57 protein-coding genes, 5 tRNA genes and 1 riboswitch (2 of these 63 cut by a window edge) are annotated in these 56,377 nt (G+C 56.6%); of the genes, 19 read left to right on the top strand and 43 right to left on the bottom strand.

All coding sequences use genetic code 11. From position 1 onward, the window contains the following. On the top strand, positions 1-670 hold the 3' portion of the coding sequence (locus AC0TNG_RS21440; RefSeq protein WP_048991524.1) for an ABC transporter permease. 437 nt of this gene lie to the left of the window's left edge; 670 of the gene's 1,107 nt are visible here — the last part of the coding sequence; its start codon lies beyond the left edge, outside the window; it ends in the stop codon at positions 668-670. Here the strand turns inward: AC0TNG_RS21440 and AC0TNG_RS21435 are convergent. Then, positions 632-1,042, bottom strand: a complete 411-nt coding sequence (locus tag AC0TNG_RS21435; RefSeq protein WP_032649440.1) for a YbhQ family protein — start codon at positions 1,040-1,042, stop codon at positions 632-634. The genes AC0TNG_RS21440 and AC0TNG_RS21435 overlap by 39 nt on opposite strands. Before the next feature lie 133 nt (positions 1,043-1,175). Between AC0TNG_RS21435 and AC0TNG_RS21430 the strand changes: the two genes are divergently transcribed. The 3 genes from AC0TNG_RS21430 to AC0TNG_RS21420 are packed head-to-tail and all read left to right on the top strand — an operon-like array spanning position 1,176 to position 4,134. After that, positions 1,176-1,937, top strand: coding sequence for an endonuclease/exonuclease/phosphatase family protein (locus AC0TNG_RS21430; protein WP_463726946.1), 762 nt, complete (start codon positions 1,176-1,178; stop codon positions 1,935-1,937). Further along, positions 1,934-3,172: a cardiolipin synthase ClsB gene (clsB, locus tag AC0TNG_RS21425; protein ID WP_048991526.1), complete on the top strand. Its 1,239-nt coding sequence runs from the start codon at positions 1,934-1,936 to the stop codon at positions 3,170-3,172. Before AC0TNG_RS21430 ends, clsB begins: the two co-directional genes overlap by 4 nt. After that, on the top strand, positions 3,172-4,134 hold the full coding sequence (locus tag AC0TNG_RS21420; protein WP_024908733.1) for a lysylphosphatidylglycerol synthase domain-containing protein: 963 nt from the start codon (positions 3,172-3,174) through the stop codon (positions 4,132-4,134). Before clsB ends, AC0TNG_RS21420 begins: the two co-directional genes overlap by 1 nt. Positions 4,135-4,223: 89 nt before the next feature. On the opposite strand, the gene AC0TNG_RS21415 is transcribed toward AC0TNG_RS21420, so the two are convergent. The 6 genes from AC0TNG_RS21415 to moaA form a co-directional block, all read right to left on the bottom strand. Further along, positions 4,224-4,931, bottom strand: coding sequence for a Bax inhibitor-1/YccA family protein (locus AC0TNG_RS21415; protein WP_024908758.1), 708 nt, complete (start codon positions 4,929-4,931; stop codon positions 4,224-4,226). Positions 4,932-4,995: 64 nt separating this feature from the next. Next, positions 4,996-5,448, bottom strand: a complete 453-nt coding sequence (gene moaE / locus AC0TNG_RS21410) for a molybdopterin synthase catalytic subunit MoaE (protein WP_024908759.1) — start codon at positions 5,446-5,448, stop codon at positions 4,996-4,998. A 1-nt stretch (position 5,449) separates the two neighbouring features. Beyond that, complete coding sequence (gene moaD / locus AC0TNG_RS21405) at positions 5,450-5,695, bottom strand: molybdopterin synthase sulfur carrier subunit (protein WP_024908760.1); 246 nt, start codon at positions 5,693-5,695, stop codon at positions 5,450-5,452. After that, a complete protein-coding gene (moaC, locus tag AC0TNG_RS21400) occupies positions 5,688-6,173 on the bottom strand; it encodes a cyclic pyranopterin monophosphate synthase MoaC (protein WP_473713076.1) in 486 nt (161 codons plus the stop codon). Before moaC ends, moaD begins: the two co-directional genes overlap by 8 nt. Positions 6,174-6,176: 3 nt before the next feature. After that, entirely contained in the window at positions 6,177-6,689 is a 513-nt protein-coding gene (moaB, locus tag AC0TNG_RS21395) for a molybdenum cofactor biosynthesis protein B (protein WP_024908761.1), read from the bottom strand. Between the two features lie 24 nt (positions 6,690-6,713). Further along, positions 6,714-7,703 (bottom strand): GTP 3',8-cyclase MoaA, encoded by a 990-nt coding sequence (gene moaA / locus AC0TNG_RS21390; protein WP_032645389.1) that lies wholly within the window; start codon positions 7,701-7,703, stop codon positions 6,714-6,716. Then, a riboswitch (molybdenum cofactor riboswitch) is annotated at positions 7,691-7,824 on the bottom strand. (Overlaps the previous gene by 13 nt.) Positions 7,825-8,049: 225 nt before the next feature. Here moaA and yvcK point away from each other — a divergent pair. Further along, entirely contained in the window at positions 8,050-8,958 is a 909-nt protein-coding gene (yvcK, locus tag AC0TNG_RS21385; RefSeq protein WP_417927113.1) for a uridine diphosphate-N-acetylglucosamine-binding protein YvcK, read from the top strand. A 93-nt stretch (positions 8,959-9,051) separates the two neighbouring features. On the opposite strand, the gene uvrB is transcribed toward yvcK, so the two are convergent. Next, positions 9,052-11,067, bottom strand: a complete 2,016-nt coding sequence (gene uvrB / locus AC0TNG_RS21380) for an excinuclease ABC subunit UvrB (protein ID WP_029742168.1) — start codon at positions 11,065-11,067, stop codon at positions 9,052-9,054. Positions 11,068-11,819: 752 nt separating this feature from the next. Here uvrB and AC0TNG_RS21375 point away from each other — a divergent pair. Next, positions 11,820-12,542, top strand: coding sequence for an ABC transporter ATP-binding protein (locus AC0TNG_RS21375; RefSeq protein ID WP_024908764.1), 723 nt, complete (start codon positions 11,820-11,822; stop codon positions 12,540-12,542). Here the strand turns inward: AC0TNG_RS21375 and bioD are convergent. The 4 genes from bioD to bioB are packed head-to-tail and all read right to left on the bottom strand — an operon-like array spanning position 12,505 to position 16,132. Continuing rightward, the gene (gene bioD, locus AC0TNG_RS21370) at positions 12,505-13,206 is read right to left on the bottom strand and encodes a dethiobiotin synthase (RefSeq protein WP_024908765.1); all 702 of its coding nucleotides are present in this window, start codon (positions 13,204-13,206) and stop codon (positions 12,505-12,507) included. The two genes, AC0TNG_RS21375 and bioD, sit on opposite strands and share 38 nt — an antisense overlap. Then, positions 13,199-13,954, bottom strand: a complete 756-nt coding sequence (bioC, locus tag AC0TNG_RS21365) for a malonyl-ACP O-methyltransferase BioC (RefSeq protein WP_473713075.1) — start codon at positions 13,952-13,954, stop codon at positions 13,199-13,201. Before bioC ends, bioD begins: the two co-directional genes overlap by 8 nt. Beyond that, positions 13,938-15,095: an 8-amino-7-oxononanoate synthase gene (gene bioF / locus AC0TNG_RS21360; RefSeq protein WP_473713074.1), complete on the bottom strand. Its 1,158-nt coding sequence runs from the start codon at positions 15,093-15,095 to the stop codon at positions 13,938-13,940. The genes bioC and bioF overlap by 17 nt, the downstream gene beginning before the upstream one ends. Further along, positions 15,092-16,132 (bottom strand): biotin synthase BioB, encoded by a 1,041-nt coding sequence (bioB, locus tag AC0TNG_RS21355; RefSeq protein ID WP_033144975.1) that lies wholly within the window; start codon positions 16,130-16,132, stop codon positions 15,092-15,094. Before bioB ends, bioF begins: the two co-directional genes overlap by 4 nt. Before the next feature lie 86 nt (positions 16,133-16,218). On the opposite strand from bioB, the gene bioA reads away from it, so the two are divergent. Then, positions 16,219-17,508 carry an adenosylmethionine--8-amino-7-oxononanoate transaminase gene (gene bioA / locus AC0TNG_RS21350; protein WP_407859601.1) on the top strand — a complete coding sequence of 430 codons (1,290 nt, stop codon included), beginning with the start codon at positions 16,219-16,221 and terminating at the stop codon, positions 17,506-17,508. Between the two features lie 48 nt (positions 17,509-17,556). Beyond that, positions 17,557-18,033, top strand: a complete 477-nt coding sequence (locus tag AC0TNG_RS21345; RefSeq protein ID WP_024908770.1) for a kinase inhibitor — start codon at positions 17,557-17,559, stop codon at positions 18,031-18,033. 103 nt (positions 18,034-18,136) lie between these two features. On the opposite strand, the gene hutH is transcribed toward AC0TNG_RS21345, so the two are convergent. The 5 genes from hutH to hutI all read right to left on the bottom strand — a co-directional run bounded on the left by hutH (position 18,137) and on the right by hutI (position 24,381). Next, positions 18,137-19,657 (bottom strand): histidine ammonia-lyase, encoded by a 1,521-nt coding sequence (gene hutH, locus AC0TNG_RS21340; protein WP_061715729.1) that lies wholly within the window; start codon positions 19,655-19,657, stop codon positions 18,137-18,139. Then, positions 19,654-21,342: a urocanate hydratase gene (gene hutU / locus AC0TNG_RS21335; RefSeq protein WP_290094622.1), complete on the bottom strand. Its 1,689-nt coding sequence runs from the start codon at positions 21,340-21,342 to the stop codon at positions 19,654-19,656. Before hutU ends, hutH begins: the two co-directional genes overlap by 4 nt. A 126-nt stretch (positions 21,343-21,468) precedes the next feature. Further along, entirely contained in the window at positions 21,469-22,203 is a 735-nt protein-coding gene (locus AC0TNG_RS21330) for a histidine utilization repressor (RefSeq protein ID WP_024908773.1), read from the bottom strand. Between the two features lie 19 nt (positions 22,204-22,222). Then, the gene (hutG, locus tag AC0TNG_RS21325; RefSeq protein WP_473702314.1) at positions 22,223-23,161 is read right to left on the bottom strand and encodes a formimidoylglutamase; all 939 of its coding nucleotides are present in this window, start codon (positions 23,159-23,161) and stop codon (positions 22,223-22,225) included. Further along, complete coding sequence (gene hutI / locus AC0TNG_RS21320; protein WP_473713073.1) at positions 23,158-24,381, bottom strand: imidazolonepropionase; 1,224 nt, start codon at positions 24,379-24,381, stop codon at positions 23,158-23,160. Before hutI ends, hutG begins: the two co-directional genes overlap by 4 nt. A 224-nt stretch (positions 24,382-24,605) precedes the next feature. On the opposite strand from hutI, the gene AC0TNG_RS21315 reads away from it, so the two are divergent. Beyond that, positions 24,606-25,889: a putative acyl-CoA thioester hydrolase gene (locus AC0TNG_RS21315; protein ID WP_473713072.1), complete on the top strand. Its 1,284-nt coding sequence runs from the start codon at positions 24,606-24,608 to the stop codon at positions 25,887-25,889. A gap of 55 nt (positions 25,890-25,944) precedes the next feature. Here the strand turns inward: AC0TNG_RS21315 and tisB are convergent, their stop codons facing one another. Together tisB and pgl are read right to left on the bottom strand one after the other, a co-directional pair. Continuing rightward, positions 25,945-26,034 (bottom strand): type I toxin-antitoxin system toxin TisB, encoded by a 90-nt coding sequence (gene tisB / locus AC0TNG_RS21310; protein WP_023332440.1) that lies wholly within the window; start codon positions 26,032-26,034, stop codon positions 25,945-25,947. A 443-nt stretch (positions 26,035-26,477) separates the two neighbouring features. After that, positions 26,478-27,473, bottom strand: coding sequence for a 6-phosphogluconolactonase (gene pgl / locus AC0TNG_RS21305; RefSeq protein ID WP_048992106.1), 996 nt, complete (start codon positions 27,471-27,473; stop codon positions 26,478-26,480). Between the two features lie 140 nt (positions 27,474-27,613). On the opposite strand from pgl, the gene AC0TNG_RS21300 reads away from it, so the two are divergent. Next, positions 27,614-28,432, top strand: coding sequence for a pyridoxal phosphatase (locus AC0TNG_RS21300; RefSeq protein ID WP_048992107.1), 819 nt, complete (start codon positions 27,614-27,616; stop codon positions 28,430-28,432). Here the strand turns inward: AC0TNG_RS21300 and modC are convergent, their stop codons facing one another. From modC to AC0TNG_RS21280, 4 genes are all read right to left on the bottom strand, one after another. Then, positions 28,433-29,491 (bottom strand): molybdenum ABC transporter ATP-binding protein ModC, encoded by a 1,059-nt coding sequence (modC, locus tag AC0TNG_RS21295; protein WP_048992108.1) that lies wholly within the window; start codon positions 29,489-29,491, stop codon positions 28,433-28,435. It lies immediately after the preceding gene. A gap of 2 nt (positions 29,492-29,493) precedes the next feature. After that, positions 29,494-30,183, bottom strand: coding sequence for a molybdate ABC transporter permease subunit (gene modB / locus AC0TNG_RS21290; RefSeq protein ID WP_473713071.1), 690 nt, complete (start codon positions 30,181-30,183; stop codon positions 29,494-29,496). Further along, complete coding sequence (gene modA, locus AC0TNG_RS21285; RefSeq protein ID WP_048992111.1) at positions 30,183-30,956, bottom strand: molybdate ABC transporter substrate-binding protein; 774 nt, start codon at positions 30,954-30,956, stop codon at positions 30,183-30,185. Before modA ends, modB begins: the two co-directional genes overlap by 1 nt. A 178-nt stretch (positions 30,957-31,134) precedes the next feature. Continuing rightward, a complete protein-coding gene (locus AC0TNG_RS21280) occupies positions 31,135-31,284 on the bottom strand; it encodes an AcrZ family multidrug efflux pump-associated protein (RefSeq protein ID WP_008501118.1) in 150 nt (49 codons plus the stop codon). Between the two features lie 127 nt (positions 31,285-31,411). On the opposite strand from AC0TNG_RS21280, the gene modE reads away from it, so the two are divergent. The 7 genes from modE (at position 31,412) to gpmA (ending at position 39,160) form a co-directional block, all read left to right on the top strand. Continuing rightward, positions 31,412-32,200: a molybdenum-dependent transcriptional regulator gene (gene modE / locus AC0TNG_RS21275; protein WP_032649488.1), complete on the top strand. Its 789-nt coding sequence runs from the start codon at positions 31,412-31,414 to the stop codon at positions 32,198-32,200. 67 nt (positions 32,201-32,267) lie between these two features. Further along, positions 32,268-33,740 (top strand): molybdate ABC transporter ATP-binding protein ModF, encoded by a 1,473-nt coding sequence (gene modF / locus AC0TNG_RS21270; RefSeq protein WP_473713070.1) that lies wholly within the window; start codon positions 32,268-32,270, stop codon positions 33,738-33,740. A 201-nt stretch (positions 33,741-33,941) separates the two neighbouring features. Further along, positions 33,942-34,958: a UDP-glucose 4-epimerase GalE gene (galE, locus tag AC0TNG_RS21265; protein ID WP_048992115.1), complete on the top strand. Its 1,017-nt coding sequence runs from the start codon at positions 33,942-33,944 to the stop codon at positions 34,956-34,958. Between the two features lie 9 nt (positions 34,959-34,967). Further along, positions 34,968-36,014 carry a galactose-1-phosphate uridylyltransferase gene (galT, locus tag AC0TNG_RS21260; RefSeq protein ID WP_061715735.1) on the top strand — a complete coding sequence of 349 codons (1,047 nt, stop codon included), beginning with the start codon at positions 34,968-34,970 and terminating at the stop codon, positions 36,012-36,014. 4 nt (positions 36,015-36,018) lie between these two features. Continuing rightward, complete coding sequence (gene galK, locus AC0TNG_RS21255) at positions 36,019-37,167, top strand: galactokinase (RefSeq protein WP_032649494.1); 1,149 nt, start codon at positions 36,019-36,021, stop codon at positions 37,165-37,167. Beyond that, entirely contained in the window at positions 37,161-38,201 is a 1,041-nt protein-coding gene (gene galM / locus AC0TNG_RS21250; protein ID WP_473713069.1) for a galactose-1-epimerase, read from the top strand. Before galK ends, galM begins: the two co-directional genes overlap by 7 nt. Before the next feature lie 206 nt (positions 38,202-38,407). Then, positions 38,408-39,160, top strand: a complete 753-nt coding sequence (gene gpmA, locus AC0TNG_RS21245; protein WP_023310804.1) for a 2,3-diphosphoglycerate-dependent phosphoglycerate mutase — start codon at positions 38,408-38,410, stop codon at positions 39,158-39,160. A 61-nt stretch (positions 39,161-39,221) separates the two neighbouring features. Here gpmA and aroG read toward each other — a convergent pair whose 3' ends face one another. Next, positions 39,222-40,274: a 3-deoxy-7-phosphoheptulonate synthase AroG gene (gene aroG, locus AC0TNG_RS21240; RefSeq protein ID WP_008501110.1), complete on the bottom strand. Its 1,053-nt coding sequence runs from the start codon at positions 40,272-40,274 to the stop codon at positions 39,222-39,224. A 304-nt stretch (positions 40,275-40,578) separates the two neighbouring features. Between aroG and AC0TNG_RS21235 the strand changes: the two genes are divergently transcribed. Together AC0TNG_RS21235 and zitB are read left to right on the top strand one after the other, a co-directional pair. Beyond that, complete coding sequence (locus AC0TNG_RS21235; RefSeq protein WP_032649499.1) at positions 40,579-40,959, top strand: protein YbgS; 381 nt, start codon at positions 40,579-40,581, stop codon at positions 40,957-40,959. Between the two features lie 106 nt (positions 40,960-41,065). Then, positions 41,066-42,004, top strand: a complete 939-nt coding sequence (zitB, locus tag AC0TNG_RS21230; RefSeq protein WP_473713068.1) for a CDF family zinc transporter ZitB — start codon at positions 41,066-41,068, stop codon at positions 42,002-42,004. Here zitB and pnuC read toward each other — a convergent pair. The 19 genes from pnuC to mngB all read right to left on the bottom strand — a co-directional run. Then, on the bottom strand, positions 42,001-42,720 hold the full coding sequence (gene pnuC / locus AC0TNG_RS21225) for a nicotinamide riboside transporter PnuC (RefSeq protein ID WP_061715739.1): 720 nt from the start codon (positions 42,718-42,720) through the stop codon (positions 42,001-42,003). The two genes, zitB and pnuC, sit on opposite strands and share 4 nt — an antisense overlap. A 22-nt stretch (positions 42,721-42,742) precedes the next feature. Continuing rightward, positions 42,743-43,786: a quinolinate synthase NadA gene (gene nadA / locus AC0TNG_RS21220; protein WP_463726958.1), complete on the bottom strand. Its 1,044-nt coding sequence runs from the start codon at positions 43,784-43,786 to the stop codon at positions 42,743-42,745. 221 nt (positions 43,787-44,007) lie between these two features. Further along, positions 44,008-44,083, bottom strand: a tRNA-Lys gene (locus AC0TNG_RS21215). A 24-nt stretch (positions 44,084-44,107) separates the two neighbouring features. Then, a tRNA-Lys gene (locus AC0TNG_RS21210) sits at positions 44,108-44,183 on the bottom strand. 146 nt (positions 44,184-44,329) lie between these two features. Then, positions 44,330-44,405, bottom strand: a tRNA-Lys gene (locus AC0TNG_RS21205). Between the two features lie 3 nt (positions 44,406-44,408). Beyond that, positions 44,409-44,484: transfer RNA gene (locus AC0TNG_RS21200), tRNA-Val, on the bottom strand. Positions 44,485-44,510: 26 nt separating this feature from the next. Beyond that, positions 44,511-44,586: transfer RNA gene (locus AC0TNG_RS21195), tRNA-Lys, on the bottom strand. Positions 44,587-44,747: 161 nt separating this feature from the next. Further along, complete coding sequence (cpoB, locus tag AC0TNG_RS21190) at positions 44,748-45,542, bottom strand: cell division protein CpoB (RefSeq protein ID WP_032649506.1); 795 nt, start codon at positions 45,540-45,542, stop codon at positions 44,748-44,750. Between the two features lie 9 nt (positions 45,543-45,551). Further along, a complete protein-coding gene (gene pal, locus AC0TNG_RS21185; protein ID WP_003858578.1) occupies positions 45,552-46,073 on the bottom strand; it encodes a peptidoglycan-associated lipoprotein Pal in 522 nt (173 codons plus the stop codon). Positions 46,074-46,108: 35 nt separating this feature from the next. Beyond that, entirely contained in the window at positions 46,109-47,401 is a 1,293-nt protein-coding gene (tolB, locus tag AC0TNG_RS21180) for a Tol-Pal system beta propeller repeat protein TolB (protein ID WP_032649508.1), read from the bottom strand. A 134-nt stretch (positions 47,402-47,535) separates the two neighbouring features. Beyond that, on the bottom strand, positions 47,536-48,765 hold the full coding sequence (gene tolA, locus AC0TNG_RS21175; protein ID WP_473723531.1) for a cell envelope integrity protein TolA: 1,230 nt from the start codon (positions 48,763-48,765) through the stop codon (positions 47,536-47,538). Between the two features lie 28 nt (positions 48,766-48,793). Then, positions 48,794-49,222 carry a colicin uptake protein TolR gene (gene tolR / locus AC0TNG_RS21170; protein WP_473713066.1) on the bottom strand — a complete coding sequence of 143 codons (429 nt, stop codon included), beginning with the start codon at positions 49,220-49,222 and terminating at the stop codon, positions 48,794-48,796. A gap of 3 nt (positions 49,223-49,225) precedes the next feature. Further along, positions 49,226-49,918: a Tol-Pal system protein TolQ gene (tolQ, locus tag AC0TNG_RS21165; RefSeq protein ID WP_008501101.1), complete on the bottom strand. Its 693-nt coding sequence runs from the start codon at positions 49,916-49,918 to the stop codon at positions 49,226-49,228. Beyond that, on the bottom strand, positions 49,915-50,319 hold the full coding sequence (gene ybgC / locus AC0TNG_RS21160; protein ID WP_003858593.1) for a tol-pal system-associated acyl-CoA thioesterase: 405 nt from the start codon (positions 50,317-50,319) through the stop codon (positions 49,915-49,917). The genes tolQ and ybgC overlap by 4 nt, the downstream gene beginning before the upstream one ends. A gap of 148 nt (positions 50,320-50,467) precedes the next feature. Beyond that, positions 50,468-50,758, bottom strand: coding sequence for a cyd operon protein YbgE (ybgE, locus tag AC0TNG_RS21155; RefSeq protein ID WP_008501100.1), 291 nt, complete (start codon positions 50,756-50,758; stop codon positions 50,468-50,470). Continuing rightward, entirely contained in the window at positions 50,758-50,871 is a 114-nt protein-coding gene (gene cydX / locus AC0TNG_RS21150) for a cytochrome bd-I oxidase subunit CydX (RefSeq protein ID WP_003858598.1), read from the bottom strand. Before cydX ends, ybgE begins: the two co-directional genes overlap by 1 nt. A 14-nt stretch (positions 50,872-50,885) precedes the next feature. Beyond that, positions 50,886-52,025, bottom strand: coding sequence for a cytochrome d ubiquinol oxidase subunit II (gene cydB / locus AC0TNG_RS21145; protein ID WP_126785944.1), 1,140 nt, complete (start codon positions 52,023-52,025; stop codon positions 50,886-50,888). A gap of 15 nt (positions 52,026-52,040) precedes the next feature. Next, positions 52,041-53,609: a cytochrome ubiquinol oxidase subunit I gene (gene cydA, locus AC0TNG_RS21140; RefSeq protein WP_048990050.1), complete on the bottom strand. Its 1,569-nt coding sequence runs from the start codon at positions 53,607-53,609 to the stop codon at positions 52,041-52,043. A 676-nt stretch (positions 53,610-54,285) separates the two neighbouring features. Then, positions 54,286-56,377, bottom strand: partial view of a mannosylglycerate hydrolase gene (gene mngB, locus AC0TNG_RS21135; RefSeq protein WP_473713065.1) — the 3' portion only. 539 nt of this gene lie beyond the right edge of the window; only the last 2,092 of its 2,631 coding nucleotides appear in the window; the start codon falls outside the window, past its right edge; it ends in the stop codon at positions 54,286-54,288.

Below are 56,377 nucleotides of genomic sequence, written 5' to 3'. Positions count from 1 at the left end.
GCTGATGGACGGCAAACCGAAGCCCAACAATAGCGAGCTGGTGGTGCGCAACTGGTACAACCCGAACCTGGACTACAAGTGGTTCGTGGTACCGTCGCTGATCGCCATGATCACCACCATCGGGGTGATGATCGTGACCTCCCTGTCCGTCGCCCGCGAGCGCGAACAGGGCACGCTGGATCAGCTGCTGGTCTCCCCGCTTGCTACCTGGCAGATTTTCGTCGGCAAAGCGGTTCCGGCGCTGATCGTCGCGACCTTCCAGGCCACCATCGTGCTGGGAGTCGGTATTTGGGCCTATCAGATCCCGTTCGCCGGTTCGCTGGCGCTGTTTTACTTCACGATGGTGATTTACGGGCTGTCGCTGGTGGGGTTCGGGCTGCTGATCTCGGCGCTCTGCTCAACGCAGCAGCAGGCGTTTATCGGGGTATTCGTCTTTATGATGCCCGCGATTTTGCTCTCGGGGTATGTTTCTCCCGTCGAGAACATGCCGGTATGGCTACAGGATCTGACGTGGGTAAATCCGATTCGGCACTTTACGGACATCACCAAACAAATCTATCTGAAGGATGCGAGTCTGGATATTGTCTGGGGAAGTTTGTGGCCGCTACTGGTGATTGCGGCCACGACGGGCTCAGTGGCGTACGCGATGTTTAGACGCAACATTGCGTAGCTTTTTCTCTTTGGTCAGCAATGAGACGACCGCAGGCCCTGCGAGGATAGCCATACCCGCCAGGGCCAGCAGCAGGTTGTTTTGCAGCACGCGTGACAGCAGCCACAGGACGATCATCGCCGCACCAAAATACCAGGTGGTGGTGAGCTCTTCGAGCACATCACCCACCTCGCGCCAGCGTGCTTCATGGTGGCGCTGTAAGAACAGCATCGACAGCACGGTGACGCCGTAAAGGACGCATAGCCCCAGGCCAACATGCACCAGCGTGCCGCTCATCCAGCCCATCACCAGTACGGCCACGACCAGTAAATGCAACATTATCTGCCAGCAACTCAGGCCAGTTGCGACACGAACACGTTGTTGCCACTTCATGGCTTCTCTCCTGAAGGATTTTTCTCTGCTTAATCAGACTACCGCACTTTACGGAAAATTCCGTAACGCCGCATCTTTTTGTGACGCCGACTACACTTTATTTTCATTGGGATAGTCACTCAGGAAGGAGCTTATGACGAAAAAAATGCAGCATTTCTCGCTTAAAGTGCTGACGATAAACATTCATAAAGGCTTCACAGCATTTAATCGCCGCTTCATTTTACCGGAGCTGCGCGACGCGGTTCGCACCGTCAGCGCGGATATTGTCTGCCTGCAGGAGGTGATGGGCGCACACGAAGTGCATCCGCTTCACTTTGAGAACTGGCCCGACACGCCGCACTATGAATTTCTGGCCGACACCATGTGGAGTGATTACGCCTACGGCCGCAATGCGGTCTATCCGGAAGGGCATCACGGCAACGCGGTGCTGTCCCGTTATCCCATAGAACATTACGAAAATCGCGACGTTTCCGTCGGGGAGAGCGAAAAACGCGGTCTGCTATACTGCCGCGTTACCCCGCCCGATCTTGAGCTGCCCATCCATGTCGGCTGTGTTCATCTGGGCCTGCGCGAAGCCCATCGTCAGGCGCAGCTGAAAATGCTGGCCGAATGGGCCAACGCGCTTCCCGAAGATGAACCGGTGGTAGTGGCGGGCGATTTCAACGACTGGCGACAGCGGGCAAACCATCCGTTAAAGGTAGAGGCCGGACTGGAGGAAATTTTCACCCGGGCGAACGGCAGGCCTGCGCGCACCTTTCCGGTCCGTTTCCCGCTGCTGCGGCTTGACCGCATCTACGTAAAAAATGCCCATGCCAGCAGCCCGACCGCCCTGGCGCTCCTTAACTGGCGGCATCTTTCCGACCATGCCCCGCTCAGCGCGGAGATCCACCTATGAAATGTTCCTGGCAGGAAGGCAACCGGATCACGCTGCTGGTCAACGGGGACGAGTATTACCCGGCCGTGTTTAAGGCGATTGATCACGCCCAGCAAAAGGTGATCCTCGAAACTTTCATCTGGTTCGAAGACAACGTCGGCAAGCAGCTGCACAGCGTGCTGCTGCGCGCCGCACAGCGTGGCGTCAAAATTGAAGTGCTGCTGGATGGCTACGGCTCGCCGGACCTCAGCGATGCATTCGTCAATGAACTGACCGCCGCGGGGGTGGTGTTCCGCTACTACGATCCCGGCCCTCGCCTGTTCGGTATGCGTACCAACCTTTTCCGCCGGATGCATCGCAAAATTGTGGTGGTAGATGAGACGGTGGCGTTTGTCGGCGGCATTAACTACTCCGCTGAGCATATGTCCGACTACGGCCCGGAAGCGAAGCAGGATTACGCGATTCGCATTGAAGGCCCGGTGGTGCAGGACATCTTGCTGTTTGAGCTGGAGAACCTGCCGGGGAAAGAGGCCGTTCGCCGCTGGTGGAAACGCCGTCATCGCCCGGAAGAGAACCGGAAGCCCGGCGAAGCGCAGGCGCTTTTCGTCTGGCGCGACAACGGCGAGCACCGGGACGATATTGAACGTCATTATCTCAAGATGCTGGCCAACGCGAAGCGTGAAGTGATCATCGCTAACGCCTACTTTTTCCCGGGCTATCGTCTGCTGCATGCCATGCGCAATGCCGCCCGACGCGGCGTGCGCGTGAAGCTGATTGTGCAGGGCGAGCCGGACATGCCGATCGTCAAAGTCGGGGCGCGGCTGCTGTATAACTATCTGGTGAAGGGCGGCGTCCAGATCTACGAATATCGCCGCCGACCGCTGCACGGCAAAGTCGCGCTGATGGACGATCACTGGGCCACCGTGGGCTCCAGCAACCTTGATCCGCTGAGCTTATCGCTCAACCTTGAAGCCAACCTGATCATTCACGATCGCCAGTTTAATCAGACCCTGCGGGATAACCTGCAGGCGTTGATCGTTAACGACTGCGTGCGCGTGGATGAGTCCATGGTTCCCAAACGCACCTGGTGGAACCTGGGCATCAGCGTGGTGGTGTTCCACTTTCTGCGGCATTTCCCGGCGATGGTCGGCTGGCTGCCGGCGCATACGCCGAAGCTGGCGCAGGTGGACCCGCCGGTACAACCCGAAATGGAAACCCAGGACCGCATAGAAGCGGAAGACGGAGGCAAACCCTGATGTCGAAATCGCATCCACGCTGGCGGCTGGCAAAAAAGATCCTCACCTGGCTGTTTTTTATTGCGGTCGCTGTGCTGCTGGTGGTCTACGCGCAGAAAGTTGACTGGGAAGAGGTGTGGAAGGTCATCCGCAACTATAACCGGATGGTGCTGCTGGGCGCTGTGGGGCTGGTTATCGTGAGCTACCTGATGTACGGCTGCTATGACCTGCTGGGCCGCGCTTACTGCGGCCACAAGCTGGCCAAACGTCAGGTAATGCTGGTGTCATTTATCTGCTACGCCTTTAACCTGACGCTGAGCACCTGGGTCGGCGGCATTGGCATGCGCTATCGCCTTTATTCGCGCCTTGGCCTGCCGGGCGGAACCATCACGCGCATTTTCTCGTTAAGCATCACCACTAACTGGCTGGGCTATATTCTGCTCGGCGGGGTGATCTTCACCATCGGCGTGGTGCAGCTCCCCGCGCACTGGTATATCGACGAGGCTACGCTGCGCATTCTGGGCATCGTACTGCTGCTGATTATCGCCGTTTATCTCTGGGCCTGCGCCTTTGCCAGACGCCGTCATATGACCATTAAAGGGCAAAAGCTGGTCCTGCCCTCGTGGAAGTTTGCGGTGCTGCAGATGGCGGTTTCCAGCGCTAACTGGATGGCGATGGGAGCCATCATCTGGCTGCTGATTGGCGAGGACGTAAATTACTTCTTCGTGCTGGGCGTGCTGCTGGTGAGCAGTATTGCCGGGGTGATTGTGCATATTCCGGCGGGGATCGGCGTGCTGGAGGCGGTGTTTATTGCCCTGCTGGCCGGGGAGCACGTTTCTCAGGGTGCCATCATCGCTGCCCTGCTCGCCTACCGCATGCTGTATTACTTCCTGCCGCTGGCGCTGGCAACGGTCTGCTATCTGGTGCTGGAAAGTCGGGCGAAAAAGCTGCGGGCGAAGAATGAGAGGATGCTAGCGAAGTGAATAAGTCGGGTGGCGGCTTCGCCTTACCCGACCTACGGTTCGCGCTTCGTAGGCCGGGTAAGGCGAAGCCGCCACCCGGCAAAGCAACCTTAACGACGGTTGCCGAAAATACGCAGCAGCATCAGGAACAGGTTGATGAAGTCCAGATACAGCGTTAGCGCGCCCAGGATCGCGTATTTGCGCAGGTTTGAACTGTCGCGCACGTCGATCTGCTCGCCGATGTTTTTCAGTTTCTGGGTGTCATACGCCGTCAATCCAACGAAGATCACCACCCCGATGTAGGTCACGGCCCACATCAGCGCTTCGCTCTTCAGCCACAGGTTCACCAGCGACGCCAGCACAATCCCGATCAGCCCCATAAACAGCATACTGCCGAAGCCGCTCAGATCGCGTTTCGTGGTGTAGCCGTACAGGCTCATCGCACCGAACATCCCGCCGGTGACCACGAAGGTGCTGGCAATGGATGAGTAGGTGTAAACGATAAAGATGCTGGAAAGCGTCAGCCCCGTTAGTGCCGAATAGAGCATAAACAGGGTCGTTGCCATGCCGGCACTCAGCTTTTGCACCAGACCGGAAAGCACAAACACCAGCGCCAGCTGCGCGATAATCAGCCCAAAGAAGGTGATCTTACTGGAGAAGATAAACATCATCAGCTCCGGCGTGTTCGCCGCATACCACGCGATAAACGCGGTAAGCAGCAGGCCAACCGTCATCCAGCCGTACACCTGAGCCATATACGTCTGCAGGCCGCTACGGGTCTGCTGTACTATTGAATCGGAACGCGGAAATCGGTCCATGATTCACTCCTGATTAAGATTAAGTAGACACACACGTTAAGATTAACACATCCACGTAAACCGACTACCAACGGCTGGCGGCTTGTTTATCGCTGTCGCGAGATTCTACCCAGCGATCGCCTTCCGGCGTGGCTTCGCGCTTCCAGAACGGCGCTCTGGTTTTGAGGTAATCCATAATGAACTCCCCTGCCGCAAACGCGCTGCCGCGGTGCGCGCTGGTCACTCCAACGAAGACAATCTCCTCGCCAGGCCACATCTCGCCGATGCGGTGAATTACCGTGATGCGGCCGAGCGGCCAGCGGCCCCGCGCCTCCTCCACAATCTCCGCCAGCGACTTCTCCGTCATCCCCGGATAGTGCTCCAGCGTCAGCGCCTTCACGCTGTCGCCGAGGTTGTGGTTGCGCACCTTGCCAGTAAAGGTCACGACCGCGCCGTCTTCATCGCGTTCCGCCAGCCAGCTGTATTCGGTCCCCACGTTAAAACGCCCGGGGCTCACCAGAATGCGGGTGTCAGCCATCTTAGCCCCCCGTTACCGGCGGGAAGAAGGCCACTTCATCCCCTTCGGCCAGCGAGTGGGTGAATTCCACCAGCGTCTGGTTAACGGCGGCCAGCAGCTTGCCTTCGTCCAGCGCCAGCGCCCAGCGGTCGCTCTGTGCCGCGAGATGCGCGCGCAGGGCAGCAACGTTTTCAAAAGACGCATCCAGCGTCAGGCTGTCGGTATTCACCAGCTCGCGCACCTGCGCAAAAAAGAGCACCTTAATCATGGCTGTCCACCTTAAAATCACCGGATTTTCCGCCGCTTTTTGCCAGCAGGCGAACCGGGCCAATCACCATATCTTTCTGCACCGCTTTGCACATGTCGTAGATGGTCAGCGCGGCGACGGAGGCCGCCGTCAGCGCCTCCATCTCCACGCCGGTTTTGCCGGTTAAGCGGCACAGCGATTCAATCCGCACCCGATTATGCTCCGGCTGCGCCTGAAGGTTCACTTCCACCTTGCTCAGCATCAGCGGATGGCACAGCGGGATGAGATCCCAGGTGCGCTTGGCGGCCTGAATCCCCGCGATGCGCGCGGTGGCAAAGACATCACCCTTGTGATGGCTGCCGTCGATGATCATCGCCAGCGTTTCCGGCAGCATGGTGACGAACGCTTCCGCGCGCGCCTCGCGCACCGTTTCGTCTTTGGCGGAAACATCCACCATATGCGCTTCACCGGCGGCGTTAATGTGGGTCAGTTGTGACATAGCTTATTTCTTTAAATGGGGATGGAAATTACACGGACGGGTACGGGCGTCCAGCTGCGGGGCGATGATGTTTTCCCACGCGGTGCGGCAGGCTTTGGTCGAGCCCGGCATGGCGAAAATCAGGGTTTTGTTCGCCACCCCGGCAACGGCGCGCGACTGCAGCGTGGAGGTACCGATCTCTTCAAAGGAGAGCATGCGGAACACCTCGCCGAATCCTTCCACCTCGCGGTCGAACAGCGGGATCAGCGCTTCGGGCGCCTGATCGCCTGCGGTAAAGCCGGTGCCGCCGGTGATCAGCACCACCTGCACCTCATCGCTGGCGATCCACTGAGAGACCTGCGCGCGAATGGCGTAGCGGTTCTCCTTCACGATCGCTTTATCGACGATGTGATGCCCCGCGTCATGGGCCGCCTCGCGCAGCCAGTGGCCGGAGGTATCATCCTCTTCGCCACGACGGTCGGAAACGGTAAGGATCGCAATGCGTGTCGGGATAAATTCTGCGCTTACCTGACTCATTTTCTGTTTCCTTCTTAAGCCTGATTACCCGCCGATGTAGGACAGGTTCTGAGTAATGCCGGTATTGCCCTGATGCAGGAAGTGGGTCTGTTTTTTATGCGTCAGCGCTTCAGAAATGCGTGCTTCAAGCGCGTCCTGCTGCGCATCGTCTTCCAGCAGATCGCGAAGGTCTACGCCGCCGTCACCAAACAGGCAAAGATGGAGCTTGCCCACGGAGGAGACGCGCAGGCGGTTGCAGCTGGCGCAGAAATCTTTCTCGTAAGGCATGATAAGCCCGATCTCGCCTTCGTAATCCGGGTGGCAGAAGACCTGCGCCGGGCCGTCGCTGCGCTGGCGGATCTGATGGAGCCAGCCGCGTTTTAGCAGCTCGTCGCGCAGCACCATGCCGGAGATGTGATGGCGGCGGAACAGCTCGCTACCCTCGCCGGTTTCCATCAGCTCAATAAAACGCAGCTGAATGGGGCGGGATTTAATCCACGCCAGGAAGGTATCAAGCTGGTGATGGTTTACATCACGCATCAGCACCGTGTTGACTTTGACTTTTTCGAAGCCGGCCGCAAATGCCGCATCGATACCGTCCATGACCTGCTGGAATTTATCCTGGCCGGTAATGGCGTGGAACTGGCGGGCGTCCAGGCTATCGACGCTGACGTTGATCGCCGTCAGCCCCGCATCGCGCCAGGTCGCCACGTCGCGCGCCATGCGGTAACCGTTGGTGGTCACCGCAATCTGGCGGATACGTTCGTTTTCACGTACCGCGGCAATGATGTCAGGGAAATCGCGGCGCAGCGAGGGTTCACCGCCGGTAAGGCGCACTTTTTCGGTGCCGAGCTCAGAGAAGGCGCGCGTGACGCGGCGCACTTCATCCACGGAGAGAAAGCCGTTATTGGTGACGCTGCCCGGTTTGTAGCCATCGGGCAGGCAGTAGGTGCAACGGAAGTTGCACACATCGGTAATCGACAGACGTAAGTAATAAAACTTACGCGCGAAAGCATCAGTAAGTTGTGAAGCCATGTACACCTTTCCAGATCGGGAGGCACAGTCATTTCTTTCTGTACCCTGGTGGCAAATTCGCCACGGCCAGAGCGCCATATCTTTCGACACAGGCACAAGGGCTAGAGTGTATGTTTTCAATTTAGAAAACGTGGTTAGGGCGATAGTAGCGCGGAAATTCTGACGGCGCCATTATCGCTTTTCGCTATATAATTAAGTATATAGCGAGTCATTCGTCCATTTTCGCTACAGAATACCTAAAAACCGCATTTTCACATTGATATACGTCATTTTGCATCGGGTGAGGCATCGTCTTTTAGGGGTAGTTAGGTTACTGTTACGCGATCGAACGTGATAAGGAATACGTATGCGCAATCGCACTTTTGCGGATCTTGACCGAGTGGTCGCTCTTGGCGGAGGACACGGCTTAGGCCGGGTTATGTCCTCTTTGTCGTCACTGGGCTCAAGGCTGACAGGGATAGTGACCACCACCGATAACGGCGGCTCAACCGGGCGCATTCGTCGTGCCGAAGGCGGCATTGCCTGGGGAGATATGCGCAACTGCCTGAATCAGTTAATTACCGAGCCGAGCGTCGCGTCGGCGATGTTTGAGTACCGTTTTGGCGGTAATGGCGAACTTTCCGGGCATAACCTCGGAAATCTGATGTTAAAGGCGCTGGATCACCTGAGCGTACGGCCTCTCGAAGCCATCAACTTAATCCGTAATCTGCTCAAAGTGGACGCATTCCTGATCCCCATGTCTGAACAACCGGTTGACTTGATGGCCATCGACGCCGAAGGGCATGAAGTTTACGGCGAGGTGAATATTGACCAGCTCCTTCTGCCGCCAACGGAGTTGATGACCTATCCGAGCGTGCCCGCCACGCGTGAAGCGATAGAGGCAATCGGGGAAGCGGATCTTATCCTGATCGGTCCAGGCAGTTTTTATACCAGCCTGATGCCCATTCTGCTGGTGAAAGAGCTTGCGCAGGCACTGCGCCGCACCCCGGCGCCGATGGTTTACATCGGTAATCTGGGACGTGAACTGAGCCCGGCGGCGGCGAGCCTGTCGCTGGCAGACAAACTTGAATTAATGGAGCATTACGTCGGCAAGAAAATCATTGACGGCGTAGTCGTGGGACCAAAAGTGGATGTGTCAGGGATTGGCAATCGTCTGGTGGTGCAGGAGCCGCTGGAGGCCTCAGACATCAAGTATCGCCACGACCGCCATCTGCTGCGCGAGGCGCTGGAGAAGGCGATTCAGGCGCTGGGTTAGCAAAAACCCCCCGGTGGCGCTGCGCTTACCGGGGCTACAAAAGACGCTAACCCCGTAGGCCCGGTAAGCGCAGCGCCACCGGGCAAAACCGTCTCACGATGCCGCGATAAACAGATCCCGCAGTTGATGAAGCTGGTCGCGGATCTGCGCCGCCTCTTCGAACTCCAGGTTCTGCGCGTGCTGCATCATCTGACCTTCCAGCTCGTGGATTTTCTGCTGCAGCGCTTTCGGCGTCAGCACGACGGTATCTTCTTCCACCACTGAACGCGCCTTGCCGCGGCCTTTCGCTTTGGTTTTGGCAATGTTCTGACCCAGCGCCAGAATATCCACCACCTTCTTGTTCAGACCCTGCGGCGTAATACCGTGTTCTTCGTTGTAGCGCTGCTGTTTCTCGCGGCGGCGCTCCGTTTCACCAATCGCTTTCGCCATCGACGGGGTAATTTTGTCACCGTACAGAATCGCTTTACCGTTGACGTTACGCGCGGCGCGGCCGATGGTCTGGATCAGGGAGCGTTCAGAACGCAGGAAGCCCTCTTTGTCCGCATCCAGAATCGCCACCAGCGAGACCTCCGGCATATCGAGACCTTCTCGCAGCAGGTTAATCCCCACCAGCACGTCAAACTCGCCCAGACGCAGGTCGCGGATAATCTCCATGCGCTCCACGGTATCGATATCCGAGTGCAGATAACGCACCTTCTCGCCGTGCTCTTCGAGATACTCGGTCAGGTCTTCCGCCATACGCTTGGTGAGCGTGGTCACCAGCACGCGCTCGTTGATGGCGGAACGGGCGCGAATTTCCGAGAGCAGATCGTCCACCTGGGTGGCCACCGGACGAACTTCAATAATCGGGTCGAGCAGACCCGTTGGACGCACAACCTGATCGACAACATCTTCACCGGATTTCTCCAGCTCGTAGTTGCCCGGCGTGGCCGAGACGTAGATGGTTTGCGGCGCGAGCGCCTCAAACTCTTCAAACTTCATCGGACGGTTATCCAGCGCCGACGGCAGGCGGAATCCGTACTCCACCAGCGTCTCTTTACGCGCCCGGTCGCCGCGGTACATCCCGCCGATCTGCGGGATCGTAACGTGGGATTCATCGATCACCAGCAAACCGTCTGCCGGAAGGTAATCAAACAGCGTCGGCGGCGGCTCGCCCGGCCCGCGCCCGGAGAGGAAGCGGGAGTAGTTTTCAATGCCGGAGCAGTAGCCCAGCTCGTTCATCATCTCAAGGTCAAACTGGGTACGCTGGCTCAGGCGCTGCTCTTCCAGCAGCTTATTGTTGGCCAGCAGCACCTTACGGCGCTCGGCCAGCTCCACTTTGATCTCTTCCATCGCCTGCACGATACGCTCGCGCGGCGTCACGTAGTGCGTTTTCGGGTAGATGGTGAAGCGCTGGATCACCGACTCAACGTGTCCGGTCAGCGGGTCGAAGAGCGACAGGCGTTCAACCTCTTCGTCGAACAACTCGACGCGCAGCGCCATATCGTCCGATTCCGCCGGGAAGATGTCGATCACCTCACCGCGTACGCGGAAGGTGCCGCGCTGGAACGCCTGATCGTTACGGGCATACTGCAGCTCAGCCAGACGACGGACGATGGCGCGCTGGTCGATGATCATCCCCTGCGTCAGGTGCAGCATCATCTTGAGATAGAGATCCGGATCGCCCAGGCCGTAGATCGCGGAAACCGATGCGACAACGACCACATCGCGACGCTCCAGAAGCGCCTTAGTGGCCGACAGACGCATCTGCTCGATGTGTTCGTTCACCGAGGCATCTTTCTCAATGAAGGTGTCAGAGCTCGGTACATAGGCTTCAGGCTGGTAGTAATCGTAGTAGGAGACGAAATACTCCACGGCGTTTTCCGGGAAGAACTCTTTCATCTCGCCGTAAAGCTGTGCGGCCAGGGTTTTATTGGGTGCCAGCACCATCGTGGGGCGCTGGAGATCCGCAATCACGTTGGCGATAGTGAACGTTTTACCCGAGCCGGTTACCCCCAGCAGCGTCTGGTGCGCCAGCCCATCTTCCAGCCCTTCTTCCAGACGACGGATCGCCTCAGGCTGATCGCCAGATGGACGGAAAGCAGAATTCAATTTGAACGGTTTACTCATGGGCGACAACCTGATGACGTTATAAGCGGCAGGTGAGTAATTTTACTCCTTGTTGCCAGGAATGCCAGTAAAAAACACTGGATGAAAAACCAGTAGCATGTCAGGATATTTAGAGTAGCGCCTGAATGATTAGCGCGATAGCGACCAAAATTTGGACTGTGACAATATAAAACACCAGTCAGGTCAGGTTATCCCCAGAACTTTTTCTTTTTTAACATTTGTCAAGCCAGGTAATGATAGTTTTGTGGCAACGGGTGACACTTTCATGACGGGAATTGCTTTTATCTAAGCAATTAAATAATAAACGATATTTTCTAAAGCCGCGTTTCGCGTCAATTTGGGCGTAAGCCGCGTCTTCTCTCGCTTATCGCGTGTTTTCTAACTCTAATGCACATGGTTATCCACAGGAATAGTGGATAACTGCTTCCAGCCCATGCAGACTGGCGCTCGGCAAATTCCCGGATTTTCCCACGAGACGGCGGTAAAAAATTTTTATAGCTATTTTTTGCTGATTAACAGTTGCGTCATTCATAACCAACCGATGCGATCTTGCTCACATTTTCAGCATTTCGGGTTCTGCACCACAACTCAACACCGCCAGCACCGTCGATGTGCAATCCCGTTTTTTCTCGGCCCCTCTCCGATGACTTATTCCTAAAAAAGCCGGTTTTTTAAACATTTTTCGGTTTCTGGCAGGGGTTTTGCAGATTCAAACCCGAGCCTCACCTACACACATTTTTAAGGAGAGAAAGATGTTGAGTCTGCGTGCTGTGAATCAGTTTTACGGAAGCCAACATACGCTATGGAACGTGAATTTGGATTTTCCGCAAGGAATGTGTACAGGCGTCGTTGGCCTGCCGGGAATGGGGAAAACCACCCTCATGAATTGCATCGCCGGGAGAGTGCCCGTCGAAAGCGGCAGCATCATCTGGCATGAGGCAGGCGCGCCGCCGCGCGATTTGCTTAACCTGCCGCCAGAACAGCGTTCAGGAACGGAGATAGGCTATGTCCCGCAGGACAGGCGGATCTTCTCCCAGTTAACGATTGAGGAGAATCTGCATATCGCCATGCGGGCGATGGGGAAACCCAATCCGGAAGCGAAAAGCGACGTTTACGACCTGTTTCCGGCGCTCTACGCATTGCGACAGACCCGCGCCAACACGCTCTCTCCGGACGACCAGTACCAGCTGGCGCTGGCTAATGCGCTGGTGAACCGTCCTCACCTGCTGATCCTCGATGAGCCCCTGCACGGCGCAGGACACAGCTTCGCCCAGAAGCTGGGGCAGCTGCTGGTGCGCTTAAACCGGGAGTTAGGTATGACGGTGCTGTTAGCGGAGCAGCAGCTGTCGTTTATCCGCCGGGTTGCGGACCGTTTCTGTATGCTCTATCGCGGGCGTAACGTGGCGCAGGGCCACGTTAACGAACTGGATGACGAGCTTATCGCGCACTGGATGTCGCGGGAAGCAAGACGCTGAGATCGAGATAACGCCCGGTTTCGGCATTTTCCGCGCCGTCAGCAAGCCAGGGAATTTCCCCGAGGCACGGGGCGGGAAGAACGCGCCTGAGCGTCGCCAGATACTCCTGATGTCGTTTCCCCGGCGCAACCACGTCGTTGGCTATCCAGCCCGCCAGACGCAGCCCGGCCTGCCGTATGGCCTGCGCGGTCAGCATGGCGTGATTGATACAGCCCAGCTTAACGCCGACGACCAGAATGACCGGAAGCTGCTCGGCCTGCACCCAGTCAGCAAACGTCTGCGTGTCCGAAAGCGGCGTAAACCAGCCGCCAGCCCCTTCCACCAGCACCCAGTCGGCCTGGCTTTCCAGCGCCCGTAACCCGGCTGAAAGCACGGCGAAATTAATCGGACGACCTTCGTCAGCGCTGATGATGTGCGGCGAGGTCGGCTCGGCAAAGGTGTACGGATTGACCGCTGAATAGGCGAGTTCACGCGTGCTGTTACGCTGGAGCGCCAGCGCGTCGGTGTTGCGTAACCCTTCCGCCGTCATCTCGCTGCCGGAAGCAACGGGCTTATATCCGGCGGTGTTTTTTCCGAGCTTTCGTGCCGCCTGCAGCAGCGCAGAGCTGGCCACCGTTTTGCCCACTTCTGTGTCCGTGCCGGTGACAAAATAACGTTCAGTCACGTTCGATAATCCCATGAAAAAGTTGATAGGAGAGCGGGAATTGACCCCGCTGCTGCGGCCAGGCCAGCTCAAGGCGCTGCAGCTGACCGCGGGTGAGCGGTTTTTTCTCGCGTCCGGTATGCAGGTGCGTGGCGCCTATGCCCTTCAGCGAACGCATGGCGCTGAACGCATCGCTAAAATTGAGCGTGATGGTCTGCACCACGCTGCGAGCGCGCCAGCCTGCCAGCGCCTGCATCACCTGCTCATGCGATAAAAACCGGTTAGCGTGCGGCTGTTCATCGACTGCCTGCCAGGCCTGATTCAGCTCCGGCAGCGAACTTTCCAGCAAGGTGGTAAAGGCCACCTTCCCGCCCGGTCGCGCCACGCGATAAAGCTCGCGCAAGGCCTGCGGCAGGCTGCTGCACCACTGGACCGCCAGATGGCTCCAGACCAGATCGAACTGCGCATCCGCCAGCGGGATCGCCTCGATATCGGCCAGCAGATAGCGATCCGCTGCCTGCCTTTGACGCGCCTCGTCGAGCATCTGCTCTGAGAGGTCGATAGCCGTGACCTGGCTTCCCGCCCCGCGCCAGTAGCGGCTGTTGCTGCCCGGACCACAGCCGGCGTCCAGCACCTGGGGAAAACGGCTCTCGCCAAGCGCGGTCAGAAGCCCCTGCGCGCTCAGACGCTGCAGCTCATCGTGCTGCGAATAGCTCTGCGCGGCGCGACCAAATGCCGCCGCGATGGCCTGCTTATTCACCGGCAACATGGAGCGCCTCCAGCAACGTCTCAATATCCTGTCGTTCATGCGCCGCCGTCAGGGTTAAGCGCAGCCGCGCGGTACCTGGCGGGACCGTTGGCGGGCGGATGGCGGTCACCCACATGCCGCGCTGGCGCAGCGCCTGTGCCAGGGCCAGCGCGCGGGCATTTTCACCGACAATCACCGGCTGGATAGCGCTCTGCGAATCGGTGCTGCGGAAGGGCAGCGCCGCGAGTCCCTGACGGAAGTGGGCGATATGCTCTGCCAGCCGCTGGCGACGCTCATCCCCTTCCGCGCTGCGTATCACCGCCAGCGACGCTGACAGCGCCACGGCCTGCGCCGGAGGCATGCTGGTGCTGTAAATCAGGTGTCGGGCAAACTGCAGCAGATAGTCGGCGACGGATTCGCTGCACAGCACGGCGGCACCACTAACGCCAAAGCCTTTGCCGAAGGTGACAATCAGCAGTTCCGGCTTCACGTTTTGCTGATACGCGCTCCCGCGCCCTTCGTCGCCCATCACGCCAGTGCCGTGGGCATCGTCGACCAGCAGCCAGGCATGCTGCCGCTTTGCGGCCTCGTGCAGCGCGGCAAGCGGCGCGCTGTCGCCGTCCATGCTGAACACCCCTTCCGTGACCGCCAGCTGTTGTCCTTCGCAGGGTTTATCCAGCAGCGCAGCAAGCTGTCCCGCATCGTTATGGGCAAAACGCCGCAGCTGCGCCGGGCTTAAATTTGCCGCCTCCAGCAGGGAGGCGTGGCTCAGGCGGTCGGCGACAATGCGATCGACCTTCCCCATCAGGGCCGTGATGACCGCCTGGTTGGCGGCAAAGCCGGAGATAAACAGCAGCGCGCGCGGGTAGCCGAGCCAGTCAGCCAGTTCCTCTTCCAGCGCCTGATGCGCCGTGGTGTATCCGCTGACGTGTCCCGAGCCGCCGCTGCCCACGCCAAACCGCTCAGCGCCCTGCTGCCAGGCGCGGATAATGGCCGGATGCTGGCTCAGCCCGAGATAGTCGTTGCTGGAGAAATTACAAAACTGCCGCCCGTCGCGGGTAAGAAAACGGCCCGCGCCGTTTTCCACCACCCTGCGAACGCGAAATGCCTCTGCCGCCCGACGGTCGTCAAGCGCAGAGTTGATACGTGCCTGCCAGGTCATACGGCTGCCGCGTTGTAGAACTGGTCGGTGTCGGCGTTGAAAATCTGCTGCTCCAGCTGCTGCTGTTGCTCGTTATCGCCCGTCAGCACCTCGGTCTGATGCGGGTTAAGCCCCAGCTTGCGGAACAGCTGAACGTCTTTGTCCTCTTCCGGGTTCGGCGTGGTCAGCAGCTTGCAGCCGTAGAAGATAGAGTTGGCTCCGGCCATAAAGCACATGGCCTGGGTCTGCTCGTTCATCTGCTCGCGACCGGCAGAGAGGCGCACGAAAGAGGTCGGCATCATGATGCGCGCCACCGCGATGGTGCGAATAAAATCAAACGCATCCACGTCGTCGTTGTCCGCCAGCGGCGTGCCCTTGACCTTCACCAGCATGTTGATCGGCACGCTTTCCGGCGGGGTCGGCAGGTTAGCCAGCTGCAGCAGCAGGCCCGCGCGGTCTTTCACCGTTTCTCCCAGGCCCACGATACCGCCGGAGCACACTTTGATTCCGGCATCACGCACTTTATCCAGCGTATCCAGACGCTCCTGGTAGGTACGCGTGGTGATGATGTTGCCGTAAAATTCCGGCGAGGTGTCGAGGTTGTGGTTGTAGTAGTCCAGCCCCGCCGCCGAGAGGCGCTGCGCCTGCTCCTCGTTGAGCGTGCCGAGCGTCATACAGGCTTCGAGACCCATCTCCTTCACGCCTTTTACCATCTGCTCCAGGTAAGGCATGTCGCGATCGTGCGGGTTCTTCCACGCCGCGCCCATGCAGAAGCGGGTCGAGCCGGCGTTTTTCGCCTTGCGCGCCGAGTCGAGTACCTGCTCCACTTCCATCAGCCGTTCGGATTCCAGGCCGGTTTTGTAGCGCGCGCTCTGCGGGCAATATTTGCAGTCTTCAGGGCAGGCACCGGTTTTGATCGACAGCAGCGTGCTGACCTGAACATGGCGAGGATCGAAGTGCTGACGATGCACCTGTTGGGCTTCGAACATCAGCTCAAGGAAAGGTTTATTGAATAATTCAGTGACTTGCGACATCGTCCAGCGTGCGTGGTGAGCCATGGGGCTTCTCCAAAGGGTTTTGTTAATTTTCGGTTCGGTTTATACTCGTAAACCTAAAACTTTTCAAAATGGTTTACAAGTCGATTATGACCCAGGACGATCTCGCCTTCGACAAGCAGCATATCTGGCACCCTTACACCTCCACGACCCGCCCCCTTCCCGTCTATCCGGTGACCTCCGCCCACGGCTGCGAGCTGCATCTCGCCAGCGGCGAACAGCTCGTTGACGGGATGTCCTCCTGGTGGGCGGCCATTCATGGGTACAACCACCCGCGCCTGAATGCGGCAATGAAGGCGCAGATTGACCAGATGTCGCACGTGATGTTCGGCGGGATCACCCATCAGCCCGCGGTGGATTTATGCCGTCGCCTGGTGGCGATGACGCCTGACTCGCTGGAGTGCGTGTTCCTGGCGGATTCCGGCTCCGTGGCGGTGGAAGTGGCGATGAAAATGGCGCTGCAGTACTGGCACGCGAAAGGCGAAACGCGCCAGCGGTTCCTCACCTTCCGCAACGGCTATCACGGGGATACCTTCGGGGCGATGTCGGTATGCGATCCGGACAACTCCATGCATAGCCTGTGGAAGGGCTATCTGCCGGAAAACCTGTTTGCCCCGGCCCCCCAGAGCCGCTTCGACGGCGAGTGGAACGAAATGGACATGGTCGGCTTCGCGCGGCTGATGGCGGCGCATCGCCATGAAATCGCCGCCGTGATACTTGAGCCGATTGTGCAGGGCGCGGGCGGGATGCGGATGTACCACCCGGAATGGCTGAAGCGTATTCGCAGGATGTGCGACCGCGAGGGCATTCTGCTGATTGCCGATGAGATCGCCACCGGCTTTGGCCGCACCGGCAAGCTGTTTGCCTGCGAACATGCGGGTATCGCCCCGGATATTCTGTGCCTCGGCAAAGCGCTGACCGGCGGCACCATGACGCTCTCCGCCACGCTCACGACCCGCCAGGTCGCCGACACCATCAGCGACGGCGAAGCAGGCTGCTTTATGCACGGCCCGACGTTTATGGGTAATCCTCTCGCCTGCGCCGTCGCAAGCGAAAGCCTCGCCATTCTGGAGAGCGGCGAGTGGCAAACGCAGGTGGCGGCGATTGAAGCGCAGCTGAAAGCAGAGCTGAGCGCCGCCTCAGGGGCGAATTTCGTCGCGGACGTGCGCGTGCTGGGCGCCATCGGGGTGATTGAAACCACCCATCCGGTGAATATGGCGGCGCTACAGCGCTTCTTCGTGGACCAGGGCGTGTGGGTACGGCCTTTCGGCAAGCTTATCTACCTGATGCCGCCGTACAGCATTACGTCGGAGCAGCTGCGTAAATTAACCGACGCGGTTGTAACAGCCGTTAACATTCCCGCGCATTTCACGATTTAACCCTATGCATTACACTTGCTGAACGAGCGATCAACGAGGGTAAACCGTATGAAAATCATCAGCAAAGATCTGCGCGACGGCGAAAAACTGCCGGAGCGTCACGTTTTCAACGGCATGGGGTATCAGGGAGACAATATCTCCCCACACCTGGCATGGGATGAGGTTCCGGCAGGCACCAAAAGCTTTGTCGTGACCTGCTACGACCCGGATGCGCCTACTGGCTCCGGCTGGTGGCACTGGATTGTGGCGAACCTGCCTGCCGACACGCGCGTCCTGCCGCAGGGTTCCGGTTCAGACCTGGTTGCCCTGCCTGAAGGTGCCATTCAGACGCGCACTGACTTCGGTAAAGCGGGCTACGGCGGCGCGGCGCCGCCAAAAGGGGAAACCCACCGCTATATCTTCACGGTGCACGCGCTGGATGTGGAGAAGATTGAGGTCGATGAAGGGGCGAGCGGCGCGATGGTCGGGTTTAACGTGCATTTCCATACGCTTGGCAGCGCGTCGATTACGGCGATGTATTCGTAATAGTGCGGGCTGATGCCCTCACCCCGGCCCTCTCCCACAGGGAGAGGGAGAAAACCTGGCAATTCCCTCTCCCTTTGGGAGAGGGTTAGGGTGAGGGGAAAAATCACAGCACCGAAGGTAACAGCCCCACCAGCCGCCCCTCTTCCAGAAGCTGCATCGCCTTATCAATATCCGGCGCAAAGAAGCGGTCGTCATCGTAATGCGATACATGCTCGCGCAGCGCATGACGCGCCTGCTCCAGCAGCGGACTGGATTTTAGCCCTTCACGCAGATCGATACCCTGACTTGCCGCCAGCCATTCCACCGCCAGCACGCCGCGGGTGTTGGAGGCCATTTCCCAGAGACGACGCCCAGCAGCCGGTGCCATCGAAACGTGATCTTCCTGGTTTGCAGACGTTGGCAGGCTGTCCACGCTGTGCGGGTGCGACAGGGCTTTGTTCTCGCTTGCCAGCGCTGCGGCCGTCACCTGAGCAATCATAAAGCCCGAGTTGACCCCGCCGTTACGCACCAGGAACGGTGGCAGCTGGGACATATGTTTATCCATCATCAGCGCGATACGGCGCTCGGACAACGCGCCGACTTCGGCAATCGCCAGGGCGATATTATCCGCCGCCATTGCCACAGGCTCGGCGTGGAAGTTACCGCCGGAGACCACCTCGTTTTCCTGGGCGAACACCAGCGGGTTATCGGACACCGCGTTGGCCTCCACCAGCAGCACCTCCGCCGCCTGGCGCAGCTGCGTCAGGCACGCGCCCATCACCTGCGGCTGGCAGCGCAGGGAATAAGGATCCTGTACCTTCTCACAGTTGTGGTGTGAATCCGCGATCTCGCTGGTGTCGGTAAGCACGTGACGGTACATCGCGGCAGCATCGATCTGCCCGCGCTGACCGCGCACCTCGTGGATGCGGGCATCGAACGGGCGACGCGAGCCCAGCACCGCTTCGGTAGTCAGCGCACCGCACACCACCGCCGAGGCAAACAGATCTTCCGCTTCAAACAGGCCGCGCAGCGCGAAGGCGGTCGACGCCTGGGTGCCGTTCAGCAGCGCCAGCCCCTCTTTCGCCGCCAGCGTGATCGGCGTTAAGCCGGCTTTTTTCAGCGCCTCTTTCGCCGGAAGCCACTCCCCCTGCCAGCGCGCTTTGCCTTCACCCAGCAGCAGCAGCGACATGTGCGCCAGCGGTGCGAGATCGCCGGAGGCCCCGACGGAACCCTTCGCCGGGATCCACGGATAGACCTCCGCATTAACCAGCGCCATCAGCGCCTGGATCACGCTCAGGCGGATGCCGGAGAAACCGCGCGCCAGGCTGTTGATTTTGAGCACCATCATCAGACGGACAATCTCATCGTCAAGCGGCTGGCCGACGCCCGCCGCATGCGACAGCACCAGCGAACGCTGCAGGTTTTCCAGATCGTGCGTCGCGATGCGGGTCTGCGCCAGCAGCCCAAAGCCGGTATTAATCCCGTAAGCCGTGCGCCCTTCGGCCACAATGGCTTCCACACAGGCAACGCTGTCATTAATGGCCGCGTGCGCGCTTTCATCAAGCGAAAGGGTGACCGGTTTACGCCAGACGTTACGCAGCTGTTTGAGCGTCAGCGAGCCGGGAGTGAGTGTTAATGCGTTCATTCATGCTTTCCTTGTGTGGCAGGGATCATCGGCAGGTTAAGGCCCTGCTCTTTGGCACAGTCAATGGCAATCTCATAACCCGCATCCGCGTGACGCATCACGCCGGTTGCCGGGTCGTTGTGGAGTACGCGAGCGATACGCGCGGCGGCTTCATCGGTTCCGTCGCAGACGATGACCATCCCGGAATGCTGGGAGAAGCCCATCCCCACGCCGCCGCCGTGGTGCAGCGATACCCAGGTCGCGCCGCTGGCGGTATTCAGCAGAGCGTTCAGCAGCGGCCAGTCGGAGACCGCATCCGAGCCGTCGCGCATGGCTTCGGTTTCGCGGTTCGGGCTGGCGACGGAGCCGGAGTCCAGGTGGTCGCGGCCAATGACGATCGGCGCGGAGACTTCACCGCTGCGCACCATTTCGTTGAAGGCCAGACCGAGTTTTTGCCGCCACTCCAGCCCTACCCAGCAGATACGCGCCGGCAGCCCCTGGAAGTTAATGCGCTGGCGGGCCATGTCCAGCCAGCGGTGCAGGTGTTCGTCATCGGCGACGATCTCCTTCACTTTGGCGTCGGTTTTGTAGATATCCTCCGGGTCACCGGACAGGGCAACCCAGCGGAACGGACCGATACCGCGGCAGAACAGCGGGCGGATATAAGCAGGCACGAAGCCCGGGAAGTCGAAGGCGTTATTCACGCCCATCTCTTTCGCCATCTGGCGAATGTTGTTGCCGTAATCAAAGGTCGGAATGCCCATCTGGCTGAAGGCCAGCATGGCGGAGACGTGTTCCGCCATGGAGCGTTTCGCGGCAAGCACCGTGCCTTCCGGATCGGTTTCCGCTTTTTGCTGATAGTCTTCCCACGTCCAGCCTTTTGGCAGGTAACCGTGCAGCGGGTCATGGGCGCTGGTCTGGTCGGTAACCAGATCCGGGCGTACGCCGCGGGCGACGAGCTGCGGGAGAATGTCTGCCGCGTTGCCGCACAAGGCAATCGACACCGCTTTGCCTTCAGACGTGTATTTTTTGATGCGCGCCAGCGCATCGTCCAGATCGGTTGCCTGTTCGTCGACGTAACGGGTACGCAGGCGGAAATCAATGCGGCTCTGCTGGCACTCAATGTTCAGCGAGCACGCGCCGGCAAGCGTGGCGGCCAGCGGCTGCGCGCCCCCCATCCCACCGAGACCCGCGGTCAGTACCCAGCGGCCTTTGAGCGAGCCGTTATAGTGCTGGCGACCGGCTTCCACGAAGGTTTCGTAGGTGCCCTGCACAATCCCCTGACTGCCGATGTAGATCCAGCTACCCGCGGTCATCTGGCCATACATCGCCAGCCCTTTCGCGTCCAGTTCGTTGAAGTGTTCCCAGGTGGCCCAGTGCGGCACGAGGTTAGAGTTGGCGATCAGCACGCGCGGCGCGTTTTTGTGCGTTTTGAACACGCCCACCGGCTTGCCGGACTGCACCAGCAGGGTTTCGTCGTGTTCGAGTTCGGTCAGGGATTTTACAATTGCGTCATAGCATTCCCAGTTGCGCGCGGCGCGGCCTATGCCGCCGTAGACCACCAGCTCGTGGGGGTTCTCCGCCACCTCAGGATCGAGGTTGTTCATCAACATGCGCAGCGGGGCTTCGGTGAGCCAGCTTTTGGCGGTAAGGGTGGTGCCGCGCGCGGCGCGGACATCCTGCTGGCGGTATTTACCTGACGACATTGTGTGCTCCTCATACGGGACAGTGATGCATTTAGATATACTTGTATAGACAAGCACACACAAGGTCAGTTTTAACAAAAAAGATACAATTTTGTTATATTGCGTTAGCTATCACGCTTTTAAAACTTATGACATAAAGTGGCCCTGCAGCCGGTAACGGTTCCCCGGGAAAAGCAGTCGGGCATGCGACACAATGTGCGACGAGGACCAGGTCCGACGGCGAATCAGCAGGCACGGATCGTGCTCTTTAATGCGCAGCCGCTCGCACTCCTGCGGCGTGGCGCGCACGGCCTCCACAATGTGCTCCCCTTCCGTCAGCGGTGCGACGAGCGAGAGATAGGCGTGCGGCGTCGTCTGGGTGTAATCCTGGTTCAGATAGTCCGGTATCCGTTCAGCGTTCACGCAGCGATCTTCAATCTGCACCGGAATGTCGTTCTCAAAATGCACCATAACCGAGTGGAAGATCCGGCTACCTTCTTTGACATTCAGCTCTACCGCCTGCTCGGCGCTGGCCTGGGTCTCTTCGAGCACCAGCACCTCACAGCGGTGCTGGTGATTACGCGAGGTTATCTCATCGGCAATACTGCGGATTTCAAACAGGGCGGATTGCCCTTTCGGTTCCGCCACAAATGTCCCCACGCCCTGCAGGCGCACCAGAAGCCCTTCGTCGGTCAGCTCGCGCAGCGCCCGGTTGACGGTCATCCGGCTAAAACCGAACTGCGCCACCAGCTCGGCCTCCGAGGGAATGCGATCGTGCGGCCGCCAGACGCCGGTGGCGATTTTTTCGCTGATCGCCTGCTTCACCTTTTCGTAGAAAGGCGCGGGAGGGCTCGACTGCGGCAGAGGTGAGCGTGAAAACATCGTAACTCCTTGAATAATATTATGCCCACCAGTGAGCAATTTGCCAGGCCAGACGGGCGGCAAGCTTTGCGCCCTGTCCGTCCCGATCGTACTGCGGGTTAAACTCTACCAGATCGGCGGCCTGTAGCTTACCGCTACGGCAGATTTGTTCGATAACCGGCAGAAGATCCAGCGCCGGTATGCCTAACGCAGCCGGAGCGGAAACGGCAGGCATTTCACTGGCGGGCAGGACGTCCAGATCGATCGTCAGATAGATACGGTCAGCCTGCGCCAGCACTTTTTCCAGCGCAGATAGCGCATCGCGCCTGAAATGGAGATCTTCCACCAGCGTGACGTTCAGGCGTTCGGCCTCATCCCACAGAGCCTGCGTGTTGGCCGCCCGGCTCACGCCAAAGCAGGCGTACTGAAATGCCCGCCCGCGCTCATCGCAATAGTGCGCCAGCTGGCGAAACGGGGTGCCGGACGTCGCCCGGTCGGCCTTGCGCAGGTCAAGATGCGCATCAAGATTGATCACCGCCACGCGCTCGTTGGGGAACGCGTCCAGCACGCCCCGACCGTGTGCCCAGGCGGTTTCGTGCCCACCGCCAAAGACCAGCGTACGCATCCCGGACTGCTGACAGGCCGTAACGGCATCGCTTAACGCCTGCTGTGCCGCTTCCAGCTCGTCGCCTTCAACGTAAACCGAGCCCATATCCGCCAGCCGATCGTGTCCCTGATGGCTTGCCATATTCGCCAGCGCCTTTCGCAGCATATCAGGCGCCTGCACGGCGCCGGGCCTGCCCTGATTGCGTTTTACCCCTGCATCACATTCAAAGCCTATCAGCGCGATGCCGGATGAAAGCGGCGTGAACTGCCCCTGCTGCTTTATCGTCTGGAAAATGCGCGTCGCATTGCTGGCCTCGGCGCTGTCGTCGCGCCCCTGCCAGACCGTTTCGGCTACGGACCGCCATAACCTCATACTGCCTCCCCACGGAAAATACGTTGATACAGCGGATTGCGTCCCGGCTCGTAGACCATCTCAACCGGATGATGAGCATCCCAGACGATAAAATCGGCGACAAACCCGGCCCGCAGCTGTCCGTGGGTTGCACCACGCCCCAGCGCCTGCGCCGCGTGTCGCGTCACGCCAGCCCAGGCCTCTTCCGGCGTCAGGCCGAACTGGACGCAGGCCATGTTCATCGCCAGGTGCAGGCTGGCAAACGGGCTGGTGCCGGGGTTGTAGTCGGTGGCGACCGCCATCGGCACACCCTGTTTTCTGAGCTGTTCAACCGGCGGACGCTGGCGCTCCTGCAGAAAATAGAACGCCCCCGGCAACAGGACCGCAACCGTGCCGCTTTCCGCCATCGCCTGAACGCCTGCGTCGTCAAGATATTCGATATGATCGGCGGAGCGTCCCTTATACCGGCTAACCAGCGCCGCACCGCCCTGATTCGACAGCTGTTCGACATGTCCTTTCACCGGGATGCCGAGCGCGGTTGCCGCCTGAAAGAGGCGCTCGGTTTGCGACGGGGTAAAGCCAACGTTTTCGCAGAACACATCTACTGCTTCATATAACTCTTTTTGCCACAGCGTGGGCAATATCTGCTCACAGACCAGCGTGAGATACGCATCTGGATCCTGTCGGTATTCCGGCGGAACCGCATGGGCCGCCAGCAGCGTAGGGCTGATATCGATCGGATTATTGAGGCTCAGCTGGCGGGCAACCTGCAGCATCTTCTCTTCGGCCTCGGGGTTTAGACCGTATCCCGACTTGATTTCAACCGTAGTGACGCCTTCATTCATCAGTCGCTGAAGCCGCTGCTGCGCCAGCTTAAGCAGGGTTTCGGGTGAGCTGCTGCGCGTCGCCGTCACGGTCGCGTTAATCCCGCCCCCCTGGGCGCTGATGGCTTGATAAGAGACGCCGTTCAGACGCTGCTCCCACTCCGCCGCGCGATCGCCGCCAAACACCAGGTGGGTATGGCAGTCAATCAGGCCAGGCGTGACCAGACGCCCCTGGAGATCGACACAGTGAGGGTGTCCGGCAGGAATGTCAGATTCAGGGATCACGGCCAGAAGGGTGTGGCCGCGCACGACCAGGGCATGTTGCTCTTTCAGTCCATAGGGCGCAGAGACGTCCGGCACCATCGTAGCCAGTCGCGCATTTCGCCATATTACATCGTCGGGATGAATCTGCTGCATGGGCATTCCACTTGTCATAGGTTGTATAGACATTTATTTTCATCTGTTGCTTGCTGTCAACCGACTTTGTGGAAAATGTTATTTATTTGTGATCACTTACCTGCGGCTTCGGGGCTAAAAATGCAACTTTTACCCTTTTTATCTTCCCGTTTCGCTCAACTTAGTATAAAAAAGCAGGCTATTTCGTCTATCCCGTAAAGACTTGCATACCCAGGAGCTTCACCTTGAACATTTCCAGGATTTCCCGTCTGGCGTTAGCACTCGCCTTTGGCGTGACCTTATCCGCATGCAGTTCAACCCCACCGGATCAGCGACCTTCTGAGCAGGTTGCGCCCGGTACCGCCTCCCGCCCGATTTTGTCCGCTGATGAAGCGAAGAACTTCGATCGTGCGCACTACTTCTCAGCGATGGATCCTAACGCTGCACCGTGGACACCGTCGTCTATTAACCTGCCTAAACAGCCTGACTTCGTGGTAGGCCCGGCGGGTGCGCAGGGCGTAACGCATACCTCTATTCAGGCTGCGGTTGATGCTGCCATCACTAAACACAGCGCGTCTCGCCAGTACATCGCGATCCTGCCAGGTGAATATGAAGGCACCGTGTATGTTCCGGCCGCACCAGGCAGCATTACGCTTTACGGTCTGGGCGAAAAAGCTATCAACGTAAAAATTGGCCTGGCGATTGATTCCGAAATCGACAGCAACACCTGGCGTCACCTGGTGAACCCGGCCGGTAAATATATGCCGGGTAAACCGGCGTGGTACATGTTTGATAACTGCCAGAGTAAGCGTTCCGCCACCATTGGCGTGATGTGCTCAGCGGTGTTCTGGTCTCAGAATAACGGTCTGCAGCTGCAGAACCTGACCATCCAGAATACCCTGGGCGACAGCGTTGATGCCGGTAACCACCAGGCCGTTGCGCTGCGTAGCGATGGTGACCAGGTGCAGATTAACAACGTCAACATTCTGGGCCGTCAGAACACCTTCTTCGTGACCAACAGCGGCGTGCAGAACGCCCTGCAGAATAACCGCCTGACCCGTACCCTGGTGACCAACAGCTACGTTGAAGGTGACGTGGATCTGGTGTCCGGTCGCGGCGCGGTGGTGTTTGATAACACCGATTTCCGCGTGGTGAACTCACGTACTCAGCAGGAAGGTTACGTGTTTGCTCCGGCAACCCAGTCTAACCTCTTCTACGGCTTCCTGGCCGTGAACAGCCGCTTTAATGCTGCCGGTGACGGCGTGGCGCAGCTGGGACGTTCCCTGGACGTGGACTCTGCCACTAACGGCCAGGTCGTGATCCGCGACAGCGTGATCAACGAAGGCTTCAACATGGCGAAGCCGTGGGCTGATGCAGCAATCTCCAAACGTCCGTTCTCCGGCAATACCGGTGCGATGGATGATAAAGGGAACGTGCAGCGCAACCTGAACGACGCTAACTTCAACCGCATGTGGGAATACAACAACCGCGGTCTGGGTAGCAAAGTGGTTGCTGAGCCGAAGCAGTAATAAGATGAGAGTAAAAGGGGGAGTTTAATCCCCCTTTTTACTGCGACTGAATGCGTCAGGCTCCAAACTTAAGATACGCATCCAATAGTTGCATAATCGCAACCATGAGTTGCAGGAACAGAATTGCCCATTCCACACCGCTCATACGCCACTCCTTTGGTATAGAGCACTTCTCCCCTGATTTACCTTTCCGCGGCCTGTCACCAGAGGTGTGTTGGTTATGTTTTGATGTGCTCCGCAGTTTAGGCACTGTCGGCACCACCCGACAGCCAGGACTGAATACGGATCCTGAATTGCGGAACTGCAACACATCAAGCCAACGGACAGAATGATATCAAATCACTACTGTACATAAAAACAGATAAGGTCAGTTTAGGAATTTATAAAGAAAACGCCTCTAAACAACTGATTATTTTAAAAATAACAACCGATAATCATTCTGTGTTCTTTGTCCTTCGTTGACGATGCGTTTACTTCACCTTGAGTCGACATTATGATGACCATGTTGGTTACGTTTTGATGTGCTCACCCGGCAACCACCGGGCATAAAAAAACCTCGCGTTCGCGAGGTTTTTTGTTTTAAGCCGCTTAGTGAGCGTTAACCACGACCCACATTGGCCCCTGTCCGACGGCGTAACGTCCTTTCTCTTCCAGCAGACCCTGCTCGCCTTTAATTTCATACAGCGCGATGTGGTGGGATTTCTGCCCCGCTGCAATCAGGTATTTACCGCTGTGATCGATATTAAAGCCGCGCGGCTGGGTTTCCGTTGGCTGGAAGCCTTCAACCGCCAGCACGCTGCCGTCTTCAGAAACGCTAAACACGGTAATCAGGCTGGAGGTACGGTCACAGGCGTACAGATGGCGGCCATCTGGCGTAATGTGGATATCCGCCGCCCAGCGGGTGTCGGAGAAGTCAGGCGGCATCATGTCCAGCGTCTGCACGCACTCAATCTGGCCGTTAGGATCTTTCAGCTCCCAGACGTCCACTGAGCTGTTCAGTTCATTAACCACGTAGGCGTATTGCTGGTTCGGATGGAAGACCATATGGCGCGGACCCGCGCCTTCAACGGTAGTCACTTCGGCAGGATTCTGCGCCACCAGGTGACCATCGTCGCTCAGGGTGAACAGGCAGATACGATCCTGCTTCAGCGCAGGCACCCACAGCGTGCGGTTATCCGGCGTGATATTCGCCGAGTGGCAGCCTTCAAGCCCTTCCACCACATCCACGGTTTCGACCGGAATGCCATTTTCCAGACGCGTTACGCTGACGCAGCCCGCGTTATAAGAGCCGCTGAAGACAAAATTGCCTTTACGATCGGTAGAGATATGGGTTGGGCTGCCCGGCAGCGGGGCTTCGGCAGTGTACGTCAGCGCGCCATCGTCCGGAGAAATGCGATAGGCCAGCACGCGGAACTCCGGGCGCACACCCACGTACAAGAAACGTTTATCCGGGCTGATGACCATCGGTTGCACCTGGCCTGGCACATCAACAACCTGCACCAGCGTGAGTGTCCCTTCGGTATTTAAACGCCAGACGTGGATCTGCTGGCTTTCAGGACTGGCGGTATAAACGGTTTGTTTCATGAATATTCACTCCTCACTGCGCATGAAAGTAGTTAACTTTTGACGGTGAATGCTGAATTGTCGACAGGAGTTTTGAAGCATTCGCCTCTCGGTGTACCATCCCATCAAAACGTAAATTCAATATTAACCCGGGAAAACAGATGACCTCGCGTGTGATTGCTCTGGATTTAGACGGTACCTTACTGACGCCGCAAAAAACCCTTCTTCCCTCTTCTCTGGAAGCGCTTAAACGCGCACAGGAAGCGGGATATCAACTCCTTATCGTAACGGGTCGACATCACGTTGCAATTCACCCTTTTTATCAGGCACTGGCGTTAGATACACCTGCAATTTGTTGTAATGGCACCTATTTGTATGATTATCAGGCAAAAAAGGTTTTAGCATCCGACCCGCTGCCGGTTCCCCAGGCGCTGCAACTGATTGATCTGCTGGATGAGCATGCCGTTCACGGTCTGATGTACGTAGATAATGCGATGGTGTATGAGCGCCCTACCGGCCATGTGGTGCGCACCAGCAACTGGGCGTTGTCCCTGCCTGAAGCGCAGCGTCCGGTCTTTACCCAGGTTTCCTCCCTGCGTCAGGCGGCCCAGGACGTTGAGGCTATCTGGAAATTCGCCCTGACGGATGAAGACACCACCAAACTGAATGCCTTCGCAAAACACGTGGAACAGACGCTGGGTCTGGAGTGCGAATGGTCCTGGCACGATCAGGTGGATATTGCCCGCAAAGGCAACAGCAAAGGCAAACGGCTGACGCAGTACGTGGAATCGCAGGGCGGGTCAATGCAGGACGTGATCGCCTTCGGTGACAACTACAACGACATCAGCATGCTGGAAGCCGCCGGTACCGGCGTGGCGATGGGCAATGCCGACGACGCGGTCAAAGCGCGTGCTAACGTGGTGATCGGCGACAACACCACCGACAGCATCGCGCAGTACATTTATACCCACCTGCTGTAATCAGGCGGTGATCGAGACACTCTTGATTTGCGCGTAAAGCCACAGGCCGGGTTTGATCCCTAACTCATCCCTGGCCCACGGGCTGATGCGCGCCCAGAGCGTTCTGCTTCCCACTTCAAGCTTCACTTCCACCTGCCCGTTATCATCAAAACACTCCGCGACTTTGGCGCGCAGAATATTTCGAATACTGGTTTGCAGCGGCGGTTGCAGCACCAGCGAGACGTCCGACGCCTGAATGCGAATTCGCAGTACGGACTGTAACGGTTTATCAATCTTATTGACCCAAAGATGCTGGTCACCCAGAGCCAGGGCGGTCATCGCATAGTGCGGGTGGTGTTCCAGCACGCTCACTTTCAGGATGCTGCTCTGCTGTTCCCGGGGTAACCACGGGTGCATTACGCTGCTGCCCCACACCTCTTCCAGGTTGCCGAAGGCCTTGACGCGGCCCTCTTCCAGCACCAGCACCTTGTCGGCGAGATGCAGGATCTCATCCAGCGAATGGCTGACGTAGAGCATCGGAATATTAATTTCCCGCGTCAGGCGCTGTAGATAAGGCAGAAGTTCACGTTTACGCGGAATATCCAGCGAGGCCAGCGGTTCGTCGAGCAGCAGCAGTTCGGGTGCGGTCAGCAACGCGCGGCCAATGGCCACGCGCTGCTTTTCTCCGCCGGAAAGCGAGGAAGGCAGCCTGTCGAGCAGAGGTTCAATGCCTAGAAGCGTTACCAGCTTCTCAAACTGCGAAGCCATGCTTTTCGCCATGCCGTAACGCAAATTGCCGCGCACGCTGTAGTGCGGGAATAGGCGCGCGTCCTGGAAAACATAGCCGATGCGGCGCTTATCCGGCGAGAGGTAAACCTTATTCTCCACGTCATTCAGGACGCGGTCATTCAGGACAATACGGCCTGACTGCGGGCGGGTCAGACCGCTGATGGCATTAATCAGCGACGTTTTTCCCGCCCCTGACACGCCAAAGATGGCGGTGATGCCGCTTGCCGGCAGCGTCTCGTTAAGCGTCAGGGTATGGTTTCCCAGCGTCTGGGTGAAATGGAGTTCCAGCATGCTTATTTCCCCATTCGCTCGCGGCTGAGGCGCGCCAGCCATTCAGACACCATTAGCGATGCCAGCGCCAGCACAATTGAAATAATACACAGCCGCGCCGCCGCGCCTTCACCACCCGGCGTTTGAATCAGGGTATACATCGCCGACGGGATGGTTCGCGTCTCGCCGGGGATGTTCGACACAAACGTGATGGTCGCGCCAAACTCGCCCAGCGAGCGGGCGAAGGCCAGCACCGTGCCAACAATAATGCCGGGTAACGTCAGGGGAAGCGTGATGGTGAAAAAGACGTGCCAGCGGCCTGCCCCCAGCGTGCGGGCCGCCTGTTCGAGCTTCATGTCCACGCCTTCCAGCGCGAGGCGTATCGCCCTCACCATCAGCGGAAATGACATTACCGCCGCCGCCAGTACCGCACCGCGCCAGCTAAACGCAAACGTCAGCCCAAACCAGTCGTAGAGCTTCTCGCCGATAAAACCGCGCCGCCCCATCGAAATCAGCAGCAGGTAACCGACCACCACGGGCGGCAAAACGAGCGGAAGATGAAGCACGCTGTCGAGCAGCGTTTTGCCGGGAAACTGACAGCGAACCAGTAACCAGGCAAAGAAGATCCCAAAGGGCAAACTCAGCGCAACCGCCAGGGAAGAGACTTTAAGGCTCAGCAGAACAGCCTGCCATTCAGGATCGGTCAATATCATCAGTGAGTCGTAAATCCGTAACGTTTAAAGATTGCGGACGCTTCCGGCCCCTTCAGGTAATCGCGGAAGGCCGTCACGGTCGCATTTTTATGTCCATCAACAATCGCAACAGGATATTCCACTTTCTTGTGGGAGTCTTCCGGGAACGTTGCGACCACTTTTACACCTTTACTGGCAACGGCATCAGAGCCATACACAATGCCCAGCGGGGCTTCGTTGCGTTCCACCAGCGCCAGCGCACCGCGTACATCTTCCGCCGGAGCCAGCTTCGGCGACAATGTCTCCCATGCACCCAGCTTTTGCAGCGCCTCTTTGGCATAAATACCGGCCGGAACGTGCTCCGGATCGCCCACCGCCAGACGGCCACCGTTCAGCAGGCTCGTCCAGTTGGTCTCTTTGTTGATGGTAATGTCCGCCTGGGCGCTGGCTTTTGGCGCCACGACAACCAGGCTATTCCCCAGCAGCGTTTCGCGGGTTGCCGCATCAATCGCTTTCTTCTCCACCGCGTAATCCATCCACTTCTGATCGGCAGAGATGAACAGATCCGCCGGTGCGCCCGCTTCTATCTGGCGCGCCAGCGTCGAGGAAGAGGCAAAAGAAGAGACCACCTCGACGTTTTTCTCTTTTTTATACGTCGCCGCGATATCCTGCAGCGCGTTGGTCAGCGACGCCGCCGCAAAGACCGTGATTTTACCGTCGTCCGCCAGCGCGTGGCCGGTAAGTGAAAGCGTCAGCGTTGCCCCTGCGAAAAGGCGTACCCAGGTACGTGCCATTTTTAACTCCTGTGAGTAGCGTTATATACATATTAATATAACGGTAACGTCAGGGAGATCCCAGCGTTAAATCGTACCGCTGAAGAGGTAAACCGGTGTGATACGTTAAATATTATCGGCGAAAACGGGAAAATCTTGAGAGCAAAACGCCCGGACAAGCCGGGCGTTTTGTGGGGAATCAATGCTGCTTTTTAGCCTGGTCTCTGTGACCAATGTTCGAAAAGACGTTGAACACTTCACCCAGGCCGTAGATGGCACCGAGGATGATGGCCATCACTACTGGTACCATGATCACGGCGAATACCAGACTTTTCAACAACTCTAACATGGTTTTCTCCAGATATTGTGAATAGCTTATTCTACCCTTTCAAGTGAGAAAAACATCCCCTTTTGTGCGGTACCCTTTGCGCCCTGCACCATTTGGGTCACAATACTCTTTTTTCCAGGACACTGTTATGCAGGCCGAAATTCTTCTCACACTCCGACTTCAGCAAAAGCTTTTCGCCGATCCGCGACGTATCGCCCTGCTTAAACAAATAGAACAAACAGGCTCGATTAGCCAGGGGGCGAAAAACGCGGGCATCAGCTATAAAAGCGCCTGGGACGCCATCAACGAGATGAACACCCTGAGCGAACAGCCGCTGGTAGACAGAGCCACGGGCGGCAAAGGCGGCGGCGGTGCAATCGTGACACGTTACGGTCAGCGCCTTATTCAGCTTTACGATCTGCTGGCCCGAATCCAGCAAAAAGCGTTTGATGTGTTGAGCGACGACGACGACGTTCCGCTGGACAGTTTGCTGGCCGCCATTTCCCGCTTCTCATTACAAACCAGCGCCCGCAACCAGTGGTTTGGCACGGTGACGGCGCGCGATAATCTGCAGGTACAGCAGCATATTGAAATCCTGCTTGCCGATGGCACTACCCGTCTGAAAGCCGCCATAACGGCGCAGAGTGCAGAGCGCCTTGAGCTGGACGAAGGGAAAGAGGTGCTGGTGCTGCTGAAAGCACCGTGGGTCAATATCACGCGCGATCCCGACACCGCAAAGGCAGCAGATAACCAGCTGCAGGGCGCAATTAGCCATATCGAACGCGGCCAGGCGCAGTGCGAAGTGCTGATGACCCTGGCAGACGGGCAACGGCTTTGCGCGACAATACCGCTTAGCGAGGCGGACGGTTTAGAAGAAGGTACTGTCGTCACCGCCTGGTTCAACGCAGATCGGGTGATTATCGCCACATTGTGCTGAGCACATTGACAATCGCGCCGACAGTGCGTATCCCTGATATCTATTGCTGCAAAAACAGGGATAAATCATGTCATCATTGCATATTTCGCAAGGCACGTTTCGTCTTAGCGATACCCGAACGCTGACGATTGCTGATTTGACGATACGCGCAGGTGAAAGCTGGGCGTTTGTCGGCACTAACGGCAGCGGTAAATCTGCGCTGGCCCGCGCGCTGGCGGGCGAGCTCAACCTCCTCAAGGGCGAATACCAGAGCACCTTTACGCGCCTGACGCGCCTGTCGTTTGAACAACTGCAAAAGCTGGTCAGCGACGAGTGGCAGCGCAACAACACCGATTTACTCAGCCCTGGCGAAGACGATACCGGCCGTACGACGGCAGAAATTATTCAGGATGAGGTGAAAGACCCCGCCCGCTGTCAGCGCCTGGCAGAACGGTTCGGTATCACCGCCCTGCTGAACCGGCGCTTTAAATACCTTTCGACCGGCGAGACGCGGAAAACGCTGCTTTGTCAGGCGCTGATGAGCGAGCCTGACCTTCTTATTCTGGACGAACCGTTCGACGGTCTTGACGTGCAGTCCCGTGCGCAGCTTGCTGCTCTGCTGGAGTCGCTTAATCGGCAGGGATATACCCTGGTGCTGGTACTTAACCGCTTCGATGAAATTCCGGACTTTATCCAGCACGCGGGCGTCCTGGCCGACTGTAACCTGACCGAGACCGGCGAAAAAACCGCACTGCTTAAGCAGGCGCTCATTGCCCAGCTCGCGCACAGCGAACAGCTCGATGGTATTACCCTTCCGGAACCTGACGCCCCTTCGGCCCGCCATGCGCTTGACCCCCACCAGCCGCGCATCGTGCTGCGGGACGGGATGGTTGCTTATGACGATCGCCCGATTCTTAACCGCCTCAGCTGGACGGTCAATCCGGGCGAGCACTGGCAGATTGTCGGCCCCAACGGCGCGGGGAAATCCACGCTGCTGAGCCTGATCACCGGCGATCACCCGCAGGGCTATAGCAACGATCTGACGCTGTTCGGTCGGCGTCGCGGCAGCGGCGAAACCATCTGGGATATTAAAAAACATATCGGCTATGTCAGCAGCAGCCTGCATCTGGATTATCGGGTTAGTACCACGGTACGCAACGTGATCCTCTCCGGGTATTTTGACTCGATCGGCATTTATCAGGCGGTGTCGGACAAACAGCACAAGCTGGCCCAGCAGTGGCTGGATATCCTGGGCATGGACAACCGGGTCGCTGACGCGCCGTTTCATAGTCTGTCGTGGGGGCAGCAGCGTCTGGCCCTGATCGTTCGCGCGCTGGTAAAACACCCTACGCTGCTGATCCTCGACGAACCGCTGCAGGGACTCGATCCGCTGAACCGACAGCTTATCCGCCGCTTTGTGGACGTGCTGATTAGCGAAGGTGAAACGCAGCTGCTTTTCGTTTCACACCATGCCGAAGATGCCCCCTCCTGCATCACCCATCGGCTGGAGTTTGTTCCGGACGGTGAGCAGTATCGTTATCTGCAAAGCAAAATCGATTAACTCCCGGAGGGCACCGCCCTCCGTTTTTCAGATAACCTGCACTAAGACATTGCTATCCCGTTGATCTACAATGCCCCACAGCGGCTGATAATCGGACTTTAAAAACAGTGTAAACGATTCCACTATTTTATCCCATGTCACACTTTTCGCGTCTCTGTTATGCTATGGTTATTACATACCATAAGCCCAATGGAGCGAAATATGCGAGTTCTGGTAACAGGTGGTAGCGGTTACATAGGTAGTCATACCTGCGTGCAACTGCTGCAAAACGGTCACGACGTCATCATCCTCGACAACCTGTGCAACAGTAAGCGCAGCGTGCTGCCTGTGATTGAACGTCTTGGCGGTAAACAACCGACTTTTGTAGAAGGCGACATCCGCAACGAAGCGCTGATGACCGAGATCCTTCACGACCACGCCATCGAAGCGGTGATCCACTTCGCAGGTCTGAAAGCGGTCGGTGAATCCGTTGCGAAACCGCTCGAGTATTACGACAACAACGTCAACGGTACTCTGCGTCTCATCTCCGCCATGCGTGCGGCCAACGTCAAAAACTTCATCTTTAGCTCTTCGGCTACCGTCTACGGCGATCAGCCCAAAATCCCTTACGTTGAAAGCTTCCCAACCGGGACACCGCAAAGCCCGTACGGCAAAAGCAAACTGATGGTGGAGCAGATCCTGACCGACCTGCAAAAAGCGCAGCCGGAGTGGAGCATCGCGCTGCTGCGCTACTTCAACCCGGTCGGCGCCCATCCGTCCGGCGATATGGGTGAAGATCCGCAGGGCATCCCGAACAACCTGATGCCGTATATCGCGCAGGTTGCCGTGGGTCGCCGCGACTCGCTGGCGATTTTTGGCAATGACTACCCTACCCAAGACGGCACCGGCGTGCGTGACTACATCCACGTCATGGATCTGGCCGACGGCCACGTGGCGGCGATGCAGCAGCTGGCCAACAAGCCGGGCGTGCATATTTACAACCTCGGCGCCGGGGTCGGCAGCAGCGTGCTGGACGTGGTTAACGCCTTCAGCAAAGCCTGCGGTAAGCCGGTGAGCTACCACTTCGCACCGCGTCGTGATGGCGACCTGCCTGCTTACTGGGCCGATGCCACCAAAGCCGACAAAGAGCTTAACTGGCGTGTCACGCGCACGCTTGATGAAATGGCACAGGATACCTGGCACTGGCAGTCACGCCACCCGCAGGGCTATCCGGACTAAGGATCCGTCATGACGCAATTTAATCCCGTCGATCATCCGCATCGTCGTTTTAACCCGTTAAGCGGGCAATGGATTTTGGTTTCTCCGCATCGCGCCAAGCGCCCCTGGCAGGGGGCGCAGGAAACGCCTGCGAAACAAACGCTGCCACAGCACGACCCGGACTGCTTCCTCTGTCCGGGCAACACGCGCGTCACCGGGGATAAAAACCCGGACTACAAAGGCACCTTCGTCTTCACCAACGATTTTGCCGCCCTGATGACCGACACCCCGGACGCGCCGGAAAGCCACGACCCGCTGATGCGCTGCGAAAGCGCGCGCGGAACCAGCCGCGTGATCTGCTTCTCCCCCGACCACAGCAAAACGCTGCCGGAGCTGAGCGTGGAAGCGCTGAAAGAGGTGGTAAGCACCTGGCAGGCGCAAACCGCCGAGCTGGGTCAAACTTACCCGTGGGTGCAGGTGTTCGAAAACAAAGGTGCGGCAATGGGCTGCTCTAACCCACATCCGCACGGTCAGGTCTGGGCGAACAGCTTCCTGCCTAACGAAGCCGAGCGTGAAGACCGTCTGCAAAAAGCGTATTACGCGGAAAACGGTTCCCCAATGCTGGTCGATTACACCCGCCGTGAGCTGGCCGACGGCAGCCGCACCGTGGTGGAAACCGAACACTGGCTGGCCGTCGTGCCTTACTGGGCAGCCTGGCCGTTTGAAACGCTGCTGCTGCCGAAAGCGCACGTACAGCGCATCACCGATCTCAGCGACGCGCAGCGTGACGACCTTGCTCTGGCGCTGAAAAAGCTGACCAGTCGTTACGACAACCTGTTCCAGTGCTCCTTCCCGTACTCCATGGGCTGGCACGGCGCCCCGTTTAACGGCGAAGAGAATCTACACTGGCAGCTGCACGCCCATTTCTATCCGCCGCTGCTGCGCTCTGCGACGGTGCGTAAATTTATGGTGGGCTATGAAATGCTGGCGGAAACCCAGCGTGACCTGACGGCGGAACAGGCGGCAGAACGTCTGCGTGCCGTTAGCGACGTCCACTATCGCGAATCAGGAGTCTAAAAAAATGAGTCTGAAAGATAAAACACAATCCCTGTTTGCTGAAAAATTTGGCTACCCTGCCACCCACGTTATCCAGGCCCCTGGCCGCGTCAACCTGATTGGTGAACACACCGACTATAACGACGGTTTCGTCCTGCCGTGCGCCATCGATTACCAGACGGTGATCAGCTGTGCGAAGCGCGACGACCGCCAGGTTCGCGTGATTGCGGCGGATTACGGTAATGAGACGGACGCGTTTTCCCTCGATGCCCCAATCGTGACGCACGACAGCCAGCAGTGGTCAAACTACGTGCGCGGCGTGGTGAAGCATCTGCAGAAGCGTAACAAAAACTTTGGCGGCGCGGATTTAGTGATCAGCGGCAACGTGCCGCAGGGTGCGGGCTTAAGCTCCTCTGCGTCTCTGGAAGTCGCCGTGGGTACCGTGTTCCAGCAGCTTTATCATTTGCCGCTGGACGGCGCGCAAATCGCCCTGAATGGTCAGGAAGCGGAAAACCAGTTCGTGGGCTGTAACTGCGGCATTATGGACCAGCTGATCTCCGCGCTGGGCAAAAAAGAACACGCGCTGCTGATCGACTGCCGCTCGCTGGGCACTAAAGCCGTTCCCCTGCCAAAAGGCGCGGCTGTGGTAATCATCAACAGCAACTTTAAGCGCACGCTGGTGGGCAGCGAGTACAACACCCGCCGCCAACAGTGCGAAACCGGTGCCCGCTTCTTCCAGCAGCCCGCCCTGCGCGACGTAACGCTCAATGAATTTAACAAAGTGGCGCACGAGCTGGATCCGGTCGTTGCCAGGCGCGTTCGTCACGTGCTGACGGAAAATGCCCGTACCGTTGAAGCCGCCTCCGCGCTGGCGAAAGGCGACCTGAAACGTATGGGTGAGCTGATGGCGGAATCTCACGCCTCCATGCGCGATGATTTTGAAATCACCGTTCCACAGATCGATACCCTGGTGGACATCGTCAAAGCCACCATCGGCGACAAAGGTGGCGTGCGCATGACGGGCGGCGGTTTTGGCGGCTGCGTCGTTGCGCTGGTGCCTGAAGAGCTGGTTCCTGCCGTACAGGATGCCGTGGCGAAGCAGTACGAAGCAAAAACAGGTATCAAAGAAACCTTCTATGTTTGCAAAGCATCACAAGGAGCCGGACAGTGCTAAACGAAACGCCTACCCTCGCACCGGATGGTCTGCCGTATCGCCTGTTAACCCTGCGCAATCGCGCAGGGATGGTCGTTACGGTGATGGACTGGGGTGCTACCCTTCTTTCTGCCCGCGTACCAATGCCGGACGGCAGCGTGCGCGAGACTCTGCTGGGCTGCGCCTCGCCTGAGCAGTACGTCAATCAGTCCGTCTATCTGGGCGCGTCCGTTGGGCGCTATGCTAACCGAATCGCGAAGAGCCGTTTTGAGCTCGACGGCGTCCAGTACGCCCTGCTTCCAAGCCAGGGTGAGAACCAGCTGCACGGCGGACCGGACGGGTTTGATAAACGCCGCTGGAAGATTGTTCGTCAAAACGACGGGGAAGTGCTGTTCTCGCTGGATTCGCCTGACGGCGATCAGGGCTTCCCGGGGAACCTTATCGCGTCCGCGCGCTTTACGCTGACCGACGACAACCGTATCGCCATTGAATACCGTGCGACGGTCGACAAGCCGTGTCCGGTCAACCTGACCAATCACGCGTACTTTAATCTGGACGGTAACCAGTGCGACGTGCGTAACCACAGGCTGCAGATCCTGGCGGATGCCTGGCTGCCGGTTGACGAGATGGGCATTCCGCATCAGGGCCTCAAAGACGTGAGCGGCACCAGCTTTGACTTCCGCAGCGCGAAAACGATCGCCCAGGATTTCCTGAGCGATGACGATCAGCGCAAGGTGAAAGGCTACGACCACGCGTTCCTGCTACAGGCCAAAGGTGATGTGAAACAACCTGCCGCGCAGGTCTGGTCTGCGGATGAGAAGCTGCAGATGACGGTGTATACCACTGCCCCTGCCCTGCAGTTCTACTCAGGTAACTATCTCGGCGGAACGACGGCGCGCGAACACGAAGAGTACAGCGACTGGCAAGGCCTGGCACTGGAGAGCGAGTTCCTGCCGGACAGCCCGAACCATCCGGAATGGCCCCAGCCGGACTGCGTGCTGCGCCCGGGTGAAGAGTACGTTAGCGTCACAGAGTATCATTTCATTCCGCATTGATTTCCAGCCCTCCCATCGGAGGGCTTTTTTCTGCGCGCCTTGCTGAAAATAGCGCCGATCGCAGACAAAATCATAACCCTGGATTCACAAGCATCTTACACTCAGAGACTATTTTCGCTATGGTTAGGGTTAAGCGTTGCTGGTGGCACGGCCACGGCAATATAATGAGAATTGTTATCATTCTAAAAATGCTTGAGGAGTAAGAGATGGCTATAACTAAGCTGGTCCTGGTGCGTCACGGCGAAAGCCAGTGGAACAACGAAAACCGCTTTACCGGTTGGTACGACGTTGATCTGTCTGAGAAAGGCGTAAGCGAAGCAAAAGCAGCAGGTAAACTGCTGAAGGAAGAAGGCTTCAGCTTTGATTTTGCTTACACCTCTGTGCTGAAACGTGCCATCCACACCCTGTGGAACGTGCTGGACGAACTGGATCAGGCCTGGCTGCCGGTTGAGAAGTCCTGGAAACTGAACGAACGTCACTACGGTGCGCTGCAGGGCCTGAACAAAGCGGAAACCGCTGAGAAATATGGCGACGAGCAGGTTAAACAGTGGCGTCGCGGCTTCGCAATCACCCCGCCAGAGCTGACCAAAGATGACGAGCGCTACCCGGGCCACGACCCGCGTTACGCGAAGCTGACCGACGCTGAGCTGCCAACCACCGAGAGCCTGGCGCTGACCATCGACCGCGTTGTGCCTTACTGGAACGAAACCATTCTGCCACGCCTGAAAAGCGGCGAGCGCGTGATCATCGCTGCTCACGGTAACTCCCTGCGCGCGCTGGTGAAATACCTGGACAACATGGGTGAAGACGAAATCCTCGAACTGAACATCCCAACTGGCGTACCGCTGGTGTATGAGTTCGACGAAAACTTCAAGCCAATCAAACACTACTATCTGGGTAACGCAGAAGAGATCGCGGCGAAAGCAGCGGCTGTCGCGAACCAGGGTAAAGCGAAGTAATTTTCGCCAGACATAAAAAAAGCGCGGAGCCTTCCGCGCTTTTTTATTTGTGCCTGAGAATTCAGCCGCGACGCGCTTTTACCGCATTCGCCAGCTGACGCAGGATGGCGTCGGTATCGTCCCAGCCGATGCAGGCATCGGTCACGCTCTTGCCATACACCAGCGGCTCGCTGCCTTCCAGGTTCTGGTTACCTTCAACCAGATGGCTTTCGATCATCACCCCAATCACCGCCTTCTCACCACCGGCAATCTGCTGACAGACGTCTGCGCCCACTTCCATCTGCTTTTTAAACTGCTTGCTGGAGTTGGCGTGGCTGAAATCGATCATCACCTGCGGTGGCAGCCCGGCTTTTTCCAGCCCGACCTTCACTTCTGCCACGTGTTTTGCGCTGTAGTTCGGCTCTTTGCCGCCGCGCAGAATGATATGGCAGTCGCCGTTACCGCTGGTGTTAACGATGGCGGAATGACCCCATTTGGTCACCGACAGGAAGCAGTGCGGTGCACCTGCAGCATTGATAGCGTCAATGGCGACCTTGATGGTGCCGTCAGTGCCGTTTTTGAAGCCCACCGGACAAGAGAGACCGGACGCCAGCTCGCGGTGCACCTGAGATTCAGTGGTACGGGCACCAATTGCGCCCCAGCTCATCAGGTCTGCCAGGTATTGTGGCGTAATCATGTCCAGGAATTCACCGGCCGCAGGCAGGCCGCTGTCGTTGATCTCCAGCAGCAGCTTGCGCGCAATGCGCAGACCGTCGTTGATCTGGAAGCTGTTGTCCATGTGCGGGTCGTTAATCAGCCCTTTCCAGCCCACGGTGGTGCGCGGTTTTTCAAAGTAGACGCGCATGACGATTTCCAGCTCGTCCTTCAGCTCTTCACGCAGGGTGAGCAGACGGGCAGCGTATTCTTTCGCGGCTGCAGGATCGTGAATGGAGCACGGGCCAATCACCACCAGAAGACGATCGTCATTACCTTTCAGGATCTTATGGATCGCTTTACGTGCATGAGAAACCGTGTTTGCGGCATTTTCAGTGGCGGGGAATTTCTCAAGGAGCGCTACAGGAGGTAATAACTCATTGATCTCTTTGATGCGTAAATCGTCGTTCTGATAATTCATTTTCTTTCCAGCTCTGCCATATCTTTAGTAATGAAAGCAATCCTTTCAATCTATCTTGTCGACCAGGAAGTGTAAACACGGTTTTACACTTCACGCAGATAATTCCTGGAATTCGCCTAAAAATCGCCACAAAATAGCGAAAAATGAGATCTAACCTAAGCTTTTTAACTGTAACAACCAATTTTACACGCTTAAACGCGATTCCCTACTGACGTAAGTCCGTAAGGCGGAATCTTTCGCCTCTGAAAAAGATGCACTGTTGGAGAATGTTATCCAGCGTAACGACAAGAACAGGAGCACCATGATGAAAATGACAAAACTGGCAACCCTCTTCCTGACCGCCACACTCACTCTGGCCAGCGGCAGCGTCCTGGCCGCGGAAACGGGCACATCAGACAGCAACGGGGATGCAAATGCGGCTGCGGCAGCAGGCCAGCCCGCTCCGGATGCGAAACAGAATATCGCCCCGAATAATGTCGACAACAACCAGATCAATACCGGGAACACCAACACCGGCGGCACGATGCTGCATCCCAACGGCAGCGGTTCCGGCACCATGAATCATGACAATATGAGTTCGGATGAGGTTCATAAGAACTCGATGTGTAAGGACGGCAAATGCCCGAACCCTAACGACAAAGTGGGTAACGACGCCAATACCAAAACTGATGGCACCACCCAGTAATTTGTTATGAACCGTCAGAAAAAGGAGAGCCCAGGCTCTCCTTTCTTTTTGGAGTAACCTATTAAAAACGCTACACTAAAAACAATAACACTTCAGGAAAGCAGACATGGCGCACTCCCATTCCCACTCGCATTCTCCCGGCAACGACAACGCTAAACGACTGATGCTGGCCTTTGGCGTCACGGCAACGTTTATGATTATCGAGGTCATTGGCGGCCTGGTTTCCGGCTCTCTGGCGCTTCTGGCCGATGCCGGACATATGCTGACCGATGCCGCCGCCCTGCTCTTCGCCCTGCTGGCGGTGCAGTTCGCGCGTCGTCCACCAAATGCGCGCCACACATTCGGCTGGCTGAGGCTGACCACCCTGGCCGCGTTTGTTAACGCCATTGCGCTGGTGGTCATTACCATGCTTATCGTCTGGGAGGCCGTACAGCGCTTCCGGCATCCTCAGCCGATCGCCGGAGCGACCATGATGGTGATTGCCGTGGCAGGGCTGCTGGCGAATATCCTGGCCTTCTGGATTCTGCACCGCGGCAGCGGAGAAAAGAACCTCAACGTGCGCGCGGCAGCGCTGCATGTTCTGGGGGATTTACTCGGTTCCGTCGGGGCGATTGTCGCCGCGCTGGTGATCCTCTATACCGGCTGGACGCCTGTCGATCCGATTCTGTCCGTGCTGGTGTCGTGTCTGGTCTTACGCAGTGCCTGGCGGCTGTTGAAGGAGAGCGTGAATGAACTGCTCGAAGGGGCACCGGCATCCATGGATATTGACGAACTGAAGCGCAACTTGCGCCGTTCAGTCCCGGAAGTCCGCAATGTTCATCATGTGCACGTCTGGCTGGTGGGGGAAAAACCGGTCATGACGCTGCACGTCCAGGTGATCCCGCCTCACGACCACGATGCGCTGCTGGAACGCATCCAGCATTTTCTTGAGCATCACTACGAAATTGGCCACTCCACCATCCAGATGGAGTATCAGCCCTGTAACGGGCCGGACTGCCACCTTAACGAGGCGCAGTCCGGACATTCACATCATCATCACCACTAGCTGGAAAGCGCGTGAGAGCCTCGCTCACGCGCGCTGTTAATCCACATCCGGCTGCCGTTCAGCGCAATGAAGGTCAGCAGCAGATATTCCAGCGACATCGCATAGACGCCCTGCAGGGCGAAGATCGCCACGCTGATCACGTTGATGATGACCCACAGCAGCCAGTTCTCAACGTATTTACGGGTCATCAGGATCATCGCCGCAATCGACAGCACCATCATGCAGGAATCCCAGAACGGGAAAGCATCCGGCTGCAGCTCTGGCATCGTCACGTTCAGGCCGATACCGGACATGACCGAAACGGCGACGCGGGTCAGGAACGCAAACACCGGGTTGATGTAGACGGTCATTAAGCCAATGGCCAGCACGCAGGCGACGAACCAGGCGATGGCTTTCGGCAAGGGCAGCCAGCGGATCTGCAGCTCTGCCTCCTGCTGGCTGTTCTGACGCGACCACGCGTACCAGCCGTAGATATTGGCGGCGAAGAAGAACAGCTGTAAAAGCAGGCTGGCGTAAAGCTGGATCTGGAAGAAGATAATCGCAAACAGCGTGACGTTAATCAGCCCGAACGCATAGTTGCTGATCTTCTCCAGGCTTGCCAGCCAGATACAGAGTAATCCCGCCAGCGTGCCAACGGCCTCAATCCATGACAGGTCATAGCCACCTGCACCAATCGGTATATGAACCAGAATGTTATGTGTGCTAAAAAAATCCATCTTTTCTCCGCGGCGTGTTGAATTAAGTACGTAGTGTAGCCGCAAAATCCAGCATGCGGTTAAGCGGAATCAACGCACCTTCACGCAGAGAGGCATCCACATGGATTTCATGTGCTGCACCGCCGGTCTCGAGCCCTTCGGCAATGGCCTTCAGGCCGTTCATCGCCATCCACGGGCAATGCGCACAGCTGCGACACGTTGCGCCCTCACCCGCCGTTGGCGCTTCAAGGAGCTCTTTCTCCGGCACGGCCTGCTGCATCTTATAGAAGATACCGCGATCGGTCGCCACGATGAGCTGCTTGTGAGGCAACGTCCTTGCCGCGTTGATAAGCTGGCTGGTTGAGCCCACGGCATCCGCCATGTCGACAATTGACCGCGGTGACTCAGGGTGAACAAGAATGGCGGCCTCAGGATAAAGTGCCTTCATGCGCGCCAGCGCCTGGGTTTTGAATTCATCATGCACGATGCAGGCGCCCTGCCAGCAGAGAACGTCAGCCCCCGTCTGCTTCTGGACATAATTTCCAAGATGACGATCTGGCGCCCAGATAATTTTCTCTCCCAGGCTGTCCAGATGTTCAATCAGCTCAACGGCGATGCTCGACGTGACTACCCAGTCGGCCCGCGCTTTTACCGCCGCAGAGGTGTTGGCATAAACCACCACGGTCCGATCGGGGTGGGCGTCACAGAAGGCCGTGAATTCGTCAATCGGACAGCCCAGATCCAGCGAACACTCCGCGTTAAGCGTGGGCATCAGAATGGTTTTTTCAGGGCTCAGGATCTTTGCCGTTTCGCCCATAAAACGCACGCCAGCAACCAGAAGCGTGGAAGCGGGGTGTCGTGCACCGAAGCGTGCCATCTCCAGTGAGTCAGAAATGCAGCCTCCGGTCTCTTCAGCCAGCTGCTGAATTTCCGGGTCGGTGTAGTAATGGGCCACCATTACCGCATCGCGCTCTTTAAGAAGACGTTTGATCTTCTCGCGGTAGAATTGCTTTTCATCCTGGCTCAGCGGGACAGGCTTTGGCGGAAACGGATAGATTGCGGCTTCAGGATCAAACATCACACTCATTATGGCTTCTCGTTTTACTGGCTTAACAATATTGCCTTTCTTTTGCCTGACATAGCAAAACGCGTGGCAATTGTGTTTTGTATACTAAACAAGATAGCGAATCTGGAGTGAAAAGTCACCGGAAATAGGTGCGGATAGCATTTGTCGGGTGGCGGCTTTGCCTTACCGACCTACAAAACAGACAGATAGCAAAAAGGCGCCTTTAGGGCGCCTTTCTACACTGGTGGGTCGTGCAGGATTCGAACCTGCGACCAATTGATTAAAAGTCAACTGCTCTACCAACTGAGCTAACGACCCCTTGCGGGATTTTTTTCTTCGAAGTGGTGGGTCGTGCAGGATTCGAACCTGCGACCAATTGATTAAAAGTCAACTGCTCTACCAACTGAGCTAACGACCCATTCGGGTGCTGACTTCGAAGATTTTTACTCGGTACCACCGGAGAGTGGTGGGTCGTGCAGGATGACTCGGCTTCGCCTCGCCCTTCGGGCCGTTGCTAAAGCAACGTTATCCTTCACGTTTAATATCTGAGTAAGATATTAAAATTGGTGGGTCGTGCAGGATTCGAACCTGCGACCAATTGATTAAAAGTCAACTGCTCTACCAACTGAGCTAACGACCCGAGTGGTGGGTGATGACGGGCTCGAACCGCCGACCCCCTCCGTGTAAAGGAGATGCTCTACCAACTGAGCTAATCACCCACTCTGTACTGCCGGTATGCGTTAAGTGGTGGGTCGTGCAGGATTCGAACCTGCGACCAATTGATTAAAAGTCAACTGCTCTACCAACTGAGCTAACGACCCACTTTTACGCTGTTTTCACGTTGTTTGATATCCCGTGGCAACGGCGGCATATATTACTGATTTAAGAATTCAGCGCAACAAAAATTTCGATGAAGATCACTTAACTGCTTACGAATCATGCTGCACGACCAGAAATAACGCGATTTCTGGTCATGCGATAATCATCCCATCGAATTCAGACGTTTTTGCGCCTGCTTAGCACCTTCGGTACCCGGGAATTTAGAGACCACCTGCTGATAAACCGCTTTGGCTTTCGCAGTGTCGCCTTTGTCCTGCATGATGACGCCCACTTTGTACATCGCATCAGGCGCTTTTGGCGATTTCGGGTAGTTTTTTACCACGGAGGCAAAATAAAACGCCGCATCGTCCTTTTTACCCTTGTTGTAATTCAACTGACCGAGCCAGTAATTCGCATTTGGCTGATAAGTGGAATCAGGGTATTTCTTAACAAAGTTCTGAAACGCAGCAAGCGCGTCATCCTGACGAGATTGATCCTGCACCAGGGCAATGGCCGCGTTGTAGTCCGTATTCGCGTCACCGCTCTGTACAGGCGCACCTGTTGAAGCAGAAGCATCCGCAGCCGGAGCTGATGTCGCTGCACCGCTCTGATCGCCCGCGGCTGGCTGTGCTTGTGCTGCTGCACCACCGCTGCTCAGGCTATCCATCTGCAGCAAAATCTGCTTCTGACGTTCCACAACCTGGTTAAGCTGATACTGGCTTTCCTGAATCTGACCGCGGAGAGCGTCAATATCATTCTGGTTATCGGAGAGCTGTTGCTGGAGTTGGGTTAAAAGCTGGCTGTGAGCGTTAGAAATACGCTCGAGTTGAGTGACCCGGTCTTCTACCGAGCCTGAGCCGACACTACTGATTGGTGCCTGAGCAAAAGCGGCCCAGGGGGCCGCTATTCCAACCAGTAACGACAGACTCAACAGATGATGTCTGAAGTTACTGCTCATGCAATTCTCTTAGTAAACCAGTACGGCACGACGGTTTTTGGAGTAAGCCGCTTCGTCGTGACCCAGTACTGCAGGTTTTTCTTTACCGTAAGAAACGATGGAGATCTGGTCAGCAGAAACGCCTTTACCCTGCAGGTACATTTTAACAGCGTTAGCACGACGTTCACCCAGGGAGATGTTGTACTCTGGAGTACCACGTTCGTCCGCGTGACCTTCTACGGTGACTTTGTAAGATGGGTTGCTACGCAGGAAGTTAGCGTGCGCATCCAGCATCGCAGCGAAGTCAGAACGGATGTCGTATTTATCCAGATCGAAGTAAACGATGTTGTTCTGCTGCAGCTGCTGCATCTGAAGACGCGCTTGCTCTTCAGAAGACATGTTGCCATTGCCGTTCGCGTCCATACCGGTGCCGGCACCCATCATGCCTTCGCCGCTCTGGTCATTGCTTGCGTTCTTGTTAGAAGAACACGCTGCGATTGCCATTACAGGCAGAGCGATCATCAGCCCCTTCAGCACTTTGTTCAGTTGCATTTCTATGATTCCTTTAGTAATCAATTAATTATTATTTACAGATACGGCGACCAGGCAGGAGATTTTACCTGTCCATCAGTTGCCGGAATACGCGCTTTGAAACGCCCATCTGTAGAAACCAGATTCAGCACAGATCCCATCCCCTGAGAAGAGCTGTAGATTACCATCGTGCCGTTAGGTGCCAGACTTGGCGTTTCATCCAGGAACGTTGACGACAGAACTTGAACGCCACCCGCTACCAGATCTTGTTTGGCAATGTGCTGCTGCCCACCGTTGGAGCTCACCATTACCATAAATTTACCGTCGCTGCTCACGTCTGAGTTCTGGTTCTGCGAACCTTCCCAGGTAATACGCTGCGGAGCACCGCCGTTGATGTTGACTTTATAGATTTGTGGACGGCCAGCCTGGTCAGAGGTAAACGCCAGGTTTTGACTGTCCGGGAACCATGAAGGTTCGGTGTTGTTGCTGCGACCGTCGGTCACCTGACGGATCTGGCCAGAGCCAATGTCCATCACGTACAGGTTCAGGCTACCGGTTTTTGACAGCGCAAACGCCAGTTTAGAACCGTCCGGAGAGAACGAAGGCGCACCGTTGTGACGTGGGAAAGATGCTACCTGACGAACAGCACCGTTTGCCAGCGTCTGGATAACCAGTGCTGAACGGCCACTTTCGAAGGTGACATAGGCCAGTTTAGAACCGTCCGGAGACCAGGCTGGAGACATCAGCGGCTGTGAAGAACGTTTCACCAGGAACTGGTTGTAGCCGTCGTAGTCAGATACGCGCAGCTCATACGGGAACTGACCACCGTTGGTCTGCACCACATAAGCAATACGGGTACGGAACGCACCTTTAATACCGGTCAGTTTTTCGAATACCGCATCGCTGGCAGCGTGAGCCGCGTAGCGCAGGTACTGCTTAGTGACCTTGTAAGAGTTCTGAGCCAGAACGGTACCCGGTGCACCGCCGGTATCCACCAGCTGCCAGGCCACGTTGTAAGAGCCGTCCGGGTTAGGCGTAACCTGACCCACAACCACGGCATCAATACCCAGCGCAGACCATGCTGCAGGCTGTACTTCCTGCGCGCTACCCGGCTGCTGAGGCAGACGAGAACGATCTAACGGGTTGAATTTACCGCTGTTACGCAGGTCAGCCGCCACGATGCCACCGGCATCTTCAGGTGCAGCGCCAGGACCGGCCCACTGGAACGGAACAACACCGATTGGGCGTGCCGAGTCCACCCCCTGGGTGATCTCGATACGTACTTCTGCGTGCAGTACTGCTGCCCACAGCATTAAAAAACCAAATGCTACACGTAATGCCTGCTTCATCATATCTCCCTTATCCGGGTAACCTTACCCACGATAATTTAGCAGAATGTTAACAAACTCAAATAGACAAAACTACCCGAACCCTGTGACTAAACCTGGTCTATTTTTCCCCGTTTGCACGGGGAAAATGTAACTTAAGGTTTGAAGTCCAGCGGCGCATTTTTGAAGACTTCGTAAACTGCCTGAGACGGCGGTTTCGGCATCTTCGCCTGACGCGCTGCAGCCAGGGCCGCAGTACATAAAGCCGGGTCGCCACCTTCCGACTTGATATCCAGCAGCATGCCGTCCGGAGCCAGTTTTATACGCAACGTACACGTTTTACCGGTATAGGAAGACGCATCATAGAATCGGCTTTCAATAGCGGATTTAATCTGCGCGGCATAACCGTTGATTTCAGCCCCGGTCGCACCGTTACTCTTAGTGTTACCACTTCCGGTCGGCGCTGCGTTGTTTCCTTTCGCCCCACCGCCCGTTTTCGGTGCATTCTTACCGGAGCTCAAATCGCCCAGCAGATCGTCAACCCCTGCGGCAGCAGCAGCTTTTTCAGCGGCGGCAGCCTTTTTAGCAGCCGCTTTTTCAGCTGCGGCTTTCTTATCGGCAGCGGCCTTCTCAGCTGCAGCTTTTTTATCAGCAGCGGCTTTTTCCGCGGCAGCTGCTTTTTCTGCTGCCGCTTTCTCAGCAGCAGCCGCTTTCTTAGCGGCCTCGGCAGCAGCTTTCTTCTCTGCGTCCTGAGCGGCTTTCTTCTCTGCGTCCTGAGCGGCTTTCTTCGCGGCTTCCGCTTCAGCTTTCTTCTGAGCATCTGCAGCAGCTTTCTTCGCGGCTTCTGCTTCAGCTTTCTTCTGAGCATCAGCAGCGGCTTTCTTCGCCGCTTCTGCCGCTAATTTTGCCTGGGCATCAGCCTGTGCTTTCGCGTCCGCTGCGGCTTTTGCTGCCGCCTCTTCCGCCTGCTTTTGCTGTTCCTGTGCTTTCTTCGCGGCCTCTTCGGCTTGTTTCTGCTGTTCCGCCTGCTCTTTTGCGGCTTCCTGCGCCTGCAAACGTTCTTTCTCAAGCTGCTTCAGACGTTCCTGCTCTGCGGCCTGCTTTTCACGCAGCTCTTCCGCCTGCTGTTGCGACTGTTTTTCACGCTGCTCTTCAGCCCGTTTGGCACTCGCCTTCTGCTGTTGTTCGCGATTATAGTTCTGTACTACCGCACCGGGATCCACCATCACGGCGTCAATGGAAGAGCCTCCACCGCCGCCGGCTGATGCATCAATATGCTCGTCGAACGAACTCCAGATCAGCGCTGCAAAGAGAATAACGTGCAGCACTGCGGAGACGATTATCGCTCGCTTAAGCTTGTCGTTCTGTTCGGTTGCCTTTGACACTATCGGTTCCCAAAAACTACGCGGATGATCAAATAGGTTGGGTCATTAAGCCAACTGACTTAACACCCGCACTATGTAGCAAGTTCAGCGCTTTAATAATTTCATCGTAGGGTACGTCTTTCGCGCCACCGATTAAGAAGACCGTTTTCGGATTTGACTCCAGGCGATGCTGCGCTTCAGCAATCACCTGCTCAGGCGGCAGCTGATCCATACGATCTTTCTCTACCACGACGCTGTATTGCCCTACGCCGGAAACCTCAATGATAACCGGAGGATCGTCATTGGTGCTCACCGCCTGTGATTCTGTCGCATCCGGCAGATCCACTTCCACGCTCTGGGTAATGATTGGCGCTGTCGCCATGAAGATCAGCAGCAGTACCAACAGGACGTCCAGCAGTGGAACGATATTGATTTCGGACTTGAGCTCGCGACGACCTCGTCCACGCGATCTGGCCATGGTTTACCCCTTGTTGCTCTCGGTGCTGGTAAACGCCTGACGGTGCAGAATCGCAGTGAACTCTTCCATAAAGTTGTCGTAGTTCAGTTCCAGTTTGTTCACACGCTGGTTCAGACGGTTGTATGCCATAACCGCCGGAATTGCCGCAAACAGACCGATAGCGGTCGCAATCAGTGCTTCAGCGATACCCGGTGCAACCATCTGCAACGTCGCCTGCTTCACCGCGCCCAGCGCGATAAAGGCGTGCATGATCCCCCACACGGTACCAAACAGGCCGATATACGGGCTGATGGAACCGACAGTGCCGAGGAAAGGAATATGCGTTTCAAGGTTTTCCAGCTCGCGGTTCATAGAGATGCGCATCGCACGCGAGGCACCTTCCACCACCGCTTCCGGCGCATGATTGTTTGCACGATGCAGACGGGCAAACTCTTTGAAACCGCTATAAAAAATTTGCTCGGAGCCTGTAAGGTTTTCACGGCGTCCCTGGCTTTCCTGATACAGACGAGAAAGCTCAATACCCGACCAGAACTTATCTTCAAACGCTTCAGCTTCACGGCCAGCGGCATTGAGGATACGCGTTCTCTGGATGATGATGGCCCAGGATGCGATTGAAAAACCAATCAAAATCAACATGATAAGTTTAACCAGAAGGCTTGCCTTCAGGAACAAATCAAGGATATTCATGTCAGTCACTGCTTAAACTCCGCGACAATAGACTTAGGAAGCGCACGAGGCTTCATTATGGTTGGATCAACACAAACAATCAGTACTTCAGCTGAGTTCAGTACGGTATTCTCTGCGTTGACTATCCGCTGCGTGAAAACCAGTGAGGTCCCGCGCATTGATGTAATTTCAGTTTGGACTTCGAGCATATCGTCGAGTCTGGCAGGCGCAAAATACTCAAGCGTCATCTTGCGAACCACGAAGGCAACTCGCTCAGCCAACAGTACCTGTTGACTAAAGTGATGATGGCGCAGCATCTCTGTGCGTGCCCGTTCATAAAAAGCAACGTAGCTGGCGTGGTAAACCACACCACCGGCATCGGTATCTTCGTAATAGACACGAACCGGCCATCGAAACAGCGTTGTATTCACTTTACATCCCGGTAATGCAACAAAAGTTAATGCTTTTAAACTTCGCTACTATACGCGCGGGAAAGAGGGTTGGGAATGGGGGAAAGTAAACGGAGAGTAAATTTTTATGGGCTCGGGTAAGCCCATAACGTTAACGGACATTTCTTATTCAGAAGAAGAAGAAAATCAAACCGGCGAGAAGCACCAGATCGGCAATCAGCGGGCAAAAAATTCCCTGCCAGTGAACGGCTTTCGGACGAAAGCCCACGCCGTGGATCACACCTGCACACACCGCCCACATAATGAGGAAGCCGTGCCAGATTTCAAGCTCGCTGGTTTTCGCTGCAAAGCGCGAAGGGTCCCAGAAGATACAACCTGCCAGCAGTAATGCCATCACTAAAGAAAGCGCCCGTAACGGGCGCTTGTCCATTACCGCGTAAAGTTTCGCGATAATATTCATCAGTGTTTTTCTTCACCCGCTTTGGTCGCTTCTACGTGCTCAAGCGCCAGGGCAGTGATGACACCAAATGCACAGGCAAGAAGCGTCCCTAAAATCCATGCGAAATACCACATATTCAGCTCCTTACTTAGTACATAGAGTGGGTGTTGCTTTCGATATGTTCTTTCGTGATGCGACCGAACATTTTCCAGTAACACCAGATGGTGTAGGCCAGAACGATCGGAACGAACACGCAAGCAACATACGTCATCAGGTTCAGCGTCATATGGCTGGACGTTGCATCCCACATGGTCAGGCTAGCATTCAGCATGGTGCTGGATGGCATGACGAATGGGAACATCGCAATACCCGCCGTCAGGATAATGCACGCCAGGGTCAGTGATGAGAACACGAACGCCAGCGCGCCTTTCTCCAGACGAGACGTCAACACGGTCAGCAGCGGCAGCAATACGCCCAGCGCCGGGATAGCCCACAGCGCAGGGGTATTGTTAAAGTTCACCAGCCATGCACCTGCCTGACGCGCCACTTCTTTGGTCAGCGGATTAGACGGCGCAGTATGGTTAATCGCAGACGTCACCACGTAGCCATCAATACCGTACACCACCCACACACCGGCCAGTGCGAAGCAGACCAGCGTGACCAGCGCAGCGACCTGAGCCGTCGCGCGAGAACGCAGGTGCAGTTCACCAACCGTACGCATCTGCAGGTAGGTTGCGCCCTGAGTGATGATCATCGCCACGCTCACCACGCCGGCCAGCAGACCAAACGGATTCAGCAGCTGGAAGAAGTTACCGGTGTAGTAAAGACGCATGTACTCGTCCAGATGGAACGGTACGCCCTGCAGCAGGTTACCAAACGCCACGCCGATCACCAGCGGCGGAACGAAGCTACCGATGAAGATGCCCCAGTCCCACATGTTGCGCCAGCGGGTATCTTCAATCTTGGAACGGTAGTCGAAACCGACCGGACGGAAGAATAAAGAGGCCAGCACCAGAATCATCGCCACATAGAAACCGGAGAACGCAGCCGCGTAGACCATCGGCCAGGCAGCGAACAGCGCGCCGCCTGCGGTGATCAGCCACACCTGGTTACCGTCCCAGTGTGGGGCGATGGAGTTGATCATGATTCGACGCTCGGTGTCATTACGACCGAGGAAACGGGTGAGCATCCCCACCCCCATGTCGAAACCATCCGTGACGGCGAAACCGATCAGCAGAACGCCAACCAGCAGCCACCAGATAAAACGCAATACTTCATAATCGATCATTTGATGACTCCTGTCTTAGCGTGCCGGCTGAGTAGTCGCAGTGGACTGCTCGTAGTGATAGCGACCGGTTTTCAGGCTGCTTGGGCCAAGGCGCGCGAACTTGAACATCAGGAACAGTTCAGCCACCAGGAACAGGGTGTACAGACCACAAATCAGCAGCATGGAGAAGATAAGGTCGCCCGCTGTCAGGGAGGAGTTCGCTACCGCCGTTGGCAGTACCTCACCAATCGCCCATGGCTGACGGCCATACTCCGCCACAAACCAGCCGGATTCGATTGCGATCCACGGCAGTGGAATACCGTACAGCGCAGTGCGCAACAGCCATTTTTTCTCGCCGATGCGGTTGCGAATCACGGACCAGAAGGACGCCGCAATGATCAGCAGCATGATGATGCCGCAGCCCACCATGATACGGAATGCGAAGTACAGAGGCGCAACGCGTGGAATCGAGTCTTTGGTTGCCATCTGGATCTGTGCTTCTGTCGCATCAGACACGTTCGGGGTATAGCGCTTCAGCAGCAGACCGTAACCCAGATCTTTCTTCACGTTGTTGAACTGGTCGCGAACGGCCTGGTCGGTAGAACCGGCACGCAGCTGTTCCAGCAGCGAGTAGGCTTTCATACCGTTACGAATACGCTCTTCATGCTGAACCATCAGCTCTTTCAGCCCCGTCACCTGCTTATCAACAGAACGGGTGGCGATGATACCCAGCGCGTAAGGGATCTGAATCGCGAAGTGGTTTTGCTGCGCGTCCTGATCCGGAATACCGAACAGCGTAAAGGCCGCAGGCGCCGGTTGGGTTTCCCATTCGGCTTCGATAGCGGCCAGTTTGGTTTTCTGCACGTCACCCATTTCGTAACCGGATTCATCACCCAGAACGATAACAGAGAGGATTGCAGCCATACCGAAGCTTGCCGCGATAGCAAAGGAGCGCTTCGCAAACGCGAAGTCACGACCGCGCAGCATGTAGTAAGAACTGATACCCAGGATAAACATTGCGCCGCACACATAGCCAGAAGCGACGGTGTGAACGAATTTAACCTGCGCTACCGGGTTCAGGACCAGCTCGGCAAAGCTGACCATCTCCATACGCATGGTTTCGAAGTTGAAATCAGACGCGATCGGGTTCTGCATCCAGCCGTTCGCCACCAGGATCCACAGCGCGGACAGGTTCGAACCTAATGCCACCAGCCAGGTCACCGCCATATGCTGGACTTTACCCAGACGGTCCCAACCGAAGAAGAACAGACCTACAAAGGTGGATTCGAGGAAGAATGCCATCAGACCTTCAATGGCCAGCGGCGCACCGAAGATATCCCCTACATAGTGGGAATAGTAAGACCAGTTAGTCCCGAACTGGAACTCCATAGTCAGACCGGTTGCCACGCCCAGTGCGAAGTTGATACCAAACAACTTGCCCCAGAACTTGGTCATATCTTTATAAATCTGTTTGCCGGAGAGAACGTATACCGTTTCCATGATGGCCAGCAGGAACGCCATACCGAGCGTCAGTGGCACAAACAGGAAGTGGTACATCGCGGTCAAGGCAAACTGTAAGCGCGACAGTTCGACTATATCTAACATCATGACTCCTTGCTCATCGCATGAAGACTCCGAGAGTGAACCCCGTCAGAGAGAGATCCACACGCATGCCCCAATACAAATTATTCGCATCCTTGTCGTCGTTATTACCCTGAAGGAGGATAAAAACGATGACGTGAGGTTACAAATACGTTAATAAAAATCTCAAATTGATCCCGCAAATATAATACGCTGCAAAACCCTTACAATAAACAGGTTTTTATTGAATCACATTTACGTTTTTCGACGGTGATCAATTTATAGCAAAATTACCACTTTTCGACCATTTTGATCGCGGACAATTTAGCGCTTTTCGGTGTCTTTTTCCAAGGATTAAACTTTGATTTAAATCAAAAACAACCACTGATGTTAACCATGTTTAATCATGGTAAGAATGGTAAAAACCATGTTAACGATATGTGCATACGAAGATGGAGTTAGTTATCGAAGACGGGAAAAAATATAAACAGAAGTGATTTTAATTAACGCTAAAGAAAGCACCATTTCGACGAGGGACAAACAATAAAGCGTAGTCGGGCCAGAATATTTTTCCATTGCATTTATGCAACCCTTCAAAATTACATTTAATTTACTTTTGGCACCCCATAAGTTAACACCACTGTGTGACTATTTAATGAAAAAAGGCCGCCTTCTCTGCAGCCTTTTGTGTATCACGGGTTCAGGCGATAAGAATACTAAAGGTTCGCGACTGCCCCGGCCTGAATGCCCCGACAATGCCCTCTTCTCCACACCGCTCCATTATCCGTTCGTTCATGTCCGTTTCGCGCCACCGTTTCACCGTCGGATTCATGGATAACGTCGTGTCACAGGCGCTGGACGCCGAAGGGTTGAACAGTCGGAGAATGAGCTCATCACGATCTTCAGCCTTTTTGAGCGTACTGAGCACGCATCCCGTTGGCGGAAGCGCTAACAGACTGTAATTTTCCGGCGTGATAAACGACGCGCGATTCAGTTTCATCGCATCCCAGGGAATTTTGTTATAGCACTGCACCGGCGTTAACCACGATTTAGCCTGCTGTGCGACGCCTGCGTTTTCCGGCGCGCCACTAAAGCTGAAGAGGCTAAAGCGACAGGTTAACGGTCCGCGCACCTGAGAGTCAGGAACAGGCATTTTGATCCCCGAAGGTCTGCCTGGACGCAACAGCAAATCCTCTTTCCCGAGCAGCCCCACGCCACGCAACAAGGTTAAGGCGAATGCTTTTTTGTCATTGCCCACCACTTCAAACTCGCGCAGTCCCTCGGTGAAGAGCGCCAGCCCGTTTCGCTTTTCCTGCAGGACGGCATAGTTGAGTAAATTCCAGACGGGAACCGGCGCTTCTTTCCACCCCTCCTCCTGCCAGTTTTGCATCGCTGCGTCCTGCACCGGGCGAGTGATCGAGCCAAACTGCGTATCCGCTAACACTTCCTCTGTCATAAACGGCGTTGGGATCAGCACGCGAACGCGGTGGTCATCGGCCTGATTATCCAGGCACACCACCACGTCAATGCGTCTGCTGTTATGGCTTAGCGTAATCTCAAATTCAGCGTCGAGATAGCCGTTTCGCTGGCGCGCCGCGCGTTCGGCCAGGTTCGCCGGAACGGCGATTCGATGGCGGATAACCGCCCTGCTCTGCCAGCCTTCATGCGTAACCTCAAATTCATGCCCGCCCTGCGCGGAAGTGAGTCTCCACTCTTCCCGCGAAGGCGAGTAGTCGTACTCGTCGCCATCATCCGAGCTCTCTTCGATTTCCAGCACGCGGTCATAAACAAGCCCGGTTTCTTTGTCGCGCAGGCGCAACGTACCGTCGTCATTTACGTCAATCTGCCAGAAGGCGTTTTCAAGTAAGGATGCGGTGTTTTCCCCCGGAGAGAGTACCTTCCCGGCCACGTTAGGTTCGATAAACAGCGTACGGTAGCCCATCGCCGGCAGTATCTGGCTGAGCTGAATATCAAACTCCATAAACGGTTCGTAATTGCCGTAGTGAACAATCTGCCGGTCAATGAGGCCCGGGTCGAGCTCGCGCGCGCTGCGGATGAAATAGGGGATCTCATTGCCTTTGTCATCCCGCAGACGGAACTGACTGGCGCGCAGTCGAATCGTGGTGTTCATCACCTCTTCACGCGGCCAGGGCATCAGGTTGAACATCACCAGCTTATCGGCATCGCTTTGCGGCATGTTGTCGACAATCTTGCGCATATAGAAACGCGCCAGGTTATCTGCCATATCCTCAGCCAGCGCAAAGCGGGAGACAATCTCGCGATGCACCTTGTCGCTGCAGCAGCAGCCGATGCTGTCGTGAGCGTGGTTTTTGAGGATCTCTTTCCACATTTTCTCCAGCAAGCCGTGGTGGTAGTCGAAGCCCAGCGTCCAGGCAAGCGTCGCCAGCGGCTCAAGGATATTGACAATTTTGTTCTCAATACGCGCATGGGCGATTTTGATATCCATGCGCGTGGAGCCGATGGTCCGGTGCACGCGCATGTATTTACCGTCGATAAACTCACCTTTTAAGGTCGCCAGGTCATCGCGGTGCGCGTCGATGCGATCAAAGACCTCCTCAAACCGGCTCATCACAAATTGACGCTGCGGATAGATTTCACGCAGCTTCCCCATCACCGTGAAAATGTTCTGCTGCAGCGGCATCTGGTCGTGTCCGTTGGGCAGCAAAATCGCTTTGGTGACGGACGCCTTTTCCAGAACCTCGAAATAGCTGTCGAGCCGTTTTCGCAGCCCCACTTCGTCCTCCGGTAAGTACTTACCAATCGCGTAGCCC

It is taken from the genome of Enterobacter sp. PL_is514, from assembly GCF_055816715.1.
This window is presented reverse-complemented; position numbering and strand designations above follow the sequence as displayed.

Coding starts and splice junctions, on each gene's coding strand:
- AC0TNG_RS21435 (WP_032649440.1), bottom strand. CDS start 1,042: ATGAAGTGGCAACAACGTGTTCGTGTCGCAACTGGCCTGAGTTGCTGG.
- AC0TNG_RS21430 (WP_463726946.1), top strand. CDS start 1,176: ATGACGAAAAAAATGCAGCATTTCTCGCTTAAAGTGCTGACGATAAAC.
- clsB (WP_048991526.1), top strand. CDS start 1,934: ATGAAATGTTCCTGGCAGGAAGGCAACCGGATCACGCTGCTGGTCAAC.
- AC0TNG_RS21420 (WP_024908733.1), top strand. CDS start 3,172: ATGTCGAAATCGCATCCACGCTGGCGGCTGGCAAAAAAGATCCTCACC.
- AC0TNG_RS21415 (WP_024908758.1), bottom strand. CDS start 4,931: ATGGACCGATTTCCGCGTTCCGATTCAATAGTACAGCAGACCCGTAGC.
- moaE (WP_024908759.1), bottom strand. CDS start 5,448: ATGGCTGACACCCGCATTCTGGTGAGCCCCGGGCGTTTTAACGTGGGG.
- moaD (WP_024908760.1), bottom strand. CDS start 5,695: ATGATTAAGGTGCTCTTTTTTGCGCAGGTGCGCGAGCTGGTGAATACC.
- moaC (WP_473713076.1), bottom strand. CDS start 6,173: ATGTCACAACTGACCCACATTAACGCCGCCGGTGAAGCGCATATGGTG.
- moaB (WP_024908761.1), bottom strand. CDS start 6,689: ATGAGTCAGGTAAGCGCAGAATTTATCCCGACACGCATTGCGATCCTT.
- moaA (WP_032645389.1), bottom strand. CDS start 7,703: ATGGCTTCACAACTTACTGATGCTTTCGCGCGTAAGTTTTATTACTTA.
- yvcK (WP_417927113.1), top strand. CDS start 8,050: ATGCGCAATCGCACTTTTGCGGATCTTGACCGAGTGGTCGCTCTTGGC.
- uvrB (WP_029742168.1), bottom strand. CDS start 11,067: ATGAGTAAACCGTTCAAATTGAATTCTGCTTTCCGTCCATCTGGCGAT.
- AC0TNG_RS21375 (WP_024908764.1), top strand. CDS start 11,820: ATGTTGAGTCTGCGTGCTGTGAATCAGTTTTACGGAAGCCAACATACG.
- bioC (WP_473713075.1), bottom strand. CDS start 13,954: ATGTTGCCGGTGAATAAGCAGGCCATCGCGGCGGCATTTGGTCGCGCC.
- bioF (WP_473713074.1), bottom strand. CDS start 15,095: ATGACCTGGCAGGCACGTATCAACTCTGCGCTTGACGACCGTCGGGCG.
- bioB (WP_033144975.1), bottom strand. CDS start 16,132: ATGGCTCACCACGCACGCTGGACGATGTCGCAAGTCACTGAATTATTC.
- bioA (WP_407859601.1), top strand. CDS start 16,219: ATGACCCAGGACGATCTCGCCTTCGACAAGCAGCATATCTGGCACCCT.
- AC0TNG_RS21345 (WP_024908770.1), top strand. CDS start 17,557: ATGAAAATCATCAGCAAAGATCTGCGCGACGGCGAAAAACTGCCGGAG.
- hutH (WP_061715729.1), bottom strand. CDS start 19,657: ATGAACGCATTAACACTCACTCCCGGCTCGCTGACGCTCAAACAGCTG.
- hutU (WP_290094622.1), bottom strand. CDS start 21,342: ATGTCGTCAGGTAAATACCGCCAGCAGGATGTCCGCGCCGCGCGCGGC.
- AC0TNG_RS21330 (WP_024908773.1), bottom strand. CDS start 22,203: ATGTTTTCACGCTCACCTCTGCCGCAGTCGAGCCCTCCCGCGCCTTTC.
- hutG (WP_473702314.1), bottom strand. CDS start 23,161: ATGAGGTTATGGCGGTCCGTAGCCGAAACGGTCTGGCAGGGGCGCGAC.
- hutI (WP_473713073.1), bottom strand. CDS start 24,381: ATGCAGCAGATTCATCCCGACGATGTAATATGGCGAAATGCGCGACTG.
- tisB (WP_023332440.1), bottom strand. CDS start 26,034: ATGAGCGGTGTGGAATGGGCAATTCTGTTCCTGCAACTCATGGTTGCG.
- pgl (WP_048992106.1), bottom strand. CDS start 27,473: ATGAAACAAACCGTTTATACCGCCAGTCCTGAAAGCCAGCAGATCCAC.
- AC0TNG_RS21300 (WP_048992107.1), top strand. CDS start 27,614: ATGACCTCGCGTGTGATTGCTCTGGATTTAGACGGTACCTTACTGACG.
- modC (WP_048992108.1), bottom strand. CDS start 29,491: ATGCTGGAACTCCATTTCACCCAGACGCTGGGAAACCATACCCTGACG.
- modB (WP_473713071.1), bottom strand. CDS start 30,183: ATGATATTGACCGATCCTGAATGGCAGGCTGTTCTGCTGAGCCTTAAA.
- modA (WP_048992111.1), bottom strand. CDS start 30,956: ATGGCACGTACCTGGGTACGCCTTTTCGCAGGGGCAACGCTGACGCTT.
- AC0TNG_RS21280 (WP_008501118.1), bottom strand. CDS start 31,284: ATGTTAGAGTTGTTGAAAAGTCTGGTATTCGCCGTGATCATGGTACCA.
- modE (WP_032649488.1), top strand. CDS start 31,412: ATGCAGGCCGAAATTCTTCTCACACTCCGACTTCAGCAAAAGCTTTTC.
- modF (WP_473713070.1), top strand. CDS start 32,268: ATGTCATCATTGCATATTTCGCAAGGCACGTTTCGTCTTAGCGATACC.
- galE (WP_048992115.1), top strand. CDS start 33,942: ATGCGAGTTCTGGTAACAGGTGGTAGCGGTTACATAGGTAGTCATACC.
- galT (WP_061715735.1), top strand. CDS start 34,968: ATGACGCAATTTAATCCCGTCGATCATCCGCATCGTCGTTTTAACCCG.
- galK (WP_032649494.1), top strand. CDS start 36,019: ATGAGTCTGAAAGATAAAACACAATCCCTGTTTGCTGAAAAATTTGGC.
- gpmA (WP_023310804.1), top strand. CDS start 38,408: ATGGCTATAACTAAGCTGGTCCTGGTGCGTCACGGCGAAAGCCAGTGG.
- aroG (WP_008501110.1), bottom strand. CDS start 40,274: ATGAATTATCAGAACGACGATTTACGCATCAAAGAGATCAATGAGTTA.
- AC0TNG_RS21235 (WP_032649499.1), top strand. CDS start 40,579: ATGAAAATGACAAAACTGGCAACCCTCTTCCTGACCGCCACACTCACT.
- zitB (WP_473713068.1), top strand. CDS start 41,066: ATGGCGCACTCCCATTCCCACTCGCATTCTCCCGGCAACGACAACGCT.
- pnuC (WP_061715739.1), bottom strand. CDS start 42,720: ATGGATTTTTTTAGCACACATAACATTCTGGTTCATATACCGATTGGT.
- nadA (WP_463726958.1), bottom strand. CDS start 43,786: ATGAGTGTGATGTTTGATCCTGAAGCCGCAATCTATCCGTTTCCGCCA.
- cpoB (WP_032649506.1), bottom strand. CDS start 45,542: ATGAGCAGTAACTTCAGACATCATCTGTTGAGTCTGTCGTTACTGGTT.
- pal (WP_003858578.1), bottom strand. CDS start 46,073: ATGCAACTGAACAAAGTGCTGAAGGGGCTGATGATCGCTCTGCCTGTA.
- tolB (WP_032649508.1), bottom strand. CDS start 47,401: ATGAAGCAGGCATTACGTGTAGCATTTGGTTTTTTAATGCTGTGGGCA.
- tolR (WP_473713066.1), bottom strand. CDS start 49,222: ATGGCCAGATCGCGTGGACGAGGTCGTCGCGAGCTCAAGTCCGAAATC.
- ybgE (WP_008501100.1), bottom strand. CDS start 50,758: ATGAATATTATCGCGAAACTTTACGCGGTAATGGACAAGCGCCCGTTA.
- cydX (WP_003858598.1), bottom strand. CDS start 50,871: ATGTGGTATTTCGCATGGATTTTAGGGACGCTTCTTGCCTGTGCATTT.
- cydB (WP_126785944.1), bottom strand. CDS start 52,025: ATGATCGATTATGAAGTATTGCGTTTTATCTGGTGGCTGCTGGTTGGC.
- cydA (WP_048990050.1), bottom strand. CDS start 53,609: ATGTTAGATATAGTCGAACTGTCGCGCTTACAGTTTGCCTTGACCGCG.